Annotated in this window: 57 protein-coding genes and 1 pseudogene (2 of these 58 running past the window's edge); 32 read left to right on the top strand and 26 right to left on the bottom strand. The window is 61.4% G+C overall.

Features of this window, described 5'->3' with window-relative positions:
* Both QM596_RS00800 and QM596_RS00795 read left to right on the top strand, forming a co-directional pair.
* Window positions 1-616, top strand: partial view of a hypothetical protein gene (locus QM596_RS00800; protein ID WP_283307811.1) — the 3' portion only. It extends 74 nt beyond the left edge of the window; the window shows 616 of its 690 coding nt (coding positions 75-690); the start codon falls outside the window, past its left edge; it ends in the stop codon at window positions 614-616.
* 96 nt (window positions 617-712) lie between these two features.
* Entirely contained in the window at window positions 713-1150 is a 438-nt protein-coding gene (locus tag QM596_RS00795; RefSeq protein WP_283307810.1) for an SRPBCC family protein, read from the top strand.
* 19 nt (window positions 1151-1169) lie between these two features.
* Here QM596_RS00795 and QM596_RS00790 read toward each other — a convergent pair whose 3' ends face one another.
* Together QM596_RS00790 and QM596_RS00785 are read right to left on the bottom strand one after the other, a co-directional pair.
* Window positions 1170-1637 (bottom strand): hypothetical protein, encoded by a 468-nt coding sequence (locus QM596_RS00790; RefSeq protein WP_283307808.1) that lies wholly within the window; start codon window positions 1635-1637, stop codon window positions 1170-1172.
* Window positions 1638-1765: 128 nt separating this feature from the next.
* The gene (locus tag QM596_RS00785) at window positions 1766-2392 is read right to left on the bottom strand and encodes a class I SAM-dependent methyltransferase (RefSeq protein WP_198531557.1); all 627 of its coding nucleotides are present in this window, start codon (window positions 2390-2392) and stop codon (window positions 1766-1768) included.
* Between the two features lie 108 nt (window positions 2393-2500).
* Here QM596_RS00785 and QM596_RS00780 point away from each other — a divergent pair, with 108 nt between their 5' ends.
* Window positions 2501-2746, top strand: coding sequence for a DUF3253 domain-containing protein (locus QM596_RS00780; protein WP_019745995.1), 246 nt, complete (start codon window positions 2501-2503; stop codon window positions 2744-2746).
* Between the two features lie 42 nt (window positions 2747-2788).
* Here the strand turns inward: QM596_RS00780 and QM596_RS00775 are convergent, their stop codons facing one another.
* The 5 genes from QM596_RS00775 to QM596_RS00755 form a co-directional block, all read right to left on the bottom strand.
* Window positions 2789-3700 carry an NmrA family NAD(P)-binding protein gene (locus tag QM596_RS00775; protein WP_283307807.1) on the bottom strand — a complete coding sequence of 304 codons (912 nt, stop codon included), beginning with the start codon at window positions 3698-3700 and terminating at the stop codon, window positions 2789-2791.
* Window positions 3701-3710: 10 nt separating this feature from the next.
* Complete coding sequence (locus QM596_RS00770; RefSeq protein WP_283307806.1) at window positions 3711-4211, bottom strand: hypothetical protein; 501 nt, start codon at window positions 4209-4211, stop codon at window positions 3711-3713.
* Window positions 4212-4332: 121 nt separating this feature from the next.
* Complete coding sequence (locus QM596_RS00765) at window positions 4333-4851, bottom strand: MarR family winged helix-turn-helix transcriptional regulator (RefSeq protein ID WP_003943230.1); 519 nt, start codon at window positions 4849-4851, stop codon at window positions 4333-4335.
* Between the two features lie 54 nt (window positions 4852-4905).
* Window positions 4906-6366: an amidase gene (locus QM596_RS00760; RefSeq protein WP_283307805.1), complete on the bottom strand. Its 1461-nt coding sequence runs from the start codon at window positions 6364-6366 to the stop codon at window positions 4906-4908.
* 39 nt (window positions 6367-6405) lie between these two features.
* Window positions 6406-7632, bottom strand: coding sequence for an MFS transporter (locus QM596_RS00755; protein WP_069145310.1), 1227 nt, complete (start codon window positions 7630-7632; stop codon window positions 6406-6408).
* A 119-nt stretch (window positions 7633-7751) separates the two neighbouring features.
* Between QM596_RS00755 and QM596_RS00750 the strand changes: the two genes are divergently transcribed.
* Window positions 7752-8651, top strand: a complete 900-nt coding sequence (locus QM596_RS00750) for a LysR family transcriptional regulator (RefSeq protein ID WP_283307804.1) — start codon at window positions 7752-7754, stop codon at window positions 8649-8651.
* A 68-nt stretch (window positions 8652-8719) separates the two neighbouring features.
* The gene (locus QM596_RS00745; protein ID WP_283307803.1) at window positions 8720-9208 is read left to right on the top strand and encodes a hypothetical protein; all 489 of its coding nucleotides are present in this window, start codon (window positions 8720-8722) and stop codon (window positions 9206-9208) included.
* A gap of 62 nt (window positions 9209-9270) precedes the next feature.
* Here the strand turns inward: QM596_RS00745 and QM596_RS00740 are convergent, their stop codons facing one another.
* The 3 genes from QM596_RS00740 to QM596_RS00730 form a co-directional block, all read right to left on the bottom strand.
* Window positions 9271-10131, bottom strand: coding sequence for an alpha/beta hydrolase family protein (locus QM596_RS00740; RefSeq protein WP_283307802.1), 861 nt, complete (start codon window positions 10129-10131; stop codon window positions 9271-9273).
* A gap of 184 nt (window positions 10132-10315) precedes the next feature.
* Window positions 10316-11242 carry a LysR family transcriptional regulator gene (locus QM596_RS00735; RefSeq protein WP_283307801.1) on the bottom strand — a complete coding sequence of 309 codons (927 nt, stop codon included), beginning with the start codon at window positions 11240-11242 and terminating at the stop codon, window positions 10316-10318.
* Window positions 11239-12129 (bottom strand): LysR family transcriptional regulator, encoded by an 891-nt coding sequence (locus QM596_RS00730; RefSeq protein ID WP_019746013.1) that lies wholly within the window; start codon window positions 12127-12129, stop codon window positions 11239-11241. Before QM596_RS00730 ends, QM596_RS00735 begins: the two co-directional genes overlap by 4 nt.
* A 234-nt stretch (window positions 12130-12363) precedes the next feature.
* Between QM596_RS00730 and QM596_RS00725 the strand changes: the two genes are divergently transcribed.
* The 8 genes from QM596_RS00725 to QM596_RS00690 all read left to right on the top strand — a co-directional run bounded on the left by QM596_RS00725 (window position 12364) and on the right by QM596_RS00690 (window position 22198).
* A complete protein-coding gene (locus QM596_RS00725; RefSeq protein ID WP_029256682.1) occupies window positions 12364-13236 on the top strand; it encodes an ABC transporter permease in 873 nt (290 codons plus the stop codon).
* An 11-nt stretch (window positions 13237-13247) separates the two neighbouring features.
* On the top strand, window positions 13248-14021 hold the full coding sequence (locus QM596_RS00720) for an ABC transporter ATP-binding protein (protein ID WP_283307800.1): 774 nt from the start codon (window positions 13248-13250) through the stop codon (window positions 14019-14021).
* 90 nt (window positions 14022-14111) lie between these two features.
* Window positions 14112-15068 carry an ABC transporter substrate-binding protein gene (locus QM596_RS00715; protein WP_264613632.1) on the top strand — a complete coding sequence of 319 codons (957 nt, stop codon included), beginning with the start codon at window positions 14112-14114 and terminating at the stop codon, window positions 15066-15068.
* A gap of 51 nt (window positions 15069-15119) precedes the next feature.
* Complete coding sequence (locus QM596_RS00710; protein ID WP_283307799.1) at window positions 15120-16217, top strand: hypothetical protein; 1098 nt, start codon at window positions 15120-15122, stop codon at window positions 16215-16217.
* Window positions 16214-17350: a CaiB/BaiF CoA transferase family protein gene (locus QM596_RS00705; protein WP_283307798.1), complete on the top strand. Its 1137-nt coding sequence runs from the start codon at window positions 16214-16216 to the stop codon at window positions 17348-17350. The genes QM596_RS00710 and QM596_RS00705 overlap by 4 nt, the downstream gene beginning before the upstream one ends.
* A gap of 80 nt (window positions 17351-17430) precedes the next feature.
* Entirely contained in the window at window positions 17431-18414 is a 984-nt protein-coding gene (locus tag QM596_RS00700) for an NAD(P)H-dependent flavin oxidoreductase (protein WP_283307797.1), read from the top strand.
* Window positions 18415-19009: 595 nt separating this feature from the next.
* Window positions 19010-20026, top strand: coding sequence for a hypothetical protein (locus QM596_RS00695; RefSeq protein WP_283307795.1), 1017 nt, complete (start codon window positions 19010-19012; stop codon window positions 20024-20026).
* A 1002-nt stretch (window positions 20027-21028) separates the two neighbouring features.
* The gene (locus QM596_RS00690) at window positions 21029-22198 is read left to right on the top strand and encodes an iron-containing alcohol dehydrogenase (protein ID WP_031331412.1); all 1170 of its coding nucleotides are present in this window, start codon (window positions 21029-21031) and stop codon (window positions 22196-22198) included.
* Between the two features lie 79 nt (window positions 22199-22277).
* On the opposite strand, the gene QM596_RS00685 is transcribed toward QM596_RS00690, so the two are convergent.
* Together QM596_RS00685 and QM596_RS00680 are read right to left on the bottom strand one after the other, a co-directional pair.
* The gene (locus QM596_RS00685) at window positions 22278-22958 is read right to left on the bottom strand and encodes a TetR/AcrR family transcriptional regulator (protein ID WP_283307793.1); all 681 of its coding nucleotides are present in this window, start codon (window positions 22956-22958) and stop codon (window positions 22278-22280) included.
* Window positions 22945-24552 carry a class I adenylate-forming enzyme family protein gene (locus tag QM596_RS00680; protein WP_031331410.1) on the bottom strand — a complete coding sequence of 536 codons (1608 nt, stop codon included), beginning with the start codon at window positions 24550-24552 and terminating at the stop codon, window positions 22945-22947. The genes QM596_RS00685 and QM596_RS00680 overlap by 14 nt, the downstream gene beginning before the upstream one ends.
* Before the next feature lie 192 nt (window positions 24553-24744).
* On the opposite strand from QM596_RS00680, the gene QM596_RS00675 reads away from it, so the two are divergent.
* From QM596_RS00675 to QM596_RS00650, 6 genes are all read left to right on the top strand, one after another.
* Complete coding sequence (locus tag QM596_RS00675) at window positions 24745-26694, top strand: flavin-containing monooxygenase (RefSeq protein ID WP_195791003.1); 1950 nt, start codon at window positions 24745-24747, stop codon at window positions 26692-26694.
* Between the two features lie 2 nt (window positions 26695-26696).
* Complete coding sequence (locus QM596_RS00670) at window positions 26697-27887, top strand: CaiB/BaiF CoA transferase family protein (RefSeq protein ID WP_283307789.1); 1191 nt, start codon at window positions 26697-26699, stop codon at window positions 27885-27887.
* Window positions 27888-27927: 40 nt separating this feature from the next.
* Complete coding sequence (locus QM596_RS00665) at window positions 27928-28581, top strand: TetR/AcrR family transcriptional regulator (protein WP_283307788.1); 654 nt, start codon at window positions 27928-27930, stop codon at window positions 28579-28581.
* A gap of 78 nt (window positions 28582-28659) precedes the next feature.
* On the top strand, window positions 28660-29565 hold the full coding sequence (locus QM596_RS00660) for a metal-dependent hydrolase (RefSeq protein WP_283307787.1): 906 nt from the start codon (window positions 28660-28662) through the stop codon (window positions 29563-29565).
* Window positions 29562-30698: a PDR/VanB family oxidoreductase gene (locus tag QM596_RS00655; protein ID WP_283307785.1), complete on the top strand. Its 1137-nt coding sequence runs from the start codon at window positions 29562-29564 to the stop codon at window positions 30696-30698. The genes QM596_RS00660 and QM596_RS00655 overlap by 4 nt, the downstream gene beginning before the upstream one ends.
* An 8-nt stretch (window positions 30699-30706) precedes the next feature.
* Window positions 30707-31189 (top strand): limonene-1,2-epoxide hydrolase family protein, encoded by a 483-nt coding sequence (locus QM596_RS00650; protein ID WP_283307783.1) that lies wholly within the window; start codon window positions 30707-30709, stop codon window positions 31187-31189.
* Between the two features lie 236 nt (window positions 31190-31425).
* On the opposite strand, the gene QM596_RS00645 is transcribed toward QM596_RS00650, so the two are convergent.
* The 3 genes from QM596_RS00645 to QM596_RS00635 form a co-directional block, all read right to left on the bottom strand.
* Window positions 31426-32169: an SDR family NAD(P)-dependent oxidoreductase gene (locus QM596_RS00645; protein WP_019746030.1), complete on the bottom strand. Its 744-nt coding sequence runs from the start codon at window positions 32167-32169 to the stop codon at window positions 31426-31428.
* Window positions 32170-32704: 535 nt separating this feature from the next.
* A complete protein-coding gene (locus tag QM596_RS00640) occupies window positions 32705-33370 on the bottom strand; it encodes a response regulator transcription factor (protein ID WP_019746031.1) in 666 nt (221 codons plus the stop codon).
* Window positions 33367-34575 carry a sensor histidine kinase gene (locus tag QM596_RS00635; protein ID WP_283307782.1) on the bottom strand — a complete coding sequence of 403 codons (1209 nt, stop codon included), beginning with the start codon at window positions 34573-34575 and terminating at the stop codon, window positions 33367-33369. The genes QM596_RS00640 and QM596_RS00635 overlap by 4 nt, the downstream gene beginning before the upstream one ends.
* Window positions 34576-34901: 326 nt before the next feature.
* On the opposite strand from QM596_RS00635, the gene QM596_RS00630 reads away from it, so the two are divergent.
* The 6 genes from QM596_RS00630 (at window position 34902) to QM596_RS29755 (ending at window position 39824) form a co-directional block, all read left to right on the top strand.
* Window positions 34902-35810 (top strand): polyphosphate polymerase domain-containing protein, encoded by a 909-nt coding sequence (locus tag QM596_RS00630; RefSeq protein WP_029537254.1) that lies wholly within the window; start codon window positions 34902-34904, stop codon window positions 35808-35810.
* A 48-nt stretch (window positions 35811-35858) separates the two neighbouring features.
* Window positions 35859-36536 carry a DUF4956 domain-containing protein gene (locus tag QM596_RS00625; RefSeq protein WP_019746034.1) on the top strand — a complete coding sequence of 226 codons (678 nt, stop codon included), beginning with the start codon at window positions 35859-35861 and terminating at the stop codon, window positions 36534-36536.
* Window positions 36536-38131: a CotH kinase family protein gene (locus tag QM596_RS00620; protein ID WP_019746035.1), complete on the top strand. Its 1596-nt coding sequence runs from the start codon at window positions 36536-36538 to the stop codon at window positions 38129-38131. Before QM596_RS00625 ends, QM596_RS00620 begins: the two co-directional genes overlap by 1 nt.
* A gap of 83 nt (window positions 38132-38214) precedes the next feature.
* Window positions 38215-38832 carry a DUF47 domain-containing protein gene (locus QM596_RS00615; RefSeq protein WP_019746036.1) on the top strand — a complete coding sequence of 206 codons (618 nt, stop codon included), beginning with the start codon at window positions 38215-38217 and terminating at the stop codon, window positions 38830-38832.
* Between the two features lie 12 nt (window positions 38833-38844).
* Window positions 38845-39492 carry an inorganic phosphate transporter gene (locus QM596_RS29760; protein WP_283308746.1) on the top strand — a complete coding sequence of 216 codons (648 nt, stop codon included), beginning with the start codon at window positions 38845-38847 and terminating at the stop codon, window positions 39490-39492.
* Complete coding sequence (locus QM596_RS29755) at window positions 39486-39824, top strand: inorganic phosphate transporter (protein ID WP_283307781.1); 339 nt, start codon at window positions 39486-39488, stop codon at window positions 39822-39824. The genes QM596_RS29760 and QM596_RS29755 overlap by 7 nt, the downstream gene beginning before the upstream one ends.
* Window positions 39825-40124: 300 nt before the next feature.
* Here QM596_RS29755 and QM596_RS29750 read toward each other — a convergent pair whose 3' ends face one another.
* Window positions 40125-40313, bottom strand: coding sequence for an RNA-binding S4 domain-containing protein (locus QM596_RS29750; protein ID WP_019746039.1), 189 nt, complete (start codon window positions 40311-40313; stop codon window positions 40125-40127).
* Between the two features lie 463 nt (window positions 40314-40776).
* On the opposite strand from QM596_RS29750, the pseudogene QM596_RS00600 reads away from it, so the two are divergent.
* A pseudogene (locus QM596_RS00600) lies at window positions 40777-42160 on the top strand (hemolysin family protein).
* Entirely contained in the window at window positions 42157-43170 is a 1014-nt protein-coding gene (locus QM596_RS00595; RefSeq protein ID WP_283307780.1) for a hemolysin family protein, read from the top strand. The pseudogene QM596_RS00600 and the gene QM596_RS00595 overlap by 4 nt, the downstream one beginning before the upstream one ends.
* Window positions 43171-43241: 71 nt before the next feature.
* Here QM596_RS00595 and QM596_RS00590 read toward each other — a convergent pair whose 3' ends face one another.
* From QM596_RS00590 to QM596_RS00575, 4 genes are all read right to left on the bottom strand, one after another.
* A complete protein-coding gene (locus QM596_RS00590; protein WP_279163352.1) occupies window positions 43242-43517 on the bottom strand; it encodes a hypothetical protein in 276 nt (91 codons plus the stop codon).
* Window positions 43514-43792 (bottom strand): WhiB family transcriptional regulator, encoded by a 279-nt coding sequence (locus QM596_RS00585; RefSeq protein WP_283307779.1) that lies wholly within the window; start codon window positions 43790-43792, stop codon window positions 43514-43516. Before QM596_RS00585 ends, QM596_RS00590 begins: the two co-directional genes overlap by 4 nt.
* Window positions 43793-43928: 136 nt before the next feature.
* A complete protein-coding gene (locus QM596_RS00580) occupies window positions 43929-44087 on the bottom strand; it encodes a hypothetical protein (RefSeq protein WP_170320386.1) in 159 nt (52 codons plus the stop codon).
* 322 nt (window positions 44088-44409) lie between these two features.
* On the bottom strand, window positions 44410-44574 hold the full coding sequence (locus QM596_RS00575) for a hypothetical protein (protein WP_170320387.1): 165 nt from the start codon (window positions 44572-44574) through the stop codon (window positions 44410-44412).
* Between the two features lie 927 nt (window positions 44575-45501).
* Here QM596_RS00575 and QM596_RS00570 point away from each other — a divergent pair.
* Window positions 45502-45963 (top strand): Hsp20/alpha crystallin family protein, encoded by a 462-nt coding sequence (locus tag QM596_RS00570; RefSeq protein ID WP_283307778.1) that lies wholly within the window; start codon window positions 45502-45504, stop codon window positions 45961-45963.
* Between the two features lie 179 nt (window positions 45964-46142).
* On the top strand, window positions 46143-46493 hold the full coding sequence (locus tag QM596_RS00565; RefSeq protein WP_283307777.1) for a hypothetical protein: 351 nt from the start codon (window positions 46143-46145) through the stop codon (window positions 46491-46493).
* A 98-nt stretch (window positions 46494-46591) separates the two neighbouring features.
* Here the strand turns inward: QM596_RS00565 and dnaB are convergent, their stop codons facing one another.
* From dnaB to rpsF, 5 genes are all read right to left on the bottom strand, one after another.
* Window positions 46592-47998, bottom strand: a complete 1407-nt coding sequence (gene dnaB, locus QM596_RS00560) for a replicative DNA helicase (RefSeq protein WP_019746049.1) — start codon at window positions 47996-47998, stop codon at window positions 46592-46594.
* Window positions 47999-48506: 508 nt separating this feature from the next.
* Window positions 48507-48962, bottom strand: a complete 456-nt coding sequence (gene rplI, locus QM596_RS00555; protein WP_003941243.1) for a 50S ribosomal protein L9 — start codon at window positions 48960-48962, stop codon at window positions 48507-48509.
* A gap of 18 nt (window positions 48963-48980) precedes the next feature.
* On the bottom strand, window positions 48981-49223 hold the full coding sequence (gene rpsR / locus QM596_RS00550; protein WP_003941245.1) for a 30S ribosomal protein S18: 243 nt from the start codon (window positions 49221-49223) through the stop codon (window positions 48981-48983).
* A 39-nt stretch (window positions 49224-49262) separates the two neighbouring features.
* Complete coding sequence (locus QM596_RS00545) at window positions 49263-49787, bottom strand: single-stranded DNA-binding protein (protein WP_003941248.1); 525 nt, start codon at window positions 49785-49787, stop codon at window positions 49263-49265.
* A gap of 64 nt (window positions 49788-49851) precedes the next feature.
* Window positions 49852-50139, bottom strand: a complete 288-nt coding sequence (gene rpsF, locus QM596_RS00540) for a 30S ribosomal protein S6 (RefSeq protein ID WP_003941237.1) — start codon at window positions 50137-50139, stop codon at window positions 49852-49854.
* A 210-nt stretch (window positions 50140-50349) separates the two neighbouring features.
* On the opposite strand from rpsF, the gene QM596_RS00535 reads away from it, so the two are divergent.
* The 3 genes from QM596_RS00535 to QM596_RS00525 are packed head-to-tail and all read left to right on the top strand — an operon-like array spanning window position 50350 to window position 53114.
* Window positions 50350-51705: a glycosyltransferase family 87 protein gene (locus QM596_RS00535; RefSeq protein WP_031331387.1), complete on the top strand. Its 1356-nt coding sequence runs from the start codon at window positions 50350-50352 to the stop codon at window positions 51703-51705.
* On the top strand, window positions 51705-52289 hold the full coding sequence (locus tag QM596_RS00530) for a GNAT family N-acetyltransferase (RefSeq protein ID WP_070385317.1): 585 nt from the start codon (window positions 51705-51707) through the stop codon (window positions 52287-52289). The genes QM596_RS00535 and QM596_RS00530 overlap by 1 nt, the downstream gene beginning before the upstream one ends.
* Before the next feature lie 45 nt (window positions 52290-52334).
* Entirely contained in the window at window positions 52335-53114 is a 780-nt protein-coding gene (locus tag QM596_RS00525) for a DUF4190 domain-containing protein (protein WP_283307776.1), read from the top strand.
* 6 nt (window positions 53115-53120) lie between these two features.
* On the opposite strand, the gene QM596_RS00520 is transcribed toward QM596_RS00525, so the two are convergent.
* Window positions 53121-56922, bottom strand: partial view of an nSTAND1 domain-containing NTPase gene (locus QM596_RS00520; protein WP_283307775.1) — the 3' portion only. The gene runs 41 nt beyond the window's last position; the window shows 3802 of its 3843 coding nt (coding positions 42-3843); its start codon lies beyond the right edge, outside the window — the gene reads right to left on this strand; it ends in the stop codon at window positions 53121-53123.

The following is a 56922-nucleotide window of genomic DNA, read 5'->3' as shown; positions in this document are numbered from 1 at the left end:
TCGGACGTTGGAGCAAGTCGAATTCCTGGTGCCCGAGGTGGTCGGCGGGTCGTGGCAACAGATCCATTCCGCTGGACCTGCTACTGCCGTGACCGTCGACCAGTTGGCGCAGGTCCTCGAGAACGCGCAGGCCGCCGAAGACTGGTCGGATCGTCTGGGAATCGGATTGAGGCTCGCATCCAGTGGAGGGCCCGAATGGGGGCTCGAACTCTCCGGGTTGGCGGGCGGCGAACCTGAAATCGTCCTTCAGTCGATGATTCTTGCCGTCAGCGCGCCGGACACCGCCGAAGTTCCTGAGACAGACCTACTTCGGATGCTCGCCGCGGAGTGGGAACCGGACTTCGGAGACGTCACCGACGACAACATCCTCGACGCTCTCGAAGACGAGTCCGACTATCGCGTCGGTGATCCCGTGATCGGCCGAGTCGGCTACCTCTCGTCCGCTCGCGCTGACGCGATCCCGGATGACCTGGCAGCAGGCGTTGCCGCGTTACCGGGCGGCGGCGTGTTGCTACAGATCGGGGCCGTCTATGGGGTCGTTCGGGCGTACGAGCGCCTGCGCGAGACCGGCGCACTCGATCCGCTTCCGCGTCCACTGGACCGCGCAGTCCTCTGAAGGTGGTTACCGTTTGTCGAGTATGGGTAGCCCGGGCGTCGGAACGAACTCTCACCGCGGCACTACCGCCGAAAAATGAACCGAAAGGCCCACCGCATGGTTGACGTCACCCGCAAATTCACCGCCGAGGTACCGATCGAAAAGGCTGCGGCGTTTCTCCGCGACTTCGCCAATGCGCCGACGTGGGATCCGGGCACCGAGAGCTGCACGCAGATCTCCGACGGTCCTGTCGGCATCGGAACCCAGTGGCACAACGTGTCCAAGCTGTTCGGCGTCACCACGGAACTGACGTACGCGCTGGTGACCGACGAGCTGAATCACGTTGTTCTCGAAGGAAAGAACAAGACTGCCACCAGTACCGACGACATCACCTTGACTTCGGTGGGTCCGAACTCGACCGAGATCGAATATCACGCGAACGTCGAGTTCAACGGTGCCGCCAAGATTGCGTCGCCTCTCCTGAAGGCGGGATTCGAAGCCAAAGTGGCACCAGAGACCGTGAAGAAGATGACGGAAGCCCTCGAAGCGCTCTGACAAGTCCGTCAGGTTCTTGTCACTGTGTGTTGCCGCCGCTCGCGCCACCGTTGCGAGCTTCGATGGCATCGATGGACTTCGCGAACGACTTTCCCAGCACTTGGGTGCCGACGAGTCCGAGTACCGACGCCAGGAGCTTTCCCTTGAGGTTCTTGCCGTCCCGGACCACGACGGCATCGACATCGGTCAGACCCGTCGGCTGCCGGGTCAGCGTGTAGGTATGGCTCGACGCCCCGCCCCACAGGTTGGAGTCGGTGGTTGTCATCACGACGCGGTGCGGGTCGGTCCAGTCGTAGTGCAGACGCTCCCAGATACCACTGGAGCCCTCGGTGACATCAGCATCGTGGGGTCCTTGTTGGTGCACTTTCAGGTAGCTGTCCGCACTGCGGCCGAAGATTTCCTCACGGCCCGGGCCGAAGTCGGTCAGGCCGGCAAGGACCTGTTCGGGCGTCGCAGTGGTCGTCTTGTGAAGATGGATCGTGGTCATGGCGCCTTCTTTCAACTGTGGATGATCCGGTGCTGAAAAAGCCGGGGAGTGACTCATCCAGCACACCACTCACACGAAATGAATGAAAGACAATTGCTCGCCCAGTCTCGATCCGCTGTCTCGATCCGCTATTCGACGCCGCGCCGGCTGGCAGTGATTGCGCCGTGCGGCCTGTAGCCGCTCCCCGTCCGGGTATGGGTCTCGATCACGTCGAAGCCCGCTGTGACCAGCACCTCGGCAAGTTCGGTCACCGGCCATCGATAACCAGTCGTCGCGGCGTGATCAAAAGGCTCTACGGTCACGCCTTCGAAGAAGCCCACCAGCAACCCACCACCTGGGCGGATCACGCGCGCGAATTCAGCGAGCGGTGCCTCGATATCTTGCGGGTGATGGTGAATGAGCGAGTACCAGGACAGCACGCCGCCCAGTGAATTCGTTTTCGCGTCCAATGCCTCGAAGCCCCCGACCTCGAAGGAAAGATCCGGGTATCGGGTGCGGGCTCGTTCGACGAACTCGGGCACGAGATCGATCCCGCTCACAGCCAGCCCGCTCTGGGCCAGGAAGTCTGTCCACTGCCCCGGCCCGCACCCGGCGTCGAGTACGGGGCCGGTCAAAGTGGCGGCCCAGCTGGTCACCAGGTCCCGATCAGATACGTGCGTCGAATCCATCGAGCCGAAGAGGTCCGTGTACTCCTGGGATCTGGCCGAATACGACTTTCGGACTACGTCGCGGCGCGTTGCACTCGAATTCTCCACGCCGTCAATAATTATCGATGTGCACCATTCCTTCGCCACAACTCGCCGAACCGAAGGTTCATACTCTGTCGAAGGCCTACGGTCACGTCCGGAAACTGAGGTCATACGGTGGAAGAGAAAGAACTGGCGGCGAAGATCCGCGAACTACTCAGTGCCCGATCGGCCGAGTCGAGCATCTGCCCCTCCGACGTGGCCCGCGCAGCGGCACCCGACAATTGGCGTCCGCTGATGGACCCCGTCCGAGAGGCTGCCCGCCACATGGTGGCCCACGGCGAAGTGCAGATCACCCAGGGCGGCGAAGTCGTCGACCCGGAATCCGTACGAGGTCCGATCAGGATTCGGTGGGCTCGTTGATCAACCGCGTGACTTCTGGCGGCACTGCTCTCACAGCGTGAATCAGCGGAAACGGTCCAGATGCTCACGCAGGAACGCATCCAGGCTTCGTGGCTCACGCCCCAGGACACGTGCCACCGTGTCGGTGGGTGACTCCGGGCGCGAGACGGCAAGTTGCTGGATCTCCAGAATGTGCTCGGCCAGCCACGGAGGCATGTGGGCATGATCGACGAGGTTTTGCCGCAGTTCGTGCGGTGGCAGGTCGATATATTGGACGGGGCGATCGAGCATGCGGGTCAGAGAATCGGCGATGCCGCCGTAGCCGACTGCCTCGCTGCCCGTCAGGACGTAGGTACCGCCGGCGAGGTCGGCGCGTGTGAGCACGGCCGCGGCGACGTCACCGATATCTCGGCAGTCGATCCAGTTGCACGGCGCGTCCCGCATCGCGCCCAGAATCACCCCTTGCGCAGCCACCGCCGGAGCCAGGAGCAACAGATTCTGCATGAACGCATAGGGGCGGAGCAGAGTGTGGCGGATCCCGGATGCGCGCAGGTGTTCGCCGACGGCATGGTGGCCGCGGGAGAGAGCGATGGGGGAGTCGGCCGCGGCGGCGGGGTCGGAGATCTTGACGATGTGTTCGACGCCGCTCTCTGCGGCAATGTCGATCACACGCGTTTCGAGCTCGACCTGTTCGAGTCCGTTGGCCATGGCGAGGAAAAGTTGTTCAGCCCCTTCGAAAGCCGTGCGTAGCGAAGTTGAGTCTGCGGCATCGGCCGACACTACTTCGACCAAACCGTCGGCCAAATCGCCGAGGTGGGCGCGCAGCCTGTCCGGGTCGCGGGACAACGCTCGGCTCGGCACACCCGAGGATGCGAGACTGCGTAGCAACGCGCCGCCTGTGGTTCCGGACGCTCCCATGATGACGATCATCGTGTTCCTTTCGGTCTTCCCCGCGAAGCCGGGGATCTTTGACATGTGTTGTCTGTCAGGGATTCTGACGGCGCCATCGCCAGCTGACGATGACGGCAGCGACAGCGGCAGATATCGGTAGATCGAGTTGCAGGCGAGCAAGCCAAGCAGTGTCGACCACGCTCGTGTGAGCTGGTAGCCAACGGGAGGCGAACCACCCGACGAGGCCTGCAATTGCAGCGGCTCCGACGGCAAGAATTGCCGTCACCATGACGCGAGGCAGAGCCGTGGTCCACGGTCGTGACCTCCCGCGACGCTGCAGCCAGGAGCCGATCAGCAACGCCACCACTGCCGACGTGCCCGCAATGGACGTAAATGCCGCCATCGTGAGGCCCGATTGGCCGGATGCGACTCCGCCCGCACCCGCCATCAGCGCAGGGGCAAGGTAGGCGACCAGCACCTCTCTCCACAGGGTGAATGATCGTGCGGCGCGACGATCGGCAACCGGGTCGATTCGATTGGAATCGGTTATCTCCCTTTTGTTTTCGCGACGGATCGGCGGGGTGTGTCCGGACATGAAGGAGACCAACTTTCCGTTTATAATTAGGTGGCTAACTATTTGGGCATGGAAGGAGAAGCCTCTGTCGAGAATTGACGACGATTCGAATCGCTACGCGACGGCTTGGAATCCCAGCCGACTACTCCGCAGTCAGCGCACCGATACCGCGAACGACCCGCGAGAGCAGGTCCAGAAAAACCGCACGCTCGTCGACAGTGAGCTCGTCGACCATTTCCTCGAGACGAGCAAAGTGTTCGGGCGCCATGTCACGTAAACGCTGAGCGCCGCGAGCAGTCAGGACGACCACCGCACCACGCCCGTCCTCGGCGGACGGACGCCGAGCGACCAAACCCTCCTGCTCGAGGCCGTCGACCAGCCCGGTCACCGTGGCTCGCGAGACGCCGAGATCAGCGGCCAGTCGCGAGGGAGATTTCTCCCCGTCGTGGTCTTCCAGATCCGCAAGCAATCGGTAACGGCCGGTCGACAGTCCATACCTCGCGAAGTGAACCTCGGTTGCTCGACCGAGCCGCGCGCCCGCCGAGATCAGCCGCACCGCAACCAGCACCGCCTGCGGATCGGACCCGAGGCCGTAATGCTCCAACTGCCGCCGCGCCTGATCCAACGTGGGTGAGTCGTGATCGGTTCCGTCCACTGCCATGCAACTAATATGGCACCTAACTACATTCTGGTCAACCCTTCACCAGAGCTAGCTTCAAACGCCGAACAATTTCTGCGGGGCCGCAGGGCAGTCCGGGTGATTGCCGGGATACGGCAGGACCTTCTCGAAGGCGAGGCCTATCGCGAAGGCCGTGTGGTCGTCATACGGCCGCGTGACTATCTGTGTACCGGTGGGGATTCCGTTCCGAGCGAAACCGGTGGGGATTGTCAGCACCGGGCAGTTGCTCAGGATGTTGAAGGTGATGGCCGGTACAGCCTCGAGGTAGAACTCCAATTCTGTTCCAGCCACATTGATTCCGTGCCCCACGTAGTCGTCGCCGGCAAGAAAGCCATCGGTCACCACTGCCGGAGTGATCAACGCGTCATAGGTGTCGAACAGGGATCCGATCGACGAATAAAGTTCGGCTTCGATCGCGAGTCCGTCGAGGAAAGTCGCGTCACCACGGGTGCGGCGTGCCCATCGCGCGAATTCCTTCGCGTACTCCGTGACCTTGTCGGGGTGCGCGGACGCTTCGGCGGAGATCGATGCACCGAACACGTGATCGTAGTGAATGGCGGCCGCACGCATGATTGCAGCGCGTGACAGGTCGACTTCGATGATCTCCGCGCGTGCGCCCAGCGCAGTGAGGGTGTCCACCAACTTGGCGGTGTTGGCGGCAACGTCCGGATCAACCGGCCAGTCACCCAACGCGGGGATCACGGCGACACGCATTCCTGTCAACGAATGCGTTGCGAGGCCGGACAGCGGCGATGCCGGTACATGCGAGACAATGTCAGTGGAGGTCGGTCCCGCGATGACCGACTGCATTGTGAGGCAATCACTTACGGTGCGAGCCATCGGACCGCAGTGGCAGTAGCGATCGAGATTGAAGGGCGGATCGACGGGGACACGGCCGTGCGGTGGCTTGAACCCGACAATTCCGTTGAGAGACGACGGAGTTCGGATCGATCCTGCAACATCGGAACCGGTAGCCAAGTGCGTCATACCGGTGGCAAGTGCGACTGCCGATCCACCGGAAGACCCGCCGGAGGAGTATTTCGTGTTCCACGGATTGCGAGTGACGCCCCACAACTCGGACTGTGTGAACGCGGCCGAGGAGAATTCCGGGGCCGTCGATCGCGCGTGGACAATGGCACCGGCGTCGACGATCCGCTGCACGAAAGTCGAAGTGTGGGTGGCGATCAAGTCCTCATAGACCTTGGACCCTTGAGTCCACGGTTGGCCTTGCACCGGTTCATCCTCTTTCACCACAACCGGAACACCGGCGAGCGGAAGGCTGACATCCGAACCGCGGGCGTAGTGGCGTTCCGCTGCCTTCGCTTGTACCCGTGCAGTATCGAAGAAATTGTGTCCCACTGCATTCAAGGTCGGGTTGAGCGCCTCGATACGTTCGATGGTGGACTCGAGCACCTCCACCGGAGACAGCGATTTGTCCCGGTAGCGTTCGAGCATCTCGGTCACATCCATGAATGTCGAAACGGGTGCCTGGCGCATATCTGTTGTCCTGCCTCTATGAAGGTTTTGTGTCGGCGGCTAGGTTGTCAGTTCGTGCTTTGCAACGACGGGATTGCGGAATGTGGCGAGCAGCATTGCGAGAGTGGCGATTCCCGCGGCTATCCAGAAGACCGTTTCGGAACCGGAGTGGTCATGAATGCGTCCACCCGCGAACGCGCCGAGGGCGATGCTTGCATTGAAGACTGCAACCCACAGAGCCGCAGCGGCCTCTCGGTGAACGGGGGCTGCTTGTGCGATCCATGTTTGAGTACTCACCGATACACCACCGTAGAAGAGGCCCCAAGCCGCCATGAGCAGAGCAGCTGTGATCAAGGTAGTAGCCGAGATCGGGAACAGGGCAAGGGTGATCGCTACTCCCGCGCTGAGGATGACGACCACAGTCTTCGGTGACTTGGTGGCAGATGGCCCGGCTATGAAGTTGCCGACAACGCCCAGAGCCCCGTAGATCAAGAGCATCGTGCCGATCTGCGCAGGGTGCAATCCTGCGAAGAGCTCCAGCCCCGGACGCACATAGGTGTACGCCGCGAAATGAGCGGTGACGATGAGCGCGGTAATCGCGATTCCGACCCGGACTCCCGGGTTCCGAAAAGCCGCCGCGAGACTCCCGAGCGACAAAGCTTGATCAGCTGGCATCACGGGTAGGACAGCGAACATGGCGAGCGCGATCAGCGTCGCGGCGCAGCTGAGAGTCCAGAATGCCACGCTCCACCCGGCCGCTGCTCCGATATACGTCCCCGCAGGGACACCGAGAACTGAGGCAACAGCGATTCCGCTGAAGATGATCGTGGTCGCCAACCCGACGGATCTGGAACCCACCAATTTGGGTGCCAGGCTAGCGGCGAGTGCCCAGACTCCGCCCATGCTCACACCGAGTAGGACGCGAGCACCAGCGAGCACAGCGAAGCTTGGTGCGAGAGCCGTGAGGGCGTTCGCCGCGGCGACTACAAACATCAGGACGATAAGCGTCGACCGACGATCGAAGCGCCGGGTCACGATGGGCACAAACGGGGCAGTGGCCGCTGCCACCAACCCGGTAATGGCCAGTGAGAGCCCGATGGTCCCTTCGCTTTCCACCAGGTCAGCACCGATCGGGGTGAGTAGCCCGACCGGCATCATCTCTGCCGCGACAACGATGAAGGTGGACGCTGCGATCAGGGCGACCGCAGCCCAGTGGTTCTCGATGGTGTGTGCGTGGGTTGAGGACGTGGGCGCGGGGCTGTTCTGCCCGGGCGCGGAATGTGGCATGTAACCAGAGAAGCTCCCGCACGCCCAAGGATCAACGGCGAATCGCTCATCCAACCATTAGCTCAATTCATCGATGAGCCATGATGGAGTGGTCGAATGAGTCGAAGGTCGGAGTGAAAATGTCGGAGCCTCCGATGCGTGAGATCGAGTGTTTCCTCGTTCTCGCTGAAGAACTGCACTTCGGTCGCACCGGCGAACGACTGTTCATCTCCCAGGGCCGAGTCAGTCAGCTGATCAGCGGGTTGGAGCGCCGTATCGGCACCAGCCTGGTAGCGCGCACCAGTCGCCGCGTACACCTGACTGAATTCGGTGCCGATTTTCTTGCGTCGTTGGCTCCCGCGCATCGTGCGCTTGTCGGAGTAATCGAGGACGCTCAGTCAAGAGCACGGAACATGCCGACGCCGCTTCGGGTGGGTTTCCAAGGAGCAATTTACGATTCGATCGCGGCTGCTGTCACTCGTTTCGAGATACAACATCCGCAAACTTGCGTGACCATCAAAGAATTACCCCTGGGTGATCCGTTCAGTGATGTACTCGCCGGGCGAATCGATGCGGCAGTGGCACTTCTCCCCGTAGATGAGCCCGAGCTGACAACCGGGCTCGTCTTTTCTCGACAGCCCCAGACCCTGGCCGTCTCAGTCCATCACCCGTTCAGTGAACTGGACGTGATCGACGCCGAGCAGTTGGCGCAGATCTGTCTCGTACCCATCACCGGCCCCGCCCCCGACTATTGGCAGCGTGTGAATTCCCCGAGCACGACGCCGGGCGGAGCCACGATTCCCACGCAGGGCGGGGCGAGCACCGTTCAGGAAGGCCTGTCGCAGGTCGCATTCAGTCAGGTCGGCCTCATCCTGTGCACAGCAACCGCTACATACAGCCAGCGCTCGGACATCACATTCGTACCGATCAACGGATTACCCGAATCTGCTTTGGGCCTCGTGTGGCGTACCGATCTCGAAAGCCCACGACTCCGCGCTTTCGCGAAAGCGATCGAGGAAGCACACACCTGTTCCGCCTGACGGCGATCAGTCAAGTCGCGGAAGGACTCCGGGACGTGGGGATGCATCGTGTGTGGGATGATCGCGCCATGTCTGCGATCACCGACTACTTCACCGCGCGCACGGATGAGCACGCCACCTCCGCCCTCGAGGGGCTCGTCGACTTGGAACCAGAGGTGATGGAGGCGAACGATGCCTCTCGCCCGCGGATTCAGTTGGCTGCGGGTGGGACTCCAGTTCTGCAGGCGAAAGGCGTCGATCCGGTTGTCGCGCTCGGCCAACTGGAGGCAGCCCTCACCGCTCGCCCCTACGACGAGGTCGCAAAAGGTCCACGCTGCGGGAAACTCGTCGCAATGAGCGACGACGGCGACACCCTCGTGCTCACGGTTACCGACGAATTACGCGATGCACTAGCGGAATTGAACGCTGACGGTGTCGCCGCCGCTGCGGCGGCCTGGGCAATCGACGAGACGAGTGAACCGTCGGAGGACTCAGTGCCGTTCCTGACCGCCTTCGCCGAACTAGCGACCAGAGCTGTGGCTCAGGGCGAACGGATGTACGGCTACGTCGTCATCTGAGCTTTGCGACTCCGCCGACCTGATTGGAAGGCTGTTCGTCTTCGACAACTCCCGACTTACCGTCACCCCGGGATTTGCCGGGCCAGATCGTTGCGGTCGAAGTCGGAGAACTGCTGGGTGTCAGTGCAGTATCCGCAGCTCGCTCCGAAGAACTCGGTGCGGGCGTTCGGATCGTCGAGTAGCCAGTACCGCAGCCACGCCGTGCTCGGCCCGCGCATATCGCCACCGGTGATCGCCGTACCGAAGTGCGTGGCGCCGCGCAGTTCCAGATACTCGGCAGGCACGTGGTCGGCGTCCTCGTACATCGCCCGCACGATCGCCGGCCAAACGATTGCGTCGGCCTGGCCGGCCAGATAGAGAACCGGCTCGTCGATGAGGTCGACATCATTGAGCGGGCCTGGCTGGATCGCGACGGCAGTGTCGACGCGGTCGTCGATCGCAGCATTGATCGCCGCAGACCCGCCCTGCGAGTGCCCCACCGCACCAATGTGTTCCAGGTCGACTTTGCCGAAGAAGACGCTCGACGGGCTGGCCGCCTTGTCCGCGATGAGGTCGATTCCCGACCGCATGGTGATGGCGAAGTTACTTGCCGGGGTATTGGCGGCGACCACGATGAATCCGTGGCTGGCGTAGTGGCGCAACAAGGAGGTGTACGCACCGGGGAGCACCCCGGTCCCGTTCCCCCAGATCACAACAGGGTGCTTCTCGCCGCGCGCGCCGAGCTGGCGCGGGTAGTACAGAGTGTGCACCAGCCCGATCGAGACATTCGGCGTGTACGGCCCTGCACTCGCCCAATCGTGCCCGACGCTCGGGATGCCGGGCGCATCGGCAGCCGCTGTTCCGGTTGCGCCCGTGAGTCCTAGCGTCGCGCACAACGCAACCGCCGCTGCAGCATTCACGAAATGTTTCAGAGACTTTCGCATGAAAGTCAACCTTTCGAAGTTGATCCGGAGTGACGCGTATTACATATTTACGGCAGGGTGACCCGTCGGCTTTGTTCGAGGAAACGGACTATCCCAGAAGTGTTGTGTCTGTAGACAAAATAATCGTTCTCGGCGTATGAGCAGCCGCCGCGAATACGCAAAGTCCCAGAGAGATCGACTCCGCCTACAGCTTCCGCGCCGATTGCTCGGCACACAGCCGTAGGAAATGTTCGACGACCTGCGTGTTCTGGCCGTCCTTTGCCACGGCTGCGATCTTCCGTGGCGGCAGTTCGAGTATCTCACCCACAGTGCAGCCCCGTTCGGATGCTCGCTCAGCACTGGAGAGTTCGAGGATGACAGCACCGATCCCTTCGTATGCGAAATCCGCGAAGGCATCGCGATGCTGTGACCTCATCACGAAGGCGTGGTCGATTCGCGGTTCGATCGACCGCAGATGGCGATAGACATCGGAAGTTTCAAACCGCGGTGCGACGACCAAGCCGATGCGCATGAGGTCCTCGCCGATGAATACCCCGTCCACCGGTGGCGGGGTGCCGGGCGGGCAGACAAGGCGCAACTTGTGGTCCGGAAGGCGCACCATTCGAGTCCCGGGAACGCCGGTGGGCGGCGACTCCATTATTGCCACGTCAGCGGTGCCGGCCATGACCGGGTGAATCGCATCGGCCACAGATGACCCCGGCGGAACCGAGATGGTGATTCTCAGGTTCGGCACCTCCGTGCGCAGCGCTCCGAGCAGCACCGCTGTGGGATCGTCCGCAAGGCTCGCTGTCGTGGCAACACTGAGGTGGGGGACTGCTGACAGTAAGAACTCGCGCTCGACCACTAGTCGATCGAGCGCGGCCAGCGCTTCGCGTGCTGGATCGATGAGATTCCGTCCGCGCGCAGTCAGCGTCGCGCCGGCCCGGCCCCGATTGAAAAGCCGTCCTCCGACGCGTCTTTCGAGTCGCGCAATTGATTGAGAGACGCTCGATGTTCCTGTGAACTGGTTTGCCGCTGCTGCCGTGATACTGCCGTGTTCGACGACCGCGAGGAAGTCTTGTAGCTGCCGCGGATCGATTCGCGGGGTCGCGGACTCTCCGAAGTTGCTCACCCGGCGTTCCCCATTCCACCTTCGTCACGTAATCGGCTGGTCGTCTCGATAAACGCTTGTGCCGCAGGCGATGGCGTCGAACCGTGGAACATCCAGATATCACGAGTGAGCGGGGGCCGAGTACGACACAGCACCACACCTTCTCCGACTGTATCGGCGACAGATTCGGGAAGGAAGGCGACGCCGACTCCCGCGCGTACAAGTGGGATCATCGAGGCCACAGAGATAGTCTCCGCAACCACCGCCTCGTCCACAGTGCCTTCGCCCAGGCGTTCCGCCAACAGTCGCCGAGTGACATCGTCACGCGGGCTGGTGATCAATCCGATTCGCAACAGATCCGTCAACGCCGCTGCCCCCTCGCCTTCACTTCGTGCGGCCGGCACCAGCGCAACGATTTGTTGCCGGCCGAGAAGGATACGTTCAACGCCCTCGTCGAACACCTCGTCCACCCCGAGGCCGATATCAGCCTGACCCGAGGCGACCACCGTTCCGATTCCGTCGGTGTCATTGCTGAGCATCGTCACCGCAACGTTCGGAAATTTGCTTTTGAACGCACCCAGGGCCGTGGCCGCTGGATCACGCGCCAGTGTTCGCGGACACACGACCGTCAGCCGACCCCGCTGCACGACGTTCAATGGATGCAAAGCGTGATCCAAATCCCGGTATGCCCGAAGTACTTGGGCCGCCGGACCTGTGAGATCGCGTCCAGCGTCGGTCAGGGTGACTCCCCGCGAGCCACGGCGGACGAGCGTCAGGCCGCACTCTTTCTCCATTCTGGCGAGAGCCTCCGAGATTGTCGGCTGGCTGACCCCCAGTCCGCGAGCCGCAGCGGAAATGCTGCCCCGATCAGCAAGGGCGAGAAAGTATTCCAGATGACGCCGGTCCATTCGGGGTTCCCTTCTCGTGGCAGTCCTCGCGCGCGCCCGATTTTGCGCCCGTCAGGCATAGGGAAACCCTATGGCATACCTCTCGAATGTGGCGTAGACGGGAAGAAGAATCCCGTGATCTGCTTCACATATGAACGCAGTGAGCAACAACCCGGGGAGCTTCGACCAGAGGCACCCGTCTGCTTTTGTCGAGCACCTATCGCCGCCTGCGAGCACCACGGAGGAGGCGCCGAAATGACCGAAACCATCACCGCAAGTTCGCCATCCGGTGCTACGTCACCCCGTTCTGCGAGGCGGGCACGCTCTGAGCCGAAGCCCGCTCGACAGCGTCGATCCGGTACGCGACTCACCATCGGGGTACGACTGGCCCAGGTCGCGCTGCTTCTGGTCCTACTCGGAGCGTGGCAGCTCGTCGCATCGCAAGGTTGGATCGAGCCAGTTCTGGCCAAAACGCCAGGCGAGGCCTGGGCCTACTTCACCGCAGCGGTGCAGTCGGGCGAGATTTCGTCGAACTTGCGTGCCACGATGACTGCCGTCGTGATCGCGTGGATCCTCGCTAGCGCAGTCGGGGTGGCGGTCGGACTCTCTCTCGGACTGCTTCCGACCCTCGAACGCATCATGAGTCCGTTCCTGGATGCGGCGAATGCCATGCCACGTCTTGCGCTGGCGCCTCTGCTTATCGTCATCTTCGGGATCACGATGACGGCGAAGGTCGCTCTCGCGTTCACACTCGTCTTCTTCATCGTCTGCTCGAGTGCACGAGCCGGTGTGAAGTCGGTGGACGACGAATGGCTCCGACTATCCACTGTCCTGAATGCCAGTAAGACACAGGTGTTCTGGCACATCCTCCTCCCCGTCGCAACACCTGGCATTTTTGCCGGTCTTCGGTTGGGGCTGATCTATTCGCTACTCGGCGTTGTCGGTTCGGAACTGATCTCGTCACGGGACGGGCTGGGCCAGCTTGTGTCGATCTACTCGGCCCAGTTCCGGATGGAAGCGGTCTACGCGATCCTCATACTTCTCGCAATCGTCGCAGTCGTCCTCAACCAGGTCATGAACTTCGCCGAGCGCTACCTCCTTCGGTGGCAGCCGCCGGCTCGACGATGACAGGAATCATCATGGATACCAACGTGATTACACCCGCCGTACAACTCGACGGACTGACGATATCCTTCCCCTCACCCGACGGGTCGACGAAAACTGTGGTCGACAATCTCGACCTCACCATCCCTCGCGGACAGTTCGTGAGCTTGGTCGGCAGGAGCGGTTGCGGAAAGACCACTCTGCTCAACGCGCTCGCTGGATTGGTGGACGCAACAGAAGGGAAGACTGAGGTCCTCGGCACAACACCATTCGACGCTCGCTCCCGGATGGGCTTCATGATGGCCCGAGATGCGCTGTTCCCGTGGCGGACAGCGCGGAAGAACGTCGAGTACGGCCTCGAGTTGAGAGGAGTACCCAAGGCGGAGAGACGAACTCAATCAGCGCGCTGGCTTGCGGCCGTTCAAATGTCCGAGGCGTCACGGCTGTGGACTTGGCAACTCTCCCAAGGGATGCGCCAGCGTGTCGCGTTGGCCCGAACGTGGGCTCTGGATCCGGACATCTTGTTGATGGACGAACCGTTTGCCGCCCTCGATGCGCAGACCCGAGTCGAAGTACAGCGAGAATTCCTCGAGCTTTGGCAATCCCAGGTAGGCCGGTCGGTCATCTTCGTAACCCACGACCTCGGCGAAGCCATCTGTCTCTCCGACCGCGTTCTGCTGCTCGGGGCCGGCCGGGTGATCGACGACGTCTCCATTGACATCGAACGCCCCCGCGAACTCGAAACCCTCACCGCCGAACCTCGATACATCGAAATCTTCAACCGGCTGCGTGGTCAGCTCGACCACTGATGTGCCCAGCCAACTCAGCTTGATTACTGATGTGCCCAGCCAACTCAGCTTGATTTCTGATGCGCCCAGCCATCAAGGAACAGGAATCCCATGAAACTTCGACCTTTTGTCGGCACAGTCATTGCAGCGTCCCTACTGCTTTCCGCGTGTGGAGGGGGAGGGCGTCCGAACGACGGTAGCGTCGCCATCGGGGTCTACCCTGCGAGTGCTTTGTCCCTACCTGTCTACGTCGCCGTCCAACAAGGAATGTTCGACAAGGAAGGCCTCCACGTCGAGCTCATCGACGGAAAGAACGGGCCCGAACTCATCAGCGGTCTCATCGGCGGTACAACCGATCTCGCGGTCGGTGCACCCGGAACCGTCGTGCCGGCCATAGAGCAAGGGCAGAGTCTGCGGCCACTGTCCCCGTACGGGTCGATCGATCTTGCCATCGCCGTGACGAAAGACAGCGGCATCACCACCATCGAGGATTTGCCCGGCAAGCGGATCGCCATACCGTCACGTGGCGGCGCGGCCGAGCAATTCGTCAATCAGCTTCTCGCAGAACGAAACATCGACGCATCCACGGTGCAATTCATCGCAGCGGCACCTACCGCGAGTCAGATACCACTCGCACGAAAGGGCGACATAGATGCCGCCGTTCTCACCGCTGCCAGCCAGGCCGTATTCGACGCTCAAGGAATACCGATGACGGCGATTACAGAAGTAGACCCGGTGGGCTCTGACGGCGTGAGTTCATACGGCCTGGGCACTGTGCTCGTCACGACAGCCACATTCGCTGAATCCGATGCTGCCGCCCCCGTGTGTGCGGCGCTCGAGGCCGCAGCAGGGTGGATAGCCGATCCTGCGAACGAGCAAGCAGGAGCTCAACTTCTCACCGAGCGAATGAATGTTCCTGCCGACAAAGCCAACCAGGTGTGGGCTTCGCAGAAGGCCCTCTGGCCGGTCGAGATTTCAGCCGACCGATGGACCCAGAACGTCGCATGGGTGAACAACCAGACCTCGGGCAAGTCCGACGCAGACGTCCCCTTCGACCCCCTCTGCTGACCAACGCCCCCACACACAATCCAGTTCGTCTACTACGAAAGAGAAGAAACGATGACACAACTCGCTGACCAGTCAACACAATCCGAGTCCCAGCACGATCGCCGGCAGCTCACCGAGGCTTGGTCTGCAGTCACCGACAGCCTTGCGACATTCGGTTCGACCGCTGCCGCTACCGGATCGCCGCTGGACAGCGCCGAAGGCGTACGGCACGCACTTCGTCTGTTCGGATACCTCGCCGAGATGAACATCGAGCGCCAAGACGTACTCCGGCCTGAACTCTTCACCCTGATGTCACCGATGCGAAAGTTCTGGGGAGACGGCATCGACGTCGACTACTGGACTGCGATGATCGACCCCAACGAGACATATCGCATTCACGGTAACCGTGGCACAGTGCCCTACGTCGCCGTCCTCGCCAATCGTGTGGGCGCGTCTGGGACCGACAGGGTCGCCGACAACATCGTCATCGACGACAAGGTGTGTGATGCGGACGGCAACTTCGAGATCTTCGTCGCACAAGAACTTGAGGGGCGCAGCGGCATTCGGCTGGATGAGCGCTGCTTCGACGTAGTAGTGCGTGTGTATCACAAGACGCGTAACGCGGAGATCGATCCCGTTCTCCACATCGAGCGCCTAGGTCCGCCGCCTGGTGCACGCCCCGATCTCGACACGGCGTGGCTGGCCCAGCGCCTCACGAAACTTGCTCGTGGCATGGACGTGAGCCTTCGACGCAGTCTTCAGCTCATCGAAACACTCAGTCAGTCTCCCAACGAGATTCGCGTGACCTCGGAGCAGCGAGGGTGGGGAGACTTCTACGGCACCAGCTCCAACCAATACATTGCCGGCTGGTGGTCACTGAAAGACGCTACTGCCGTGGATATTACATTTACTCTCCCGGACTGCACCTACTTCGGAGTGATGCTGTACAACCACTGGTTCGAGTCCTTCGAGTACCGCGACCACACCGTCAACCTCAACGACTCACACTTCGAGCGCAATGACGATGGAACCGTGACGATCCGAATCGGGGGAGTAGAAGGCGACAGAAACCGACTGAACCCCTGCAACCACACCGAAGGCATCTTGTTGGCGCGCTGCCTGGAGCCCGCTGAGGATGTCACTTCGCCTCATGTGGAGATCATTCGATGACCGACGAAGTAGACCTGCCGTTGGCAGGTGTCCGAGTAGTGGAGATCGGTCAACTGATCGCAATCCCCAGCGCCGGGCAGCAGTTGTCCGATCTCGGCGCTGAGGTCATCAAGCTCGAGCCTCCAGGTGGTGAACCGGCCCGACAAATCGACGCCGACTACGCGCGCGGCATCTTCTACGGGTACAACCGTGGAAAGCGTTCAATCTGCCTCGACCTCAAAGACTCCGCCGATCTGCAGCGAGCTCGGGATCTGATCGCATCGAGCGACATCTTGCTGCACAATCTGCGCCCGGGAACCCTCGATCGATTGGGATTCTCCTCTGCCGAACTCCAACGCCTGCGACCGGAAATCATCGCCGTCTCGGTGAGCGGGTACGGGGCGGAGGGCCCGTCCGCCACCCGCGCCGGGCTCGACATCGCTGCGCAAGCAGAGAGCGGACTGATGTCGGTGACGGGTGAGGCGGAGGGCCCGCCACAGCGTGTGGGCGCACCGGTCATAGATCATGCAACGAGCTACGTCGTCGCCCAAGCGGTACTGGCAGCGCTACTGCGGCGCGATCGCACCGGCAAGGGCTCCTCCGTCCGAGTTTCCCTGCTCGACGTCGCAATCCACTTGCAGACCGCCAACTGGATCGAGTGGCAAGTGTCTGGAAAGGCTATGAGCCGCAAAGGGAACGGACAACCAAGCGTCGCACCTGCCGCAGACGTCTTTCGTGCCGTCGATGGCGAGCTGGTGATCAGCGGCTACCAACCACGAGCCTGGATCGAACTGTGCAAGGCGATCGACTTACCAGAGTTGGCCGACGACCCGCGGTTCTCTACCAACACACTGCGCGTGGAAAACCGTGCAGTCCTCGTCGCCACGATCGAGAAGCAGCTGTGCCACCGCAGCGCCGCTGAGGCGGTAGAGCATCTCACCGCAGCCGGAGTGGTTGCCGCGCTTGTGCGTGACTACGACCAGGTAATTTGCGCCGACGATGTGATTGCGAACCGTACCTTCATCCCCGGCACCAACGAACATGGCGAACAGTATTTGACGCCTGCCATGCCCTATCGCGCCGAACCTCCGATGGCACGAACTGAACTTTCACAGGTTCCGGCCTTGAACGAGTGGACAACATCGACGCGCTGAATGCGCCGTTCGGGTCGAAATTGACTTTGCACCAACGTAACTGACAAACAGATAGCCATGCACCATCGAGGAGATGTCCAGTGCTGACCACCGCATTTACCGAGACATTCGGAGTTCGCCACCCAATCGTGCAGGGCGGCATGCAATGGGTGGGGAGAGCAGAACTCGTAGCGGCAGTTGCAAACGCCGGCGCGCTCGGCATGCTCACTGCCCTGACACAGCCGACACCTGACGATCTTGCCCGAGAAATATCCCGAACGCGCGAGCTCACCGATCAACCTTTCGGGGTCAACCTCACCATCCTCCCGACGATCACACCTCCGCCCTACGATGAGTATCGCAACGTGATCATCGACTGCGGAGTCAAAGTCGTCGAGACAGCCGGATCATCTCCCGCACCCCATCTGCCGCACTTTCACGCCGCCGGCATCAAGGTCCTCCATAAGTGCACCAGCGTCCGCCACGCGGTCAAAGCCCAGGCCCTCGGTGTCGACGGCATCAGCATCGACGGGTTCGAATGTGCCGGGCATCCAGGGGAAGACGACGTACCGGGTCTCGTCCTCATCGCTGCAGCAGCAGAGCGGATCAGCATTCCCATGATCGCGTCCGGCGGATTTGCCGACGCGCGAGGATTGGTGGCCGCCCTGGCGCTTGGCGCCGACGGCATCAACATGGGCACTCGGTTCATGTGTACCGAGGAGTCCCCGATTCACCACAACATCAAGCAGGCGATAGTCGCTGCCTCGGAGGTCGACACGGAACTGATTTTCAGGTCACTGCGCAATACCGCTCGCGTAGCACGCAACAGCATCAGCCATGAAGTGGTCGAAATCCTCTCCAGTGGTGGCAAATTCGAAGACGTTCGACATCTTGTTGCCGGTGCGCGGGGCAGAGCGGTGTTCGACAGCGGCGACCCGGAGGCTGGCATCTGGACGGCGGGGACTGTGCAAGGACTGATTCACGACGTCCCCACTGTGGGTGAATTGGTGGAACGTATTGTCACAGAGGCCGAAGCACTGATTGCCGGACGGCTTACCGGCCTCCTGGATCCTGTCAGCGCCTGACTACGTCCGAACCCACTGGGCGCTACCGTCGGCCAGTTCTTCGCGAATGCCCCTGCCGTTGCGCTCGTCGACCCGCGTGCCGCCGATACCTCGTCCTCGATGCGTCGTGCGGTGACGGTGAGCTCTTCCAGATCGCCTCGCGGCTTGCCATCGCCGCTCGATCGTTTCGGATGCATCCCGACGATCATTGACGCCAGGACGAGGAAAGGAGGTGTACTCCGAATTGCTTGGGGTCATCAGAGTGACGACCGCAAGGATTTCGATCGGCACCGAACACGATCTACTCGACGTTGTGGCCATGGGGCTACCAAAACATCACCGTCGGCCCGCAGCAGCTCCCCCATTACGTCCACCGACATTTCTTGGCTTCGACTGCATACAGCAAGGACGAGAGCCCGGCGTGCCCGTCCCGACTGTGCGATCGTCGAAGTCGTCTGGCAACCCTTTCAAGGCACCTACTCCCTATGGCGCCCCGATCCCCGCAACAATCTTGCGCTTGACCGAACACTGAAGTCTCACGCGCCCGATAGCGTTCGCGATAGAATCCGATATTTCGCTCGCATCGTCTGGGGCACACCGAAGGGGAATCAAGAGCATGCATGCGGTACCGACCCGGAGGGCGAAATTCGTTGCAGCGGGATTGATCATCGCTGTGGCTACTGCTGGTGCTATCGGTGTATCGAAGATCTTCGCTGCACGCCCATCCTCTGCGAATATCGAAGAGACCATCACGAAAGCGGAACGTGGACGGCACAATCCAGCGTGTGAACCCATCCCGTCGAGGCCCGATGTGGCTGCGTTGCGTCGCTCTTCTGACGCGTCGGTTCGTTTGACGAACGTGGTACAGACTGCTGCGCAGCTCTTGCGAGTCAACGGAGCGGCTTGGGGGCCCCAAGTCGCTGTCGGTACTGAGCTATCCATTGATGAAGCTTTCGAGAACGCCGGTTCGATTCCCGGAGATGCGATAGTCGCAGAAGCGGAGTGGCTTCGTCAGGCGCAACGAGATGGACTCTACGACGACGCAGATCGTTCGCTCGATTCGCTTGTCCGGCACATCGAGTCGACAACCATCACGGACGTCGACCTCGCCAGCCATCTGGGGCCGAATTGGCCCGCAGTAATCGATGTCGTCGGGACTGTCGCCGCGATCGGGTTCGAGGAGTACGTGAGCAAGGTGCGCGCGTCACCCCCGATGAGAGCAGCTGACGCGCTCGACCTTCGATCCGCGTTGCGGGAGAACACGGTAGCCCTCGGCCTGGAGGCGGAGTGGGACGGCGCTCAGGAGTTGGTCGCTCTCTACTTTCAAGGATGCACTTCGGCCGCGCTGAGCCGGCGAGAAGCGAACCTTTCGGTCGAGGATTACATCCATGATTGGGACCTGGCGGAGGCTCTGGCACGCGACGCCGTAGCTGCTGCTTTCGCAGCAGATCTCACGAGCAACGAGAACCGTGGACGAGTCGAGATCTTGGCACAAGGTCTTCAGATCATCCAGGCGCCAGACGAATTGGGTCCAAACGACCGGTTGACCCGATCCGTGGATCCGAACGAAAACTTGCATCCGGACGAGGTCGCGCTTCTCGAACTGGAAGATCCATTGATCGAGGGCGAGTGACACAACCAGAGCCTCCGGCGAGTGTGGCGCGGCAAGCAGAAGGGCGGTTGCCGATGTGGCACCGCGCTCTTAGAACCGAAGTGACGCAACATCATCGTGCTCTGCTCTTCGGTGCCCCCTTGCTCACGCAGACAACGCAGCACCTCCTTTCGATACGGACGTAATCGAACCCCGAAAATCATGTCCTCTAGCTGACGGTCCATCCAGTCGAAGAAACAGTTCGCGTCGTGCGGCGGCAGCGGATTTACCGTGAGTATGCCCAGTCTCGAAGCCCCAGCAGAAGCCGAGGGTCTCGACTAACTTTGCCGGACCGACTGCAATGGTCAGCTTCGGCGGAGTGAATCTCGGAAGAAGAAACCTTCGTCCCCGATATGCCAAGTCCCTTTGCAGCCGGATCGACCCGCGGCACGCCTCGCGATAATTGTTCACCTCAGTGCCGCTGTTCCGACCAAGGAAAGTTCGAGGCGCTTCTCCACGGCGAAGTCGATGCATGTCGCGCCGTCGACACCATGCACCTGAGTGTTGGGAAGGGTGCCGCACTGGATTCGGCGTCCGTCACCAGAGTGTCAGTGATGGCTACACCATCCCAGTACTCAACCCTCGCGCCATCACGCAATTGGTTCCAGAAACAGACAACCAGCGGTTAGGTAGTTCGATAATTTGCGGATCGAATCCACCGTAACCGATCCTTGTCTGGCACTGGAGATGCAACAGCGCTCTTCATCTAAGCCGTGGGGATTGATAGATAGGTGCAGATCAAGCCTGCAATGTCTCCCAGGAACTCACCTCGCCCCATGGTTTCGCCAGCCAAGCACACAATCGATTGTGGCGTGCGCCACAAATCTCCTATAGGGTAACCACTGTTAGCCTGCGACGGGGTGCGAGACATTTCCCAGCGCCGGATCCACGCTCTATCCCACTCCTGAACAGACCGAGGGAGAGCTGAGCGCTCTTGACGACGTCGTAGTGGATTGAGGATCAAGAAAGAAAGATGGTATTGCCGTGCAGTCATCACTTGTCTCTCTGCCGTCCATGGAGAGAGTCCGCATTGGCGCTCCGGTCGCGGAGGCCGCAGCCCAGGAAGCAGAATTGCTCGGGGCGACCCGCGTCTTCGTCGTATGTAGCGGGACGCTCAACTCGCAGACCGACGAGATCGCTCGGGTGATCGAGGCACTGGGTGATCGATTCGTGGGACTGTTCGATGCGGTTCGACCCCATGTACCGCGCGAAGACGTCATTGCTGCCACCCGAGTTGCTGCCGACGCCGATCCGGACATGCTGTTGTGCGTGGGCGGCGGATCGGCGACGGACCTGGCGAAGATCCTTGCAATCACTCTGGAGCACGGAGTTCGCGAGGCATCGCAAATGGACGCCTACCACCTGCAGGTCAATCCCGACACATCGGTGACCGCCCCCACCTTCTCCGCCCCGAAGATCCCGGTAGTGGTGGCGCCCACGACCCTGGCGGGAGGTGAGTTCAACGCGTTGGCCGGGTCGACGGATGAGAAGAGCAACGTCAAAGAGGGTTACTTGCATCCGGCGATGACCCCGAAGGCTGTCATCCTCGATCCTGCACTCACGCTGCACACGCCGGAGTGGCTGTGGCTGTCGACCGGGGTTCGCGCACTGGACCACGCCTTCGAGACCTTGGGCTCGCTCGAATCGAACGGGTACTACGACGGGATGGCGATGAATGCCATACGACTGCTCTCCGAAGGACTCGTCCGAGTGAAGGAGAACACCGACGACGTGGATGCGCGGCTGATGTGCCAGGTCGGTGCATGGTCGTCAATGGTCGCGATCGTCGCAGGCCTCGACATGGGCGTCAGCCATGCCGTCGGGCATGCACTCGGCGGCTCGTTCAACGTCCCGCACGGGTACACCTCGTGTGTCATGGCGCCTTTCGCACTCGAGTACAACCGCGAGGTCAACGAGCATCGCCAGGCGCTGATCAGTGCGTCCTTGGGTGCGCCGCAAACGCCCGCTCACGAGTTGGCGGACTCGCTCATCCGGCGGCTCGGCATGCCGAGATCGCTGGGAGAAGTCGGGCTGACCGAAAACGACCTCCCCAGTCTGGCTACGTACACGTTCAAGGACATCTGGTGCGGGACCAACCCGAACCCCATTGCGAATCCGGACGCTTTGGTTCCTTTGTTGCGGCGGGCACTCTGATCGAGCCCGAAAACAGGTGATCCCCCTCCACGTCGGGTGGAGGGGGATCACCTGTTTTCGAGCTGAACGGCCGTCACCGTCAGCTGGGCGTACCGCCGTTACCACTCTGCGTTCCGGGACGGTGACGGAGAATTCCGACGACGATGTAATCCACGTAGGTTGCCACCAGCGCCTCGATATCGTGGTCGTCTCGAAGCCACCAGCTCACACCATTCATGAGGTCGAGCACCGCAACAGCCGCACGCTGTGGGTCGGCGATTTCGAACTCTCCGGCGCGGACCCCGGCAGCAATCACATCGCGCACACGCCTCTGGTAGTACTTGCGGTACTCGAGCACCCTCAGACGGTGTTCGTCGGTAAGCGCCGAGATCTCTCGTAGGCTGACCAGATGCTCGACCCTGTTCATCGCTAGATGCCGCAGATGAACATCGATCAGCGAGGTGAGACGCTCGGCCGGTGTTCCAGGTTCGTCGAGGACGAGTAAATGCTCGTCGACCGGGTCCCGGGTCATCTTGAGCGCGATCGCGTAGAGGATCTCCTCTTTCGAGGTGAAGTGGTTGTAGAGGCTCGCGCCCTTGATTCCCACCGAATCTGCGATGCCACGCATACCGGCCGAGTGGTAGCCCTGATCAGCGAAGTATTCGGCCGCCGCGGCCAGTATGTCGTCACGTCTGCTTGGAAGACCTTCAAGCCGTGGTCGACCGGATCCGGGTGTCGCGCTGCTGGCAGGATCGATGTTCAGCGTTTCAGTCCTTTGCATACAGGCGGCGTAGTTCTCTCTTGAGCAGCTTCCCCTGAGGGTCCGTGGGCAGCTCGTCCACAATCGTGATCGCCTTTGGAACCTTATAGCCTGCGAGCACGGCCTTGCAGTGGTCTCGCAACTCCTGGCCGGTGAGATCGCTGCCGTCTACGACGATGACGAAGCCGGTGACCGCCTCGGACCAGTAGGCGTCCGGAAGTCCCACGACGGCGGCGCGCGACACCTCGGGGTGGGCTTGTAGTACTCGCTCGACCTCCTGCGAGGACACGTTGTAGCCGCCCGTCTTGATCATGTCCTTGCTGCGATCGAGGAAGAACATGTTGCCCTCCGAATCGCGACGTACGATGTCGCCGGTGTGGACCCAACCACCGTCGAGGACAGCGGCGGTCTTCTCGGGATCCTTGTAGTAACCCAGCATCACCGACGGCGTGCGACAGAGGAGTTCACCTCGCTCTGCTTCATTTCCGTCGGCATCGACCACCTTGACCTCGAGATGGCCTACAGGCTTGCCGATCCAGGTCGGATCCTGATCGGGAATGTCCTCGAGTCGCTTGAACCAGCCGACGGAGCCCAACTGCGTCAACTCGGACTGACCCCAGTAGGTGCCCCACACCGATGCGGGCGCCGCGTGGTGCCATGCGTCCACCGTTCGCGGCGAGACCTGACCTCCGTAGGTCAGGCAGCGCTGGATGGTCCCGACAGTCTCAGGACCGAAGTCAGGATGATCTGCGAGCGAGATGAAGAAGGTCGGGGTTTGAGCCAGGACGGTGATCTGCTCCGTTTTGATCATGTGCAAAGCGTCGGCAGGCGCGAGGCTGGCCGGGAGCACGAGCGTCGCTCCCAATAGCAGGAGCGAGGTCAGGGAGCCGATTCCGGCAATAGTGTGGAATGGCATGACGTAGAGCCAGACGTCATCGTCCAGGCATCGCAGTCCCCATGTGTACGCGGGTGCGGTGGAGACCAGGTAGTTGCGATGCGGCAGCATGACGCCCTTCGGAGCCGCCTCGGTTCCACTGGTGTACACGATCATTGCGAGATCGTGCTCGTCCACATCACAATCCGGCTCTGTCGGCGACGAGGACTCGAGGAGTTGATCGAAGCAGTGGCCGCCGAACTCGTCCGTGCTGTCGAGAACAACGATTTCGGGGCGGGTACCGAGTCCCGCCAGCGCTTCTTCCAGTACCGGCAGGAATTCCGCGGCCACGACCACAACCGCGGGCTCGAGGTGCCCGATCTGTTGAGCCACTTCGTTCGGTCCGAAAAGGACATTGATGCCGGAGTACACCGCCCCTATTTTGAGAGCACCGTAGTAGGCGACTATCGACTCCACGCGATTGCGGGCCATCACGGCGACCCGGTCACCGCGGGAAACACCGAGTCCGAGGAACATGTGGGATGCCCGGTTGGCATCCTGATTGAGCGCACCGTAGGTGGTCACGGTGCGTCGACCACCTGGGGCATACGACACGATCGCCGGCTTCGAGTATCGACTCTGCGAGTGGCGGCGTAGCTGGTCGCCTAACGTCGCTCGCCCTAGCGGTGACGACTGGGTCGCTGTGAGGGATCGGACAAGCGGACCTGAACTCCGTCGCATATCAGTGGCATCCGATTCGACACTTGTCGACAGATCCATGGTTCCTCAACTTCCTGAATGCTTACCGCGGTTAGTATGATGTGGCTCATACTGTCATCGGCATCCTCGCGGGTCAAGCGAAGTTTTCAAGCAATAATCGGAATATTAAGATCGCACTTGGTTGTGTCGCTAACGGCTGTTAGCCTGCATGGCATGACTATCGTCACTGACCTGGACCGTGACCACCTGCGTTCGGCGGTGTTACGGGGCAATGTTCCGACCATGCTCGCCGTGTTGCTGGAGCTGACCGCCGATGAGCGGTGGGTGGCACCCCGCTATCAACCCACGCGCAGTCGGGGCATGGATGACAATTCCACGGGAGGACTTCCGGAGGAGGTTCAGTCCGAAATCCGGAGCGCGTTGATCGACGCAGTGGAACGCTGGTGGACGCTGGACGAGCCGTCCCGGCGGACGCTGGACAGCTCGGAAGTAGAGCGAATCCTCAACTTCACCTGCAGCGAGACCGTACCGCCGGACTTCGCGCCGATGATGGCGGAGATAGTCAATGGTCCGCAGATCAAGCCTGCCACCGCCAAGTGCGACGAGCGACTCCACGCCATCGTGATCGGCGCCGGCATCGCGGGGATGCTGGCCTCCGTCGAGCTCAGCCGCGCTGGGATCCCTCACGTGATCCTGGAGAAGAACGACGACGTCGGCGGATCATGGTGGGAGAACCGCTATCCGGGCGCAGGAGTTGATACACCGAGCCACCTTTACTCGATCTCGTCGTTCCCTCGTAACTGGTCGACCCACTTCGGCAAGCGCGACGAGGTTCAGGGATATCTCGAGGACTTTGCGGAGGCCAACGACATCCGGCGCAATGTCCGCTTCCGTCATGAGGTGACGCGCGCCGAGTTCGAGGAGTCGAAACAGAGTTGGCGTGTGTCCGTCCAGCGACCGGGCGAGTCGCCGGAGACCCTCGAGGCTCCCATCCTGATCAGCGCGGTCGGTCTGCTCAATCGTCCGAAGATCCCGCATCTACCGGGAATCGAGACCTTCCGTGGTCGCCTCTTCCACTCCGCCGAGTGGCCGAGCGAGCTCGACGATCCCGAGTCGCTCCGCGGAAAGCGAGTGGGCATCGTCGGTACCGGAGCCAGTGCTATGCAGATCGGGCCGGCCATCGCGGATCGTGTCGGATCGCTGACGATCTTCCAGCGCTCACCACAGTGGATCGCACCGAACGACGACTACTTCACGACCATCGACGACGGCGTCCATTGGCTGATGGACAACATCCCCGGCTATCGCGAGTGGTACCGGGCGCGTCTGTCGTGGATCTTCAACGACAAGGTGTACTCGTCCCTCCAGGTCGACCCCGACTGGCCAGAGCCGAGCGCCTCGATCAATGCAACCAACCATGGTCATCGCAAGTTCTACGAACGCTATCTCCGCGATCAGCTGGGTGATCGAACAGATCTGATCGAGGCATCTCTTCCGGACTATCCGCCCTTTGGTAAGCGGATGCTGCTGGACAATGGCTGGTTCACGATGCTTCGTAAGCCCGACGTCACACTGGTGCCCCACGGAGTCGACGCCCTGACACCTTCTGGACTCGTCGACACGAACGGCGTCGAGCACCAGCTGGACGTCATTGTCATGGCGACGGGTTTCCACAGTGTGCGCGTTCTTTACCCGATGGACATCGTCGGTCGATCCGGCCGGTCCACCGGAGAAATCTGGGGCGAGCACGACGCGCGCGCCTACCTGGGGATCACAGTTCCTGACTTCCCCAATTTCTTCGTCATGACCGGACCGAACACCGGCCTGGGACATGGGGGGAGCTTCATCACGATCCTGGAATGTCAGGTCCGCTACATCATGGATGCCTTGAAGTTGATGCAATCGGAAAACCTCGGCGCGATGGAGTGCCGGGCCGAGGTCAACGATCGATACAACGAGGCCGTCGACCGACAGCACGCACAGATGGTCTGGACCCATCCGGCAATGGAGAACTGGTACCGAAACCCGGACGGTCGCGTCGTGTCGGTCCTTCCGTGGCGGATCAACGACTACTGGGCCATGACCTACCGAGTCGACCCGTCAGATTTTCGTACCGAGCCGGCACGCTCCGAGTCGGTCCCGACTCCGACCGCGCGAGGGTGATCATGCAGGACGAAGCCACCGGCGGAGTGCACGGCGGGCCGCTGTCGGGTATCCGGGTCATTGAAATGGAGGCCATAGGGCCGCTACTGCACGCCGGTCTGATGTTGGCAGATCTTGGCGCCGATGTCGTGCGCATCGTGCGCCCCATCTCGATGGGAGCAGATGACGGAATCGACGATGCGAATGCGGGGATGCTCCGAGGGCGGACCGAACTCACTGCAGATCTGACCAAGACCGAAGATCTCGCCAAGGTGCGCAGGCTGATCGGCCGAGCGGACGTCCTGATGGAGGGCTCTCGGCCAGGCACGATGGAGAAGCTCGGCCTGGGCTCCGAGATCTGCCTGCAGGACAATCCGGGGCTGATCTACGGCCGAATGAGTGGCTGGGGCCAGAAGGGACCGATGGCCCGAGAAGCCGGGCACGACCTGAACTACCTTGCGCTTTCGGGCGCGCTCGAACAGCTCGGACCGGCTTCCGGGCCGCCGTCACCGCCGCTGAACTACGTCGGGAACTTCGGCGGCGGATCGATGTTCCTGCTCGTAGGAGTACTTGCCGCGCTGCACGAAAGAGAACGCACTGGCCGAGGCCAGGTGGTGGATACAGCGATGGTCGACGGCGCCAGTTCGTTGACTGCGCTCGTCCGATCGTGGCAGCATGCCGGCCGCTGGTCAGCCCGTCGTGGAACCAACCTCCTCGACGGATCTGCCCCGTTCTACCGCGCGTACGAGTGCGCAGACCACAGGTATATGGCGGTAGGGGCCCTCGAAGACGTGTACTACGACCGCTTCGTGTTCGGACTCGGATTGGATCCCGCCTCGTTGCCGAATCGCTGGGACCAATCGAACTGGGACGACTTGTCCGAACGCTTCGGCAGAACCTTCGCCGCACAGGATCGCGACGCCTGGGTCGAGGTCTTCGACGGCCTGAACGCTTGTGTCACACCCGTGCTCACACTCCACGAGGCAACACTCCACGACCATGCAATACAACGGACGGCCTTCGTCGATGCAGGAGGCTTTTCGATGCCCTCCGCCGCACCACGGCTGGACTCGTCACAGGGAGCAGCCCCACCACGGAAAAACGACGAACTGGACGCAACCGTGTCGCGATGGGAGATTGCCTCAGAGCACCACGGGGGCAATTCCACTCGACATCGGTCCACTCGCATGGCGGTTGGTCCACGGATGTGGTGAGCGAGAGAACCGATGGCGCCAGGCGGGCTACGATTTCGGTATGCGCAGGCTGGCTGGATCGTTCGATCGTGACCTCCCCGGGTTGCCGCGTGGCCGCGGCCGACTGGCTGTGGACGAGGTCCAAGACGCGCAACGCGATCGCATTCTGCGTGCAGTGATCTCATCGACGGCGGAGAAGGGGATCGCCTCGACCACGATCGCCGATGTCGTCGGGCGTGCCAGGGTGTCTCGCCAAGCTTTCTACAAGCAGTTCGAGAGCAAAGAAGCGTGCTTGATCGCGGCGATCGACGCCGGCATCGAGGTGATCGTCTCCAACATCACCTCGACACAAAGCTTGACCGCCAATTTATCTCTACACGAACAGCTTTCGGCTGTCATCGAGAAGTATCTCGAGACGTGTTCGTCCGAACCGGAGTTCGTGCGAGCTTGGGTTGTGGACCTACCTGTGGCCGGCCCGGCGGGGGTGGCGAAGCGCAACGAGTACGTGGAACTGCTCGCCGATGCATTGCTCGTCGGCTACTCGTCCAAGTCTTCAGAAGCCCCGGGGCGTGAAGTGTTTCTCGCGGCGATCGGCGGTTGCAACGAGTTGTTCTACCGCCAGGTGGTTGACGGGTCGAATTCGTACATGAATCTTCATGCGCCGATCATGTCCTTCCTCGAACGGGTACTGGATCTCTCGTCCGACCCTTCGTAGTCCGGTGTTGACAAGCCACGGGTAGATCGCCATGCTCATTCATAAGTACTGCTGCGTACTTATGAATGAGGAGTGGTCATGCGAATTACGAGTGGACTGACACAGCGTCCGATCGCACCGCCCGGCCGGGTAGCGATCCGTCCGCGGCGAGTCGATTTCGACTGGGAGAAAGCGCCTTTGGTGTGGTTGCCGAACGAGCCGATCGCCTCATACCTCCTCGGCTCGATGAACCTCGTCATCCCGGAGGGCGAACGGATGATGATCCAGGCCTTCGAACAGGCCCTCCCGGACGTGCACGACGAGAAGCTTCGCGAGGACATGCTCGGTTTCATGGGCCAAGAATTGCTGCACGCAGAGGCGCATGACGAGGTCATGAATCAGGTGTTCACACGGCACGGGATCGACCCGGCCCCGTTCAACCGCCAGATGCAGTACTTCTTCCGTAGAACTTTGGGCGTCGGTGACGACTCCGATCCGCAGGCCATCCGGCAGCGTCTGATCGAGCGTCTCGGGATTTGCGCGTCTTCGGAGCATATGTTCGCGTTCGTGGGCGACTGGGCGTTGAACGCGGACTTGGAGAAATTCGGCGCGGATCCGCAGATGCTTGACCTCTATCGGTGGCATGGGGCCGAAGAGGTCGAGCATCGTGCCGTGGCACACGAGGTCGCCACGTACTTCGGAGTCGGCTACTTTCGCCGCTGTATCTCCATGATCATCACGTGGCCAATCTTTTTGGGGTGGTTGCTCCGTGCTGCGATGTATCTGAGCCGCAACGACCCCAACACGCCGAACATCGGTTATCCGCGATTGCTACTGGAATTCGTCCGCGCCGGACGCCGCGGACTGGTGCCTGGTGTATCGAAATGGTTCTGGAGCGGTGTGTCGACGTTCGTGCCGGGATTTCACCCCGACAGTGTGGGGTCCACCGCCCAGGCCCTCGCCTACGTCGCGCAATCGCCAGCGGCCAAGCGGGTCAACACATGACACCCAACGCGCCCGAACTCACACAGCGGTGGCAGGCCCCCCACGAGATCCCGGTCGACCTATGCCGCGGCAAGCGCCGCGACTCGATTCTGCGCATTCTGGATGTCCTGGTCTCCACGCAGGTCAAGTTGGCGGTCTTGATTCATCGCGACGAGCCACCGGAAAACCGGATCGACGAGTACAAGACAACGCTCACGGTGTCGGAGCGCACGACGGTGGCCACCGACAACGACGTGGTCAGTCTCGAACTGCGAGCACCTGACGGCAGCGACCTCGAACGGTGGTATCCCGGGGCACACCTTGACCTGTACCTGCCCTCGGGACGGATACGTCAGTACTCGCTGTGCGGCGATCCCGCCGATCGACGCTGCTACCGGATCGCGGTACGCCGGATTCCTGATGGTGGCGGCGGATCGAACGAGGTGCACGACGAGTTGCCAGTCGGTACCGTCGTCGGCGTTCGCGGTCCACGCAACGCGTTCGGGTTCGTCGAACCCGGGCGAATCGAGCGCGCGAAGCGCGTTCACTTCGTGGCGGGTGGCATCGGCATCACACCGATACTGCCGATGGTCCGCGAGGCGGAGCGCATGGGCCTGGATTGGTCGCTGATGTACGTCGGTCGCGAGCGCCGCACACTACCGTTCCTCGAGGAATTGTCGCCGTTTGGTGATCGGGTCACCATCCGCACCGACGACGAATACGGCCTACCCGCAGCGAACGATCTTCTCCCGCCGAATGTCCGCAGCCGCGACGCGATCTACTGTTGCGGTCCGGTCCCGATGATGGACCTGATCACAGCTTGTGTGCGCAACGAACCCGGTGTGGAAGTGCACGCCGAACGCTTCTCCGCCGCACCGGTCGTCGATGGACGACCCTTCCGCATCCAACTGGCTCGCACCGGTCAAGTCATCGATGTCGCCGCCGACCAGACCGCACTGGACGCGGTCCTGCGTGTGAACCCGAAAGCCCCCTATTCATGTCGTCAGGGCTTCTGCGGCACCTGCATGGTCCACGTCAGCGACGGCGACGTCGATCATCGTGACAATTCGTTGAGCTCAGCCGAGCGCGCCGCCGGCAAGATGCTCCTGTGCGTTTCGCGGAGCAACAGTCCCTGCCTGACGGTCACCACATGAATCCACCGATGAGAAAACACAATTCCAGACGACCGGAGTACCTGTTGAACGACGATCAACTGACATCGCGGGTGGTGGACCTGCTGATCGCACTGGAGGAAATGGACGCCGATGCCGTGCGCGCACTCGTCGATCCCGACATCGAATGGCGCAACACCGGCCTGCCCAGCGTGCGTGGAAGCAAACGCGTCGAACGGGCGCTCACGATCGTCTCTCGCCTGATCACCAGGTACGAGGTCGTGGAAGTGCTCACGATGACCACCGACCACAACACCGTGTCCTCCCGGCGAAGAGAGATCATCCGCATCGGATGGTTTGCCATGCACCTCGACGTAGACGGCCACTACACATTCGCAAACGGCCGGCTGCGCGTTTGGGACGACCGCTTCTCCTACCGCCGACTGCTCCGCGGATTGCGATTCGGCCCACCCACCCGCACCGCCGTGCAGATCCTCTTCCAGCGTTGGTGTCGACAACGTCGGGCAGTGTGAGAAACACCGGTATCGCACTACCGACCGGGTTGGCTCTCAACGCGGCCGGCGCCGCGGTCATCGCCGGGGGCGCCACTCTCCCGGCCGCCGGGGCCGAGGTCGCTCCCGACATCGCACCCAACTTCGAGGCCCGCTGCTCCGGGAATGGGACTTCCGGTAATTCGGGCAGTACCCCGAAACCGAGTCCTAGCGCGCAAACCGCACCCAGGTCGAGGCCCAATAGCGGGTTCCGTGGGTCACAAGGACATGCCTCCGTCAACGGGAATGACGGCGCCGGTGGTCCAGTTGTCTTCGAGAGCGAGGCGGGCGATCCAGATCGCGGCTTCTTCCGGGGTGCCGGCGCGTCTGAGGGGGAGTGTGGCTGTTCGAGTGCTGAGAAGTTCTGTTTCTTGTGCTTCGGTCATGCCGGCACTACGAAAGAGTGAAGTGGGCATGGGGCCTGGTGCGATGGCGTTAACGCGCACTCCGTCTGGGCCTAGTTCCAGGGCCCAGCATCGGGTGAGCTGGGCAAGTGCTGCTTTCGAGGCTGCGTAGTGCGAGTTGCTGGCTGTGGGCTTGAGTGCCACAGTGCTGGCAACGTTGACGATGGACCCGTGCGATGCGCGTAGAGCAGGCAAGAATGCTTGCGTGACGAGCGTGGGTCCGATGACGTTGAGGTCGTGGAGTTTTCGAATTTGCTGCGTGGTTGTGTCTTCGAGTGAGGCGTAGAGATAGGCTCCAGCGCAGTTGACAATGTAATCGATGCGCCGGTGACGTGCGATTGCTTCGGCAGCTGCTGTGGTCACGCCTGTCTCGTCGGTGACGTCAACGAGGCAGGTGAGAAGGTGCTCGTCGGAGGGAAGAGCGTCGAGAGTGCTCTGATCCTTGTCCCAGGCTTCGACGGTTGCGCCGAGTTGGCGGAGCAGGGCGACGGATGCCCGTCCTATCCCCGAGCCCGCGCCGGTGACGATTCCGATCGGGGAGGATGGGTTGTGTGGCATCGCACTCACTTCCGTTCTGTGTGTCGCTCTAGGATACGGGGCTGGGTCGAGACCTGCGGGCGTACAACAGGGTCGGGCATTCCTCGCGTGTGAGTATCTGTGTCTTGCCGCTGGCCAGTAAAGTGGAAAGTCATGCGTCAGAATCCTAATAGTTTTCCGGTGCAGGCGAATCCGTCCTGTGGGTGGCCACTGATCCGACCTCATCTGCACCGTTTCGCGCGCATCACTACTCAATACGCGCATCGCTACTCAATAAGGGACACTCAGACAACAATCCGCTCGCCGCAGCTCATAACTGTCAGTACTTCGGGAAGTTCGCCGAACCGCACAAGGGTTGGTACGGGGGCGGATGGCGTGGATCAGGGCGGGTGTCCATCACTCTGCGAGCTGGAGATCGGGTGCACCTCCCTTGTGCGGGCTCCCTCGGCGTTGCCCCGACGGGCTGCTGCCGGTGATGCGTTCGCTAATAAGGTTGTTCGGCATACATCCGGCGTCCCCGTTCGGGGCGCATGTTGTCCCGCCGCTACGGGTAGCGTCAATTGAGGTGCGGTCGGATTAGACCGTTCTCGTAGGCGGCGATGACGAGTTGTGCCCGGTCGTGGGCCTGCAGCTTGGTCATGATGCGGTTGACGTGGGTCTTGGCGGTGTGCGGTGAGATCACCAGGCCAGTGGCGATTTCGTCGTTGGACCGGCCGGCGCCGACGAGAGTAAGGACCTCCATCTCCCGCTCTGTAAGGTGCGCGAGCGCTGGCGGCACCCGTTCACTGTCGGCGGCGGGGTGAACGTACCGGTTGATCAGGCTACGCGTCGCGACCGGTGAGAGCAGAGCATCGCCGCGGTGGATAGCGCGGATCGCGGCGATGATCTGGTCGTGATCGGCCCCTTTGCCGATGAACCCGCTCGCGCCGGCGCGCAGCGCTCCGACGATGTACTGATCCTCCTCGAAAGTGGTGAGTATCAGTACCCGCACCGACTCGAGGTTCGGGTCGGTGCAGATGGTCCGTGTGGCGGCAATCCCGTCGACACCTGGCATCCGGATATCCATGAGCACCACATCCGGTCGCAGACGGCGAGCGAGTTCGATCGCGCGCTCACCGTCGCCTGCTTCGCCGACGACGGTGAGGCCGACACTGTGGGTGGCAAGGGTGGTGATCGCAGACCGGATAAGAGTTTGGTCGTCGACGACAAGAATGGTGATCATTGTGTGTCTCCCTGTGCGGCCAGGTCGTCCGGTGTGTCCAGGTCGTCCGGTGTGTCCTGGTCGTCATGGGCGGGTTCTGTGGGTAGATCGGCAACAAGCAGCCACCTACCTGTTCCGTCGGCCCCGTAACGGAGGGCGCCGCGAACCGAGTCGACCCGTTCCCTCATACCGATCAGCCCCTGGTTCATTCCGAGGTGCCGGGCCCCTGCTCCGTCTGAGGCGGTCGGGTTGCTGACGGTAATGCGGAGCGCACGAGGAAGGTAACCGATCAGCACGTGAGCGCGGTGTCCGGTGCCGTGCTTGTGGGCGTTGGTGAGCGCTTCCTGGACTACGCGCAGTGCAGTCACATCGATCGACGCCGGCAGTTCGTACGGATCGCCATCGATGTGGACAGCGACTTCCATTCCATGACTGGCGAATTCACGCACTACATCGTCGAGTTGGGACAGGCCGAACGGGCCGATCGCGGTGGTGGGGTCTCGTAGGGTGGCCATGAGGTCGCCGATCTCGGTGAGTGCAGTGCGCGACGCGCTGCGAATGACAGCCAGCGATTTCTCGGCGTCGGCCGGTCGGTTACGTAGCGAGGACGCAGCGACGCCGGCATGGAGGTTGATCACCGAGATCTGGTGCGCGACGACGTCGTGGAGGTCGCGAGCAATCGCCAGCCTGGTCTCGGCGACCCGCTGCCCGGCCACCGCGTCGCGAGTTCGTTCGGCACGCTCGGCACGTTCGGTGACGGACGCGACGTAGTCGCGTTGCGTGCGAACCGCATCGCCGATCGCACCACCGAGCAGCACGGTCAGGACGTTCTGGAGGCCGCTGTATCCGTCGACGAAGACGAAAGCGAGCATGGCGAGGGCAACGAGAGCGGTGAGTACGAAACCACGGCGCCGGGTCGCGTACAGCATAGTCGTGTAGACGGCGACTCCCGCCGCCAAGACGAGGCCCGGATTGAACAGTCCGAGTGGCACACTCACTGCGACGACGCCGATCACCGCGGCCAGGACCGCGAGCGGCCGCTGGTGTCGGCCCATCAGGATCGCCGCGGCCATCGCATTGAGGGCCAGGACGTCAGGTGACCACACGAAACCCGCACCCGGGTGGGGCGGGACCACGCCAGGGATAATCACGAGGACCACCGTGGCGGCCGAAACGATCCACCCCCTCACACCGCGATGCCCGTCCGAGGCGCTGCGCGCGACCATGTCCGTCTCCTATCGGTCGCCGGATATCCCACCCGCATGGCGGCCACCTCATCATTTCAGAGGATCGAGGTGTCCACGTCCCACGAGGAGATCAATCCGTGTACCGCGCCTGCGGTACGACGGTGTCCACGCGTGGGGGATTCTTCCACTCACGAATCCGAGGAAGGTCTATTCGACGCCGAAACGACCTCCATGAAAGACAACCAGACGGCGACGCCCTTGATTTCCGTACGGGATCTGCACAAGGCCTACAGATCCGACGGCACCACATTTTCGAGCACTCCACCACGTAGATATCCGACTTCCAATCCAGGAGAACCTGAGGCATGAGCATTTTCGACCGGTTCCGAGATCCTCCCTCGAGGCAGCAAGAGGTGAACATTCCGACTGCTCTCCCCTCCAATGGTTTTCAGCAGACCGCCAGCAAGCTGCACTCGTTCAACCGCTACGAGATCAAATACTTCGTCGACGAGTTGAAGGTGCCGGAGTTGCGCCGAGAGCTAGTGGCACGAATGGAGACCGACCCTTACTCGCCGAAGGGCGGGTATCCGGTGACATCGCTGTATTACGACACACCTGATCTGTTGTTCTACTGGGAAAAGATCGAGGGGCTGAAGTTTCGACGCAAAGTGCGACTTCGTCTCTACGGAGAGCCGTCGGACTGTGTCGATGACACACCGGTCCAGATCGAGATCAAGCAGCGGGTCAATCGAGTTACGCAGAAGCGACGGATCGCGCTGCCGTACGGGACCGCGCAGCGGTGGCTCGACGGTCGAGAAGAAATCGATGTCGATATTTCGCAACGTCCATTCGTCAACGAAGTGACAACGCTGATGGGAAATCTTGATCTTCGTCCGATAGTGACCACTGGGTATCTGCGGGAGGCGTACGTCGGTACGGAAGCCGATCTCGGGCTGCGTGTGACCATCGATCACAAGGTGCACGGGCGGGACCGAGACTTCCACTTCGCTTCGGGAGCGGAGAACAGGTTCATCATCCCTCCGAAGCTCGCGATCGTGGAACTCAAAGCCAATGAACGAGTGCCTTATTGGGCTACGGATATGACGGCGCGAATGAATATGTCCATCATTCGAGTATCGAAATATTGTCAATCGATCGAGGCCTTCGACATGGCCCCTCGATCACGTAGCGGTGCACCGGAATTGGCGATGCCCGCAGGTTTCGACAGTCGCGCACCGGAAGATCTACTTCGGCACCGCACACGTATCGCGTGATCCGACAGCACTATTGAGCATCCACTCCCAACACCGAAACAGGAAACCATGAACTTCGAGATACAGGACCTGAGTGGAACATTCTCCACTTTCGACATCATCGTATCGTTGTCGTTGGCGTTCGTTCTCTCCGCCATCATCGGCTGGGTCTATCGATACACACACAAGAACGTCTCGTACAGCCAATCGTATGTGCAGACACTGGTCATGGTGGGCATGATCGTTTCGCTGATCATGCTTGTCGTCGGGTCCAACGTCGCTCGCGCATTCGCTTTGGTCGGCGCGTTGTCGGTGATCCGATTCCGCAACGCGATCAAGGAAACCCGGGACGTCGGGTTCATTTTCCTGGCGATGGCGATCGGTATGACGACGGGCACCCGCTTCTATGTTCTGGCGATCGCTGCGACTGTAGCGGTGTGTCTTGTCATGTTGATCATGTACAAGTTCAACTGGTTCAAGCTCGATGTCCAGCGTCAGGTTGTCAAGGTTCAGGTTCCGCCTGGACAGGAATACGTCGCATACGTCGAGGACGTACTCATCAAACACTGCTCGGAGTTCGAGTTGGTCTCTACTGATTCGGCGCGATCGGGTGCGCTCAATGAGCTGTACTACACCGCGCAAATGAAGAAGGGCAATAAATCTGCAGAGTTGATATCTGCACTGAGCGCCGTCAATGCAGGTCAGCGCGTGACCGTTCTGACCGGATACGACCAGACGGACATCTGATGACTGTGACGGGCACCGGCTCTCCGCCGCCGCGGAGCAAGTTCAAACATCGGATACCGAAGACGCTGCGTCAGCATTGGAAGCTGTTGGTGGTGTTCGTCGCATTCGTCTCCGTCCTGGCCTTCGTGTTCGGTGAGACACGAATTCGTCCCTACATCACTGGTGACACATCTGTCATCGCCTCCGAGATCACCGACAACATCAGTGGCACCGTGGAATTGTTCGACCCCTCGGTCTCGCATCAATTGTCACTGGAGATAACCGATTCCGAGTATAACGACATGATCTCCTCGTTCCGGAAGAGTGGCGACAAGAAATGGATCACCGCGGACATCACCATCGACGGAACTTTCGTCAACGATGCCTCGGTGCGGCTGAAGGGTAACTCCACCCTCATGGGTGTTCGAGGAGATGGGGTGATGCCAGGAGGGGAAGGGTTCACGCCGCCTGACGGATTCGAGATTCCTGAGGGACTGGAACTACCAACAGATTTCGACCCACAGGACATGATGGCGGGAATGGGGTCGACGGCCTCGGCCGATGACCCGACGTCACTTCCCTTGCTCATCAGTTTCGATGAGAACTCCGAGGGCCGCGCGTATCAGGGGATGACCGAGTTGTCGGTCCGGCCTGGATCGCCGGTGGTCAACGAAGCGATGGCGTTGTCGTTGACTGCCGATAGTGATCAACCGACGCAGCGTTACGCGTACACGGCGTATTCGATCAATGACAGTGCGACGTCGACTCGTCTGGTACTCGAACATCCGGACGACACTTATGCGAACTCACTCTTCGAGTCGGACGGGTACCTTTACAAGGCGGATGCGAGCTCACGATTTGCGTACGTGGGCGATGACCAGACCGCCTATGCGGGCCAGTTCAAACAAATCAATGCCGTCGACAACGGAAACCTACAACCGGTCATCAGCTTTCTGAAGTGGATGGATGCAGCCAGCTCGGAAGAGTTCGACGCGCACCTCTCCGATTGGATCGACGTCGAATCCTTCGCTCGATACGTTGCCACGCAAAACCTCATCGTCAACGGCGATGACATGAGCGGCCCCGGTCAGAACTATTACCTCTGGTACGACCTGGACACCAAGAGGATCTCCGTGGTGTCCTGGGATCTCAACCTCGCCATGCAAGGTGATGCCGCCACCGGCCCTCATGACAGTGTTTCGATCGCTATGGGCCCAGCCGGCGGCGGAGGACCCGGGGGCGGCGCGGGGCCGGGGGCCATACCGGCTGGTGAAGCCCCAGAAGGCATGCCGGAAGGCGGCGCCCCTCGACAAGGCGCGGATGCGACAGCGCCTGGTCAACAGGGATTTCCCGGGGGTCCACTCGGTACTACGAACTCTCTGAAGAAGCGTTTCCTCGAATCGCCTGCTTTTGCCGAGCTGTACGAGAAGACGTATTGGAACCTGTTCGAGCAGATGTACCAAAGCGGCCGCGCGACCGAAATTCTCGACTCACTCGCGACGTCCATCCCCACCAGTGACGAACTGACCGCAGAGACGCTGCAGTCGAGCATCGATCAGATGCGCACGTGGATCGTCGAGCGCACATCAGCGCTGAACGAACTGCAAACCCCCTGAACTGACCAGGGCAGTGGCACCGTGTCCCTCATCCACGCTGCCACTGCCCTGGTCTTCCCTGCAGCGACGCGAAAGACACATTCATGTTCTCCGGTTTCAAACCCAAGTCCGAACTGTTCTACGCACTGTTCATCTCCACGGCACAATATCTGGAATTCGGGGCCAAAACTCTTACCGAATTGGCCAGCCCACAAGCCGATACCGCCAGCATTGCCGAACGCATGGTCGAGTTCGAGCACGAATGCGACCGCATAAAGCGCGAGCTGTTCCGAACCGTGAATTCAACTTTCGTCACTCCGTTCGACCGCTCTGATATCTACATGCTGGGATCAACTCTCGACGACGTGATGGACCACATGGAAGCGGCGTCGCATCTCGTGTCTTTGTACGGAGTGCGCGAACTACCGCACCATCTCTGCGACGTGATCGACACCCTCGACGCGTGCGCAAAGATAACGGCGGAAGCGATGCCCAAACTGGCATCGATGCAGGGACTCGAAAGCTACTGGATCAAAATCAATGAACTCGAGAATACGGCCGATCACCTCTATCGAACATGTCTCGCCAACCTCTTCGACGGCCATCTCGATGCCCTGACCGTCATTAGACTCAAAGACATCGCCGACCAGCTCGAAGACGCAGCCGATGCTTTCGAAAAGGTCTCGCATGTGATCGAAACCATCGTCCTCAAGGAATCGTGACCAGCTGTGCTGATGCTGCTCCTGGTCGTAGCACTCGCTATGGCATTTACCTTCACCAACGGTTTTCATGACTCGGCCAATGCTATTGCGACATCAGTGTCCACGCGTGCGCTGACATTGCGTTCAGCATTACTGATGGCCGCAATCGGCAACCTTCTCGGATCCTTCTTCGGCGCCAAAGTCGCTGCCACAGTGGGAGAGGGAATAATCGAGCTCGACGTCAGCACTCACGCCTTACTGATACTCGGGTGCGCCTTGGTAGGTGCGATCGGCTGGAATCTCATCACGTGGTGGTACGGATTACCGTCATCGTCCTCGCACGCTCTTGTCGGCGGGATGATCGGGGCCGCGCTGGCCGGCGGGATGACTGTGCTGTGGGGTGGTGTGATCGAAAAGGTGCTGATCCCGATGGTTGTCTCGCCGATCGCCGGCTTCATCCTGGGATATACGGCCATGTCAGGCATCATGTGGCTGTTTCGACACGCATCTCCGGCATCGACCAGTCGAGGGTTTCGAAAGGCCCAGACATGTTCTGCGGCGGCCATGGCCTTCGGCCACGGGATGCAAGACGCAGCCAAAACCATGGGCATCGTGGTCCTGGCTCTTGTCGTCTCGGGTAGACAAGACGACTATCGATTCCGTGGTGGTGTTTCTTGCTGACGGCAGTTGTTCTTGCCCTCGGGACCGCAACAGGTGGGATGCGTATTATGCGGACTCTTGGGCGCAAGATCATCGAATTGGATCCTCCCCAGGGTTTTGCAGCGGAACTGACCGCATCCTCGGTGCTCTACGTCGCTTCTGCCGGCATGGGGGCGCCGGTATCGACAACACATGTGATTTCGTCGGCGATCATGGGTGTCGGCTCGACCAAACGTCTCAGCGCCGTCCGGTGGGGCGTAGCGGGAAACATGCTCATCGCCTGGGTTACCACTTTTCCTGCAGCAGCAACGATTTCAGCCGTCGCCCTATACGGCGTCACGGCACTCCTGTGACGACGACGTACACAGCAAGCGATGGAAACAGTGTCGCGGACGGAACGTGCTCTAGTCACCGAACCCAAGGCAAGGCGGAAATACGTTCCTGCCGAGTTTGTTCACCGTCACGGCACTACTCGGTATTGTTGCGGTTTTGGGATTGCAGGTGCGACAACTGCTCACGCTCATCTCCACAGCCGAGCAGGTGAAGAGATCCCGGCCAATCCTGGTACTCGTCTTCGGCGCGGCGGCGCTGTCCGTACCACTGCACCACTGCCCACCCACTTCCTGACTACCCTGGACCATGTGATGGTCGAGCTACGCGGTGCGGCCCCCAAAACGTACAATTTCAACTCGATCGGATTCGGAAACGAGCTGTCCGGGGTGACGAACCGGGCGCCCATTGATCGACACGGAATCCTCCATGACCATCGCTGCAGCCTGCTGCACCGTCAGCACAGGGTGTCGGGCGATCAGGGCATCGACAACCGATCTCGTGGTAGCCATGAAAGAAAGTCTCGGCTGTCGCAGTGGATCGAAAACCTCGGCGAACCAAGCGCCCGCAGAACATTGGGTGAACAACACCGAATCCCGACACGCAGCCCGCCCGCCTGACATCAGTGAGCCTGCATCTCCGCCGTGCGAACCACCGGAGTCCTGGATACCCGCCGGTCAGCGGCGCTTCGGACTCGACCGACGCCCACACCAACCGGGGCGCGATCCCCGGGGAGATGACCATGCTGTGAACGCATGATCGATCGGCTATCGGCCTGCCTGGGTCAGGTACGTCATTCGTTCACCGCGACTTTTTCGGGGAAACCGCATGGCGGTGGGAACTTTCCCGGCAAGGTAAACGTAGAGTAAAGAACAAGGCTTCTTCCGCATCGACAGAGAGACCCATGGACAGCCACAGACCCAGGCCGGACACACCCCACTACGTGAACGCATGTGATGGCGAGGTGTCCGGCTCATGATGATCGCCCTGACACTGCTGCTCGGTGTGCTGGTCGTTCTGCTGATCACCGCAGTCACCGGCTACTTCGTTGCCCAAGAGTTCGCCTACATGGCCGTGGACCGATCCCGGCTCAATTCACTCGCCCAGGCCGGCGATTCGGGGGCGCAGCGGGCTCTGGCGGTGACGCGACGCACCTCGTTCATGCTTTCCGGCGCCCAGCTGGGTATCACGGTCACCGGTCTGCTGGTCGGTTACGTCGCCGAACCTCTCATCGGTGAATCGCTGGGAACGATCTTCGGTGGCATCGGCATTCCCACCGCCGTCGGGCTCGGGATCGGTGCCGTGCTGGCTTTGCTGTTCTCCACTCTGGTCCAGATGCTCTTCGGTGAGCTGTTCCCGAAGAACCTGGCCATCGCCCGTCCCGAACCGGTGGCCCGGTGGCTGGCTCGCTCGACCACCCTCTATCTGAAACTGTTCGGCTGGCTGATCTGGATCTTCGACCAGGCATCGAACCTGCTACTTCGCGCCCTGAAGATCGAGCCGGTGCACGACGTCGAACACTCCGCCTCCGCCCGCGACCTCGAGCACATCGTCGCCGAATCCCGCGAAACCGGGACTCTGCCGCCCGAGTTGTCGACGATGCTCGATCGCATTCTCGATTTCCCCACGCGCCCGGTGGAGCACGCGATGATCCCCCGCACCCATGTCGATACCGTCCGCGCCGACGACTCCCTCGACCACATCCTCACTCTCATGGGGCGAGGGCACTCCAGATATCCCGTCGTGGGAGCAGATTCCGAGGACATCGTCGGAGTCATCCACCTCCAGGATGTTCTCGACCTGACACCGACCACTGATCTGACCGTGCGCACTCACCCGCCCCGCCCTGATCCTCCCGACCACACTTCCCCTGCCGAAGGCCCTGTCCGAACTCACCGACAGCAAGAATCAACTTGCCTGCGTCATCGACGAATACGGCGGATTCGCCGGTGTCATCACCCTCGAGGACATCGCCGAAGAACTCGTCGGCGAAATCACCGACGAACACGACCCCGATCTGCCACTCGAACTACCCAGCGAGGACGGATCGTGGACCGTCAACGGTGGCGTGCACCTCGACGAGATCGAACGCACCATCGGACACGACCTCCCGAGCGGTGACTACGAGACGATCGCCGGCTTCACCATCGCTCATCATGGCGAACTTCCGCCCGAAGGGACCCGAATCCGCGTCGAATTGCCACCTGATCCCGCCGACCTGATTTCCGACGGCGAACAACCCCGACATTCACTGGTCATCGATGTCCTGTCCGTCGAGCGGCACGTCCCGGCATCACTACGACTACAACTCGACCTCACCGAGGTAGCCGAGACAGAAGCCGCGGAGGAGAACCGATGAGCAATCCCTGGATCGTCATCGCGATCACCGTCGGCCTCATCGCATCGAGCGCCTTCTTCGTCGCCGTCGAATTCGCCCTCATTTCCGCCAAACGGCACCGCCTCGAAGACGCCGCCCCCAACAGCCGCTCCGCCCGAGCCGCTCTGCGCAGCGCCTCCGAGCTGACCGTGCTCCTCGCCGGCTCCCAACTCGGCATCACCGTATGCACCCTCGCACTCGGCGCGATCACCAAACCCGCCGTCCACCACTGGCTCACCCCTGCCTTCTCGAATTGGGGCATGCCGCTCTGGATCGCCGACGTCGCCGGTTTCGTTCTCGCGCTGATCATCGTGACGTTCCTGCATCTGGTCGTCGGCGAAATGGCACCGAAATCCTGGGCGATCGCCCACCCCGAGAAATCAGCCACACTGCTCGCCATCCCGATGCGTGGATTCATGTGGCTCACCCGGCCTCTACTGCAATCGCTGAACTCGATGGCCAACTGGCTCCTCGTCAAAGTCGGTGTGCAACCGGTCGATCACGTCGGCAGCGGCCAGGACCCCGACACCTTGCGGCACCTGGTCGAGCACTCCACCAACGTCGGAGCCCTCGACGCCGGTTACTCTGCGCAACTCTCCGGCGCCCTCGACATGCAGACCTTGACCGTCCGCGATCTGCTTCCGAGCAACAAAGCTCCGACCTCCGTTACCAGCTCCGCGACCATGGACCAGGTGCGGGCAATCTCGAAACAATCAGGGCACCTACGAATCCTGGTCCGTGACAACGGCGTTCCCCTCGGGATCGTGCACGCCCGCGACACCCTGCTCCAACCCGACCACACCCGCGCCGAGGCCATCATGCGACCGGCATTCACCCTCGCCTCCGAAACCCCCGTCCACCTCGCACTCGCGTCGATGCGGGAAAGTCGCAATCACCTCGCCGTGATCACCGACGAACGAACGACAGTCGGCATCATCACCCTCTCCGATGTTCTCTCACGACTGTTCCCCCGCCCCGAACCGGCGATCTGACACCGCATGAGGACAGCCCTTCTCACGGACAACGCTCTCCTAACGGCAATTGTTCGGGAAAGCTGGCGATCTCAGATCTCCCCGTCCCAAGCATCGATGCCCTCGTGGGTATCCGGAGTTGGAATGCCATGCCCGAGCCCCCGTGCCTTCATTTCCTCGTTCACGAAATAGAACCGTGCTTTCTCACGCGGAGTCAGGCGATCACACCGGCGATGCAACGAGCGGTACTCCTTGACGAGATCGTCGCTCGCCATTCGGTAAACCGACAACGGCACCGGCTCACCCCGCATCTGATCGCGTCCTCGGACTGCATGATCTGCCGCCCGGTGCTCGTCGCGGTTTGTCATTGGGCATGCCGTCTTCGGTCAGCTTCGCTCATGCCACCCCACGTTCCATACAGCTCGCCCGCACCGAGGGCGTACTCGCGGCACCGACCGAGCACAGGACAGGTCTGACATATCCGCCGCGCCCGCAGTTCCCGGCGGGATCGGGCATCGCCACGCTCGCCTTCCGGCGAAAAGAACACCGCCGCTTCGACCCCACCGCACGCGGCGTACTTCTGCCAACAACTTGGTTCAGCGGCAATCTCGTTCCCGGACTGCGCCGAGTGCACTGCGGACATCACTGCGAATTCCTCTCTCACCCCAGGACCTCGGATCGCTGAAACCAGATCCGAAGCCAGGAGACGTATCTCAAAACTTCTCTCTTACAACGCCACTGACAGGCAATCAGGCGACTTCCTACGGTTCATGCCAGTATCAGAATGTGGCATGGCCGCCAAGTGACGCCGTGAAGACCGCCGGCCGCGGCAACGGGTGAAGGCGGTAGTAGCTGTCGAGGTTGATCGCTTCCTCCTCGGTAAGGCGCCCTCGACGGAAAAGATCAGCCAGGTGCAGGTGATCAACGAGATAGTTCATAGCGGGATCCTCGTCAGCATTGGGTGCAATCAGAGACAATCAACACGAAACAGGCTGCAACGCAGCACCTTCTTCTCATACTCCCGCCAGGATGTGTGGCCGGCCGGAGATAGAACGTCCACTGCGGACGGCGTTGCCGCATTCGACATCACAGCTACGTCCAGCCCCGGCCAACAATGACCGAATTCGATCCGTCGTCACGGTTTGTATCGGCCTGACCGACCTGACTGCAAACCGCAGGTCGATCCGATTCGGGCACCCACCCCCCCGGTAGGTAATCGGGACCTGAATGCGCGACAGATCGCCATCACATGCCATGCCGTCACCGCAGCACCCGCGGACGAGCACCCAACCGGCCGCCTCCCGGGACCGGACGGGCCTTCGGAACGCCGAGGCGGGCCGACTGTCCGGCATTGGCGTAACGCAGAAGCAAAGCGAGCACGAGGAAAGAGAGGACGAGGACAAGGGTGAGAACAATCGAACCCACGGCGGAGCTTCCTTTCCGAGACCACGAAAGAACCAAGTTCACTCAGAATCGATCACCGAACCGGCCGAGGGAAGAATCCTCCCCAGATCTTCGCGATATCCATACAGCCGAGGTGCCAATCGCGGCTCGGTAACCCTCGCCGGTCACATCATCCGCGTGTGTAGGTCGCCTCTGCTGCACGACGGAGCTTCTGCCCCGAGTGGTCAGCCACCGCGATACAGCGTCCGCAAGAACAGCAAAATCCGTCATCAGTGTCACCGCCGGTCGAGGGAATCGATTGGCAGCGCACACATCATCGAGCGCATCGTCGAACCCCCTCGACAACTCCTCCTCCCGATCAACTGCCAACTCCAGATCGGGAAGTGACATTGCTCCGACTTCGAGCACCAACTCTGTCAAGATCACGCCGGGCTCACGGCGCACGGTGGGGCGCCAACTGAGCATTTCTGATCCAGCGGGCGTGATCACCGAACTTGTGGAGACACTCTCGGACCGCGCACGTAGATTCCGGGTCTATTTGTCCTATCGGACTGCGACTTTCGAGTTTTCCCACCACAATTGTCGCTGAAATTCCGCGGAAAGATGACCTTTTCCATGGCTCAGAACTATCCCAGCAGCAACGAGAAGTCCTGCTTCACTTCCAGTCAAGTCAGTTCAATCTCGAAACACTTTTTAATAAAACGAGTTTGAAATCGTTTCTTACACGCGCCGCGCTGCCCGAGTCGATTCGAGGCCGAAGGCGGCCACCGCTTTTGCCGAAATCAGGCAACGCAGCGATCTTCAGGGACCGGAACACTTCCCCAAAGCTTCTGGCAGTCTCGGTTGCAGAGTGCTAATTCGGTGGTTATCATGTTCTCGCACAGTAAGTTCGGTCAACCGCCACAGTGGCGGTGACCTTTCTTTTCACGACATGGGAGGTGTGTTGCTGTGCTTCGTTTCGATCCTTTCACCGACATCGACGCGATCACCAAGTCCGTACTCGCCGCGGGAACCGGCAACGGACGCAGTCCACGGTTCATGCCGATGGACCTCTACAAGGTCGAGGACCAGTACGTCCTGCACGCCGATCTTCCCGGCGTCGACCCAGGATCAGTGGACGTCCACATCGACGGCTCGACCCTGACGTTGACCGCGCACCGCACGACCCTCTCCGAAGAGGGTGTGAGCTGGCTGGCGAGTGAGCGTTTCGCTGGAACATACAGACGGCAGCTGTCCATCAGCGACGACATCGACGCCGAACAGATCGTCGCCTCGTACGACAACGGCGTGTTGACGGTGACGTTGCCGATCGCGGAGAAGGCGAAACCGCGGCGGATCGAGGTCTCCTCCGGACCGCCCTCCCGAACCGAAACCATCGAAGCGACAACACAGGTCCAGGTCGAAGCCTGATCCTACTGGCCCGGACAAGCGTTCCACGGTGGGGTGAGTTTCGAAAACACGCGATGCGTGCTCGGGACTCACCCCACCGCCCTTTCGATCCCCACCGCCGTTCGATCCCCTCTGCACCCGTATGGCCGATCGGCCCATCCACCACACGAAAGAATCAGCACTACAACCCTTTAGCCGTCATGACTGCATCAACCTTCCCCCCGCACGAGCAATCCGACAACACAGGCAACACCGAATCCCGCCCGCACACCTCGCCCGATTGGTGGGATCACCACCGCCCGATCAACAGCGACGAATACAGCGACATGGCGTTGATGCTCGGTGCACTCTCGATACTGACGTTCTGGATTTTCGGCCTCGGCATCCTCCTCGGTGCCGCCGCCATCGGAACCGCACTGGCAGCGCGCCGACCCGACACCCCCGGACACGACCCCAGCGACAACACCGCCGGTATCGTCGGGATCCTCACCGGCATTGCCGGAATCGCCTTCGGCATCGTCTTCCTCACTGCAGCACTACCCCACCTGTAGACAAACCGAATTTTGCACTAGTGGAATCGAATTGGTGCTTGTAGCAGGATCTCACAAGATCTGAAATCCGTCCCACCTTCAGGCGATGGCGGCAGCAGCTATCCCCGCGCCATATCGACGAACTTCGAGAGGTGAAGCTGGTGCGCCACAGTGATTGTCGCGGTCGGGCCGTTACGGTGCTTACCCAGAATCAGGTCGGCTTCACCGCCACGGGGATCGTCTCGCTCGGTCGCGTCGGGGCGGTACAGCAGAATCACCATGTCGGCGTCCTGCTCAAGTGAACCGGACTCACGAAGGTCGGCGACCTGGGGACGCTTGTCGGTTCGCTGCTCGGGACCACGGTTGAGCTGACAGATCGCGACAACCGGAACTTCGAGCTCCTTCGCCAAAAGCTTTAGGCTACGGGAGAATTCGGAGACTTCCTGCTGACGGGACTCGACCTTTTTACCCGAGCTCATCAGCTGGAGGTAGTCGATGACGATCAGGCGAATGTCGTGTTTCTGCTTGAGCCGCCGCGCTTTTGCGCGAATTTCCATCATGGTGAGGTTGGGGGAGTCGTCGATGAATAGCGGCGCCTCGCTGATCTCACTCATGCGACGCGCGAGCTTGGTCCAGTCGTCGTCGGTCATCTTGCCGGAGCGCATGTCGCCGAGCTTGATCTTTGCCTCCGCAGACAGCAGACGCATGACGATTTCGGTTTTGCTCATTTCCAACGAGAACATGACGCTGGCCATGCCGTGTGTGATGGAGCAGGAACGCAAAAAATCCATTCCAAGGGTCGATTTGCCCACACCAGGTCTAGCCGCGACGATAATCATCTGACCAGCGTGAAGGCCGTTGGTGATCTCGTCGAGATCCTTGAATCCGGTGGGCACACCGAGGGAAATTCCGCCGCGGCTGGCGATGGAGTCGATCTCGTCCATCGTGGGCTGGAGGAGCTCGGTGAGGGGTACGAAGTCTTCGGTCGTTCGACGCTCGGTGACCTCGAAGATCTCGGCCTGCGCGCGGTCGACAACCTCGGCCACGTCCTGGCCCTCGGTGCCGGCGTAGCCGTACTGGACGATGCGCGTACCGGCGTCGACCAGACGACGCAGCACGGACTTCTCGGCCACGATCTCGGCATAGAAGGCGGCGTTGGCGGCTGTGGGCACTGTCTGGGTCAGCGTCACCAGGTAGGCAGCACCACCGATACGGCGGAGCTCACCTCGACGGTCGAGCTCGGCGGAGACCGTCACCGGGTCGGCGGGCTCGCCACGGCTGTAGAGGTCCAGGATCACGTCGTAGACGGACTGGTGGGCGGGCCGGTAGAAGTCACCCGGACGCAGTACCTCGAGGACGTCAGCGATGGCGTCCTTGCTCAGCAGCATGCCGCCGAGCACCGACTGCTCGGCAGTCATGTCCTGAGGTGGCTGGCGTCCGAACTCCTGGTCGGGCTCGGCCTCGGGAGGGCCCGGGTAGTCCGGCCCCGAGAAGTCGGAAGGTCCTCGATCATCTACAACAGCCACAAGCGAGACCTTCCCGTAAAACACTCGACGACACTGCCAGAAACCGCAGCGCCCTCATCATTTGTACCTGCCCCCACCGACATCCCCTAGCCGCATTCGGCCGGGCTGTAGATAGACGCCGAGATGACGTTAGGGACTAGTAGGTCCGCATACAAACCGGACTGTGGATAAACCTGTGGATGCTTTGTGGAAACTCCCGCCCCACGGTGTGCACCGCCTGTGGAGCATTTGGGGACTACTTTGCCTAGCAACCACAAAAGACCAGGTAGATGGCTATCCACAATTTCACAGGCCTGTTGATGAAAATAGTTTTTCCACAGTCGGCGCGTCGGCGTGTCGGGCGTGTTGCCTCGCCCGATTCGTCACTGATCACCAAGTCGAACATCACAGTGTGAGAGTTATCCCCAGGTCCGATTCGGGACGCTGTCAGGCGGCACACCGCACCCCGAAACAAAACGTCGGGCCCCACACACCGAAGTGTGCGGGGCCCGACGAGACGAACAGTCGACTATGCGCCGACGACGTTCAGGTTGAACTTGGCAACCACATCGGGGTGCAGGTTCACGACCACGGCGTGCTTGCCCGTGTTCTTGATGTGAGCCTTCGGCAACACGATGGAGCGCTTGTCGACAATCGGTCCACCGGCAGCCTTGATCGCAGCAGCGACGTCAGCGACGGTAACCGAACCGAAGAGCTTGCCCGAGCCACCGGCGGTCTTGACCGTCAGCGTTACGGACTCGAGGCCCTCGATAGCTGCCTTGAGCTCCTTGGCGTGATCCAGGCCGCGCACAGCGCGCGCTTCCTGTGCACGACGGATGCCCTCGACCTGCTTCTCGGCGCCACGGGTGGCGACGATTGCCAGTCCGCGGGGGAGCAGGTAGTTACGGCCGTAGCCGTCCTTGACCTCCACGGTGTCGCCAGGCGCACCGAGGTTGTCCACGTCAGCGGTGAGGATGAGCTTCATGTTCTTTCCTCCCTTTCCTTAGCGAGCCACGGTGGCGTAAGGCAGCAGTGCTACCTCACGTGAGTTCTTGACGGCAATGGCAACGTCGCGCTGGTGCTGGACGCAATTGCCGGTGACACGGCGAGCACGGATCTTTCCGCGATCGCTGACGTACTTACGAAGCAACGTCGTGTCCTTGTAGTTGATCTGCGTGTTCTTCTCTTTGCAGAAGGTGCAGACCTTCTTCTTCATAACCTTGTCGCGCAAGGGCGGCTTCGGCATGTCTTTGCTCTTTTCTGGATGTTCCTGATCAGGTACGGATCAGAAGGGCGGTTCGTCGCTGCCCGCACCACCGAAGGAGCCCGAAGCCTGAGGCGCACTGCCCCAAGGATCGTCTCCACCCGAAGGTGCAGCGCTCGGACGTCCGCCACCCGATCCGCCGGAGGAACCGCCGAAGTTGCCGCCTCCACCGCCGCCACCACGGTTGGCCTTGTTGACCTTTGCCGTGGCGTACTTCAGTGAAGGACCGATTTCATCGACTTCGAGCTCGACGACAGTTCGCTTTTCGCCCTCGCGAGTTTCGTACGAACGCTGCTTGAGCCGGCCGCTCACGATTACTCGTGAACCACGGGTCAAGCTCTCCGCGACGTTCTCGGCTGCTTCGCGCCAGATGTTGCAACGCATGAACAGCGCATCGCCGTCTTTCCATTCATTGGAATTACGGTCGAAGGTGCGGGGCGTGGAAGCAACCGTGAAGTTTGCAACCGCGGCACCCGCCGGGGTGAAACGAAGTTCAGGATCAGCCGTCAGGTTTCCGATGACGGTGATGATGGTGTCGCCAGCCATGTGGTTCCTCCTGCATTGATGTAAGACCGTTGGGCGCGAGAGTAGAGCTCGCTACCGACAGTAATTACTTGTTGTGGCGCAGAACCTTCGTGCGCAGAACCGACTCGTTCAGACCGAGCTGACGATCGAGCTCAGCGACGGTGGCGGGAGTGGCGTTGATGTCGATCACCGCGTAGATACCTTCAGCATGCTTCAGGATCTCGTAGGCGAGACGACGCTTACCCCAGACATCGACCTTGTCGATCGTGCCGCCGTGCTGGCGCACAACATTGAGGAACGTATCCAGTGAAGGAGCGACAGTGCGCTCGTCCAGGCTGGGGTCAAGGATGACCATCAATTCGTAATGACGCATAAGACCTCATCACCTCCTGTGGACTAAGTGAAAACGGCCACGGACTATCCGTGGCAGGAGGGTCGTTGCGTCAGCAACCCTCGTAGGTTACACGAGGGGCCTTGACCAGGGAAATCGTCCCGGCCCTCCTGGAAGACCACCAGATCGATGCGCGACGCGTGGCGCAGACGCATCACCCCGCGAGCCACTGCGCCCCCTAGGGTGAGAATCATGCGAACAGACCGCAAGACCCCGGCGTCGATCCTGGCGTTGGTCGTCGGATTGTGCGGGCTGACGATGGCGCTGGGCTATTTCAACAAGGCCAGATGCGGCGGTGCACCGTTCGCGCCCGACGGCCGAAGCCTGAACTTCGACGTCAACAAGAACATCGACGTCTGCTACTCCGACATTCAGTTGCTCTGGCTCGGACGAGGTATCGATCAGCATCTGTTCCCCTTCGTCACCGGAGGGATAACGCCCGAAGGATTCCTGACCGGCGGAACCGTCGAATACCCGGTGCTCAGCGGAATTCTGATGTGGCTGGGCGGTATCGGCTCACACACCGACACCGATTTCCTTCTGCACTCGGCACTGATCCTGGCTCCTTTCGGACTGCTCACGGCGTGGATGCTCGGCAAGATGAGCGGCGCGTACGCGCTCGTGTGGTCGGCGACTCCGCCCCTGGTTCTGTACGCATTCCACAACTGGGAGCTCCCGGTGGTGGCCACCAGCGTCGGCGCGATCTTCCTGATGACGTTCGAGCGGATCCCACTGCGAACTCGCGCGGTTCTGGCGGCCGTCATCCTGGCGATCGGTTTCTGTTTGAAGCTGTACCCGGGAATGTTCGTGCTGCCGCTCATGGCCTATGTGCTCCTACGCGGCACCGAAGGCAAGCGCTACGACGTTCGTGGGGCGCTGATGACGGCGGGCGCGGCGATCGTCACCGTCGTCCTCGTCAACCTGCCGTTCGCCCTCATCTCGTACGAAGGCTGGCGCGCGTCGTTCAGCTTCCAGGAGAAGCGAAGCGCCGACATCACCACCAACTCGGTGTGGTTCTGGGGTTTGCGCCCGTTCTACGGTTTCGGAGTTCGCGAACTCAACGCCGACTACGACGCACTGGTGAGCATCCTGTCTCCGGTCATGATCCTGTTGTCGTTCGCGCTCGCGATGTATCTGGGTTGGCGCCGCTACGTCCGTGACGGCTACTTTCCGTGGATTGCAGTCAGTGCCGCGATGTTGTGCGGATTCGTGTTGCTGCACAAGGTCAATTCACCGCAGTACACACTGTGGATTCTGCCGTTCCTCGTCCTGTTCAAGATCCGGTGGTTCTGGATCGTCGCCTATCTGATCGCCGACGCTGCGTTGGGTATCGGCATCTTCCGGTACTTCTACCAACTGGACATGAATCTCGATCCGAGCAAGTACGAAGCCGTCGTCCAGGCGAGTGTGTGGGGCCACGTCATCCTGCTCGCCGTGTTCTTCTTCCTGTTCCTGCGAGTCCCGCTGCGGTATCCGCTGGCCGGTGGGACCGATCAGATTGCCAACTCCGACAACAACCTTCCGACTCACTCACGGGAGCAAGCCTGATGACTGCATCATGGTTCGAATCACCGACGCTGACCGGTGATCGTGTCCGACTCGAACCCCTGGGCGTCGCGCACACCGACGCTCTGCTCGCGGCGGCCGACGACGCGGCGATCTTTCGTTGGACCGCAGCGCCCATCACCGATCGGGAACAGGCACAGAGGTACATCTCTGCAGCCCTCGACGACCCGAATCGGATCGCCTTCGCGCAGGTGAACATCGCGACGAACGCCGTGGTCGGCACTACGTCCATGTACCAGATCGACCCGGTAAACCGCAGTCTTGCAATCGGATACACGTGGTTGTCGCGATCGGTTCAAGGAACCGGGATCAATCCCGAATCGAAGCTGCTCCTGCTTCGCCACGCCTTCGACCAGCTCGAAGCCGTACGCGTCGAGTGGCACACGGACGAGTTCAACGAACAGTCCAGGGCAGCGATCGCAAAGCTCGGCGCTCAGTTCGAGGGCCTGCTGCGCAAGCACCGACGCCGCGTCGACGGCAGTTGGCGTACAACAGCGCTGTTCGCGATGACCGACGAAGACTGGCCGACCATCGCACCTCAGCTCGAGACACGTACCCGAAACTAGCCATCACCTGCACTCTTCGGCGAAGTCCATGCCAAGATTCACCTCATGAGCGATCAGGGTGGGTACGGGTACCAGGGCAATCAGAATTGGCAACCGTCTCCGTACGGGCAGCCCGATCCGTACGGCAGGCGCCCGACGAACACACTCGCGGTGCTCGCCCTCGTCTTCGCGTTCCTCATCGCGCCGTTGGGGATCGTCTTCGGGCACATCGCTCGCGGCCAGATCAAACGGACCGGCGAAGAAGGCGACGGACTCGCCCTTGCCGGACTGATCATCGGCTACATCTTCACCGCACTCGGCATCCTGGCCGTGATCGTGTGGATCGCGTTCTTCGGGCTGCTTGCCGCCGCTTTCGGCAACGCCGCCGATGAAGCGAGTTCGCGGAGTTTCACCTACACGACGCCGTACTCGTACTCCACGACCACGACTCGGGCACCGAGTGCACCCACCACAGCGCCGAAAACGACGACGCCACCACGCGTCACAACCTCGATCGGTCCGGCGCCGACCGTCTCTGGCACCGACCGTCAGGGTTTCATCTCCGGCGGCCCCAGTTGCAACTCCACCAATCCTGCCGTCGCCATCGCCGTCACGACCGGATCACGAATCGTCATCTGCGAAACGGGAGTCGGCCGCTACTACTACAAGGGTCAACGGCTGAGCGACGGCGCCACCATCGAACTCGACGATCCGACGCCCACCGGCAACGGATTCACCGTCACCAACAAGGACGTGACATACAAGCTCACCTCCACCGGACTGGTGATCACCGGCAGCGGAGGCGAGCTGGGTCGGGAACCGGCGCTCGAGTTCTGGATGAACTGAAGCGCGTCAGCCGGCACACGGATCCTGATAGGGAACACCGGGCAGGTAACGCTCCCATTCGGCTTCCGTGATGGGAGATCCTGCGGTGCGGCACAATCGATCAACGACGCTGTCGGGATCGATTCCCCACAAGCGAACGGTCTTGTCCGACCCGCTGCCCGCGATCATGTCACTCTCGCCGGCGAACTGAGCGTCGTTGACTCGACCCGGGTAGGCGGACAGCGTCGCAAATCGTGTTGACCGCGAGGGCGTCTCGATATCCCAGAGCCAGACGGTTCCGTCGCCGACACCGGCAGCGAGCCGATCACCGGCGCGGTTGAACGAGATCGAATAGATTGCGCCCTCGGGGCCGACGAGACGAGCGAGTTCCTCGGGTGCCGACGGTGTGCGTACGTCCCACACGGCGACACCGTGATCCGCACTTCCAGCGGCCAACAGCGTTCCGTCGGCGCTGAAAGACACTGCTAATGCGTAGCTTTCGAATCCACCCACCGTCGCCGCCACCCGGGGCGACGCTGCGTTCGACACGTCCCACAGATCCACTTCGTTCTTGGCGTTCGCGATCGCCAAGATGTCGGTACCTGGCTGAAAGGCCATCATCTGCGGGTAGGAGCCGACATCGGTCAACGACAACAGTTTCGGAGCCGACGGGTCGGAAACGTCGACCAACGCAATACTGTTGTCGTCCTGCGAGGACACCGCCAGCAGATCTCCGGCGGGATTCAGTGCGACAACCGCCACGATGCCCTTCACATATACCGCAGGCTCGCCGTAGATACGTGGCGACGCCGGATCACTCAGGTCCCAAAGATATGCACCGCCGCCGCCGGTGCCGCTCACAGCCAGGTTCCCGTCTGCCGACACCGCCGACGCACCGCTGAAAGTGTCGGCCCCTTGCGGTTTCAACTCCGGCATCACCGCGGGGCGATCGAGATCCTCGGTGTTCCACGCCAACATCGCGCCACCCCTGGCACCGACGCCGGCCACCAGACGCGAGCCGTCCGCGGCAAAGGGACTGGTGAAGATCGTGTCCCGAGCTCCCGCCCAGACCGGACCCGGAAGAGCCCACACGCGAGTCACACCGTTGAGTCCCCCGGTGACCAGATTGCGGCCGTCATCGCTGTAGTCGACGGTGGTCACCGCCCCACTGTCCGGAAGTGTTTCGATCAATGCCCCGGTTCGGGGGTCCCACACGCGCACGGAGTTGTCGGAACTACCTGCGGCAAGACGTGTTCCGTCTTTGCCGTAGTTGAGTTCGTTGACGTAGCTGGAAAATCCCGTCAGTGCCGGCAGGGGAGTGGGGCGCGCCGGATCGCTCATGCCCCACCGAACCACCTCCCTGCCAGTGGTTCCCGCCGCAAGCTCGCGTCCGTCCGGACTGAAGGCGACACCGAGGTAGTGGACGGTGGTGCCGTTCGGCTCGGTCGCGAAGATCGGCGCCGATTCCTCACCCCACTTCTCGACGTCCCACACACGAAGTGTCGATTGACGCCCGCCCGCCACGAGGAAACGTCCGTCAGGACTGAACGTCGCGGTGACGATGCCGTCAGCTGGGTGCGGAAGAGCAGGCAAAGCAACGGCATTCGCCGAAACTTCGATGTTCCATCGCAGGACGTCGGGCGTCGAGGTACCGGCGACCAGCTTGGTTCCGTCCGGGCTGAACTCCATGTCCTGCACTACGCGTTCACCGTCGACGGGAAGTGTTCCACGGACCGGATTCTCGGGATCCGACACGTCCCACAGCGCAGCGCCGCCCGCACCACCGGTCGCAAGGAGCCGTCCGTCCGGGCTGTAGGCGACGGCAAAGAGGGCCGTGCCCTCCGAGACTCCGAGGAACTCCGCCTGCGGAACAGCTGAGGCAACACCGTCCACCATCGGATAAAGCCTGACCTTGCCGTCCGAACCACCCACCGCCACAACAGTTCCGGCTGGGTTGATCCGGGCCTTCATCGCGCCGGGCGGCCCGATGATGCGAGTAGCCGAATGAACGCCCGACGCATCCAGCAATGCCGAGCGGGCTTCGGTTGTTTCGTTGACCGCAAATGCCGCCAGAGCAAGCTGCGACGCCAGCGACGGATCCCGCTCGCGCATCCTGATCGACTCGGTGGCCACCTGACGCGACATCGCCTCGTCTCGCGCGGTATCTGCTTGGACACGTTGACGATTCGCTCCGATACCGGCGACGGTCGCAACCACCGCCAACACCAGAGCGATCACCGACGCGGCTGCCAACGCAGTCACGAGTCGTCGCAGAACGCGTGTACGTCGGCGATCGGCAAATTCCTGCTGATCACGATGCTCGATACTCGCGGCGAGGTACTCCCGCTCGGTGGCGTTGAGGTCGGCGGCGCGGGTCCGACTCGGTTCCAGTGGGAGACCGAGTTCACCCGAGTTCAGCCATTCTTCCGTCAGGTGAAGACGTGCGGGTCCGAGCAGCGCGCCGGGGTCGCGTCCACTGTCTTCCCACACCTGCGCCGCGTACGTGAACCGGCGATGCACCGCCAGGCCGGCGCGGTCCGAGTCGATCCAATCGCGAAGCCGACTCCACGCTGACAGTAAGACCTCGTGCGAAACCTCGACCGTCTCTTCGTCGACGGTGAGAAGGCGCCGTAAGGCGAACCGGTCGATGACGGTGTTCACGTCGTCGACGTCGTCACCGAGGAAGAGTTCGGTGCGCGGTGCACGCCGACGCGTCTGCGTCACTTCGTCGACGTTGACCAATCGCAGGAAGATCCTGCGCGCCAACTGCTGCTGCCGCTCTGTGAGCTCGCCGTACACTTCCTCCGCGCTTTGCTGGACGGCTCCGGCAATCCCGTCGGTGGCGTAGTAATCCGAGACGGTCAGAGTTTTACGCGTCGACCGTTGCCAGGTCCCCAACAGTGCGTGTGACAGCAAGGGCAAAGCTCCGGGGTCGCTCGCCGTACGCGAGCCGCGTGGTGTCAGCTCGGATACCAGAACCTGAACCAATTCGCTCTGCACGGTCATCCCGGCTTTGATCGCCGGCTCGACGATCACCTCGCGCAATTGTTCGTCGGTCAGTGGCCCGACCACCATCGGCGAATCGTCGAGCAGCGGCACCAAAAGCGGTTCCTCCGCCGCGAGACCGTAGAAGTCGGCGCGCATCCCGATGACGGCGATGGTGTTCTCACCGAGTTCCGCGAGAGTCCGCAGTATTTCCTCGCGCCGATCACCGTCGCACTGCGTCCACAGTTCCTCGAACTGGTCGAGGATCAAGACGGTTGGTTCGTCGGAAATCGACGACGGAATTCCTCCCGTACCCGGCTGCAGAATTTCGACCCGCCAGCCGTCGAACCGTGAATCGCCCTCGGCAACCTTGGGGGCGAGCCCGGCCCGCAGCAACGACGACTTACCCGATCCGGAAGCACCGATCACCATGAACTGACGGCGGCCGACACCTCGTATCGCCGACGCCACCCGTTGGGCCAAGTTGGCAGTGAGTTCGTCTCGACCGAAGAACCACTCGGCGTCCTCTTGTCGGAAAGATTCGAGACCTCGATACGGAACGGTGGCGTCACCGCGTCGTCTGGCTGTCAGCTGCCTCACTCGTTGCACCGCACCGATCCAGCGCTGCCGCTCATCCTCGGAGTCGACACCGCAGGCCTCGAGGAGCGCAAAAAACATCGGGGTACTCGCCGGCGTCGGCAGGTGTTGGCCGGCGAACCATCCGCTGACGGTTCCGTGCAAACCACCCGAACGCTCGACGGCTTCGCGGACCGTCAGTCCGGCCGCCTTCCGCAAAGCCGTGAGCGCCTCAGCAAACTGACCACGCGACTCGATCTGGGCGGGA

It is taken from the genome of Rhodococcus sp. IEGM 1406, from assembly GCF_030056745.1.
In the GTDB taxonomy this organism is placed as follows: domain Bacteria; phylum Actinomycetota; class Actinomycetes; order Mycobacteriales; family Mycobacteriaceae; genus Rhodococcus_F; species Rhodococcus_F erythropolis.
Note: the sequence above shows the minus strand (reverse complement) of the source record. Positions and strands in the feature narration are given on the sequence as shown.

Coding starts and splice junctions, on each gene's coding strand:
- QM596_RS00795 (WP_283307810.1), top strand. CDS start 713: ATGGTTGACGTCACCCGCAAATTCACCGCCGAGGTACCGATCGAAAAG.
- QM596_RS00790 (WP_283307808.1), bottom strand. CDS start 1,637: ATGACCACGATCCATCTTCACAAGACGACCACTGCGACGCCCGAACAG.
- QM596_RS00775 (WP_283307807.1), bottom strand. CDS start 3,700: ATGTCAAAGATCCCCGGCTTCGCGGGGAAGACCGAAAGGAACACGATG.
- QM596_RS00770 (WP_283307806.1), bottom strand. CDS start 4,211: ATGTCCGGACACACCCCGCCGATCCGTCGCGAAAACAAAAGGGAGATA.
- QM596_RS00765 (WP_003943230.1), bottom strand. CDS start 4,851: ATGGCAGTGGACGGAACCGATCACGACTCACCCACGTTGGATCAGGCG.
- QM596_RS00760 (WP_283307805.1), bottom strand. CDS start 6,366: ATGCGCCAGGCACCCGTTTCGACATTCATGGATGTGACCGAGATGCTC.
- QM596_RS00755 (WP_069145310.1), bottom strand. CDS start 7,632: ATGCCACATTCCGCGCCCGGGCAGAACAGCCCCGCGCCCACGTCCTCA.
- QM596_RS00750 (WP_283307804.1), top strand. CDS start 7,752: ATGTCGGAGCCTCCGATGCGTGAGATCGAGTGTTTCCTCGTTCTCGCT.
- QM596_RS00745 (WP_283307803.1), top strand. CDS start 8,720: ATGTCTGCGATCACCGACTACTTCACCGCGCGCACGGATGAGCACGCC.
- QM596_RS00740 (WP_283307802.1), bottom strand. CDS start 10,131: ATGCGAAAGTCTCTGAAACATTTCGTGAATGCTGCAGCGGCGGTTGCG.
- QM596_RS00730 (WP_019746013.1), bottom strand. CDS start 12,129: ATGGACCGGCGTCATCTGGAATACTTTCTCGCCCTTGCTGATCGGGGC.
- QM596_RS00725 (WP_029256682.1), top strand. CDS start 12,364: ATGACCGAAACCATCACCGCAAGTTCGCCATCCGGTGCTACGTCACCC.
- QM596_RS00720 (WP_283307800.1), top strand. CDS start 13,248: ATGGATACCAACGTGATTACACCCGCCGTACAACTCGACGGACTGACG.
- QM596_RS00715 (WP_264613632.1), top strand. CDS start 14,112: ATGAAACTTCGACCTTTTGTCGGCACAGTCATTGCAGCGTCCCTACTG.
- QM596_RS00710 (WP_283307799.1), top strand. CDS start 15,120: ATGACACAACTCGCTGACCAGTCAACACAATCCGAGTCCCAGCACGAT.
- QM596_RS00705 (WP_283307798.1), top strand. CDS start 16,214: ATGACCGACGAAGTAGACCTGCCGTTGGCAGGTGTCCGAGTAGTGGAG.
- QM596_RS00695 (WP_283307795.1), top strand. CDS start 19,010: ATGCATGCGGTACCGACCCGGAGGGCGAAATTCGTTGCAGCGGGATTG.
- QM596_RS00685 (WP_283307793.1), bottom strand. CDS start 22,958: ATGCAAAGGACTGAAACGCTGAACATCGATCCTGCCAGCAGCGCGACA.
- QM596_RS00680 (WP_031331410.1), bottom strand. CDS start 24,552: ATGCGACGGAGTTCAGGTCCGCTTGTCCGATCCCTCACAGCGACCCAG.
- QM596_RS00675 (WP_195791003.1), top strand. CDS start 24,745: ATGACTATCGTCACTGACCTGGACCGTGACCACCTGCGTTCGGCGGTG.
- QM596_RS00670 (WP_283307789.1), top strand. CDS start 26,697: ATGCAGGACGAAGCCACCGGCGGAGTGCACGGCGGGCCGCTGTCGGGT.
- QM596_RS00665 (WP_283307788.1), top strand. CDS start 27,928: ATGCGCAGGCTGGCTGGATCGTTCGATCGTGACCTCCCCGGGTTGCCG.
- QM596_RS00660 (WP_283307787.1), top strand. CDS start 28,660: ATGCGAATTACGAGTGGACTGACACAGCGTCCGATCGCACCGCCCGGC.
- QM596_RS00655 (WP_283307785.1), top strand. CDS start 29,562: ATGACACCCAACGCGCCCGAACTCACACAGCGGTGGCAGGCCCCCCAC.
- QM596_RS00650 (WP_283307783.1), top strand. CDS start 30,707: ATGAGAAAACACAATTCCAGACGACCGGAGTACCTGTTGAACGACGAT.
- QM596_RS00645 (WP_019746030.1), bottom strand. CDS start 32,169: ATGCCACACAACCCATCCTCCCCGATCGGAATCGTCACCGGCGCGGGC.
- QM596_RS00640 (WP_019746031.1), bottom strand. CDS start 33,370: ATGATCACCATTCTTGTCGTCGACGACCAAACTCTTATCCGGTCTGCG.
- QM596_RS00635 (WP_283307782.1), bottom strand. CDS start 34,575: ATGGTCGCGCGCAGCGCCTCGGACGGGCATCGCGGTGTGAGGGGGTGG.
- QM596_RS00630 (WP_029537254.1), top strand. CDS start 34,902: ATGAGCATTTTCGACCGGTTCCGAGATCCTCCCTCGAGGCAGCAAGAG.
- QM596_RS00625 (WP_019746034.1), top strand. CDS start 35,859: ATGAACTTCGAGATACAGGACCTGAGTGGAACATTCTCCACTTTCGAC.
- QM596_RS00620 (WP_019746035.1), top strand. CDS start 36,536: ATGACTGTGACGGGCACCGGCTCTCCGCCGCCGCGGAGCAAGTTCAAA.
- QM596_RS00615 (WP_019746036.1), top strand. CDS start 38,215: ATGTTCTCCGGTTTCAAACCCAAGTCCGAACTGTTCTACGCACTGTTC.
- QM596_RS29760 (WP_283308746.1), top strand. CDS start 38,845: ATGCTGCTCCTGGTCGTAGCACTCGCTATGGCATTTACCTTCACCAAC.
- QM596_RS29750 (WP_019746039.1), bottom strand. CDS start 40,313: ATGGCTACCACGAGATCGGTTGTCGATGCCCTGATCGCCCGACACCCT.
- QM596_RS00595 (WP_283307780.1), top strand. CDS start 42,157: ATGAGCAATCCCTGGATCGTCATCGCGATCACCGTCGGCCTCATCGCA.
- QM596_RS00590 (WP_279163352.1), bottom strand. CDS start 43,517: ATGACAAACCGCGACGAGCACCGGGCGGCAGATCATGCAGTCCGAGGA.
- QM596_RS00585 (WP_283307779.1), bottom strand. CDS start 43,792: ATGTCCGCAGTGCACTCGGCGCAGTCCGGGAACGAGATTGCCGCTGAA.
- QM596_RS00580 (WP_170320386.1), bottom strand. CDS start 44,087: ATGAACTATCTCGTTGATCACCTGCACCTGGCTGATCTTTTCCGTCGA.
- QM596_RS00565 (WP_283307777.1), top strand. CDS start 46,143: ATGACTGCATCAACCTTCCCCCCGCACGAGCAATCCGACAACACAGGC.
- rplI (WP_003941243.1), bottom strand. CDS start 48,962: ATGAAGCTCATCCTCACCGCTGACGTGGACAACCTCGGTGCGCCTGGC.
- rpsR (WP_003941245.1), bottom strand. CDS start 49,223: ATGCCGAAGCCGCCCTTGCGCGACAAGGTTATGAAGAAGAAGGTCTGC.
- QM596_RS00545 (WP_003941248.1), bottom strand. CDS start 49,787: ATGGCTGGCGACACCATCATCACCGTCATCGGAAACCTGACGGCTGAT.
- rpsF (WP_003941237.1), bottom strand. CDS start 50,139: ATGCGTCATTACGAATTGATGGTCATCCTTGACCCCAGCCTGGACGAG.
- QM596_RS00535 (WP_031331387.1), top strand. CDS start 50,350: ATGCGAACAGACCGCAAGACCCCGGCGTCGATCCTGGCGTTGGTCGTC.
- QM596_RS00530 (WP_070385317.1), top strand. CDS start 51,705: ATGACTGCATCATGGTTCGAATCACCGACGCTGACCGGTGATCGTGTC.
- QM596_RS00525 (WP_283307776.1), top strand. CDS start 52,335: ATGAGCGATCAGGGTGGGTACGGGTACCAGGGCAATCAGAATTGGCAA.